Source organism: Pseudomonas sp. W2I6 (assembly GCF_030815935.1).
GTDB lineage: Bacteria > Pseudomonadota > Gammaproteobacteria > Pseudomonadales > Pseudomonadaceae > Aquipseudomonas.
The window spans coordinates 2574385-2632055 of record NZ_JAUSXJ010000001.1 but is presented as its reverse complement, the minus strand read 5'-3'; the positions used below and the strand labels follow the sequence as shown (position 1 = coordinate 2632055).

50 protein-coding genes and 4 pseudogenes (2 of these 54 only partly in view) are annotated in these 57671 nt (G+C 56.3%); 27 read left to right on the top strand and 27 right to left on the bottom strand.

Features of this window, described 5'->3' with window-relative positions:
• The 5 genes from QF039_RS12340 to QF039_RS12320 all read left to right on the top strand — a co-directional run.
• A protein-coding gene (locus QF039_RS12340) for an aldehyde dehydrogenase (RefSeq protein ID WP_307518414.1) crosses the window boundary here: on the top strand, positions 1 to 237 show its 3' end. It extends 1269 nt beyond the left edge of the window; the window shows 237 of its 1506 coding nt (coding positions 1270–1506); its start codon lies beyond the left edge, outside the window; the stop codon is at positions 235 to 237.
• A 79-nt stretch (positions 238 to 316) separates the two neighbouring features.
• The gene (locus QF039_RS12335) at positions 317 to 1558 is read left to right on the top strand and encodes a sugar ABC transporter substrate-binding protein (RefSeq protein WP_307518412.1); all 1242 of its coding nucleotides are present in this window, start codon (positions 317 to 319) and stop codon (positions 1556 to 1558) included.
• An 85-nt stretch (positions 1559 to 1643) separates the two neighbouring features.
• Positions 1644 to 3155 (top strand): sugar ABC transporter ATP-binding protein, encoded by a 1512-nt coding sequence (locus QF039_RS12330; RefSeq protein ID WP_307518410.1) that lies wholly within the window; start codon positions 1644 to 1646, stop codon positions 3153 to 3155.
• A complete protein-coding gene (locus QF039_RS12325; protein WP_307518408.1) occupies positions 3148 to 4203 on the top strand; it encodes an ABC transporter permease in 1056 nt (351 codons plus the stop codon). Before QF039_RS12330 ends, QF039_RS12325 begins: the two co-directional genes overlap by 8 nt.
• A 127-nt stretch (positions 4204 to 4330) precedes the next feature.
• Positions 4331 to 5011, top strand: a complete 681-nt coding sequence (locus QF039_RS12320; protein WP_307518406.1) for a GntR family transcriptional regulator — start codon at positions 4331 to 4333, stop codon at positions 5009 to 5011.
• A 74-nt stretch (positions 5012 to 5085) separates the two neighbouring features.
• Here the strand turns inward: QF039_RS12320 and QF039_RS12315 are convergent, their stop codons facing one another.
• A complete protein-coding gene (locus QF039_RS12315; RefSeq protein ID WP_307518404.1) occupies positions 5086 to 6102 on the bottom strand; it encodes a zinc-binding dehydrogenase in 1017 nt (338 codons plus the stop codon).
• Between the two features lie 665 nt (positions 6103 to 6767).
• Between QF039_RS12315 and QF039_RS12310 the strand changes: the two are divergent.
• Positions 6768 to 7015: pseudogene (locus QF039_RS12310) on the top strand (Atu4866 domain-containing protein).
• A gap of 118 nt (positions 7016 to 7133) precedes the next feature.
• Here the strand turns inward: QF039_RS12310 and QF039_RS12305 are convergent.
• The 9 genes from QF039_RS12305 to QF039_RS12265 all read right to left on the bottom strand — a co-directional run bounded on the left by QF039_RS12305 (position 7134) and on the right by QF039_RS12265 (position 15537).
• A complete protein-coding gene (locus QF039_RS12305; RefSeq protein ID WP_307518402.1) occupies positions 7134 to 7574 on the bottom strand; it encodes an SRPBCC family protein in 441 nt (146 codons plus the stop codon).
• 123 nt (positions 7575 to 7697) lie between these two features.
• Positions 7698 to 8909 (bottom strand): MFS transporter, encoded by a 1212-nt coding sequence (locus QF039_RS12300; RefSeq protein ID WP_307518400.1) that lies wholly within the window; start codon positions 8907 to 8909, stop codon positions 7698 to 7700.
• Positions 8906 to 9298 (bottom strand): heme-binding protein, encoded by a 393-nt coding sequence (locus QF039_RS12295; protein ID WP_307518398.1) that lies wholly within the window; start codon positions 9296 to 9298, stop codon positions 8906 to 8908. The genes QF039_RS12300 and QF039_RS12295 overlap by 4 nt, the downstream gene beginning before the upstream one ends.
• An 84-nt stretch (positions 9299 to 9382) precedes the next feature.
• Positions 9383 to 10102 (bottom strand): IclR family transcriptional regulator, encoded by a 720-nt coding sequence (locus QF039_RS12290; RefSeq protein WP_307518396.1) that lies wholly within the window; start codon positions 10100 to 10102, stop codon positions 9383 to 9385.
• Between the two features lie 79 nt (positions 10103 to 10181).
• The gene (locus QF039_RS12285; protein WP_307518394.1) at positions 10182 to 11462 is read right to left on the bottom strand and encodes an MFS transporter; all 1281 of its coding nucleotides are present in this window, start codon (positions 11460 to 11462) and stop codon (positions 10182 to 10184) included.
• A 42-nt stretch (positions 11463 to 11504) separates the two neighbouring features.
• On the bottom strand, positions 11505 to 12362 hold the full coding sequence (locus QF039_RS12280; RefSeq protein WP_307518392.1) for a sugar phosphate isomerase/epimerase: 858 nt from the start codon (positions 12360 to 12362) through the stop codon (positions 11505 to 11507).
• 67 nt (positions 12363 to 12429) lie between these two features.
• Positions 12430 to 13605 (bottom strand): dihydrodipicolinate synthase family protein, encoded by a 1176-nt coding sequence (locus tag QF039_RS12275; protein ID WP_307518390.1) that lies wholly within the window; start codon positions 13603 to 13605, stop codon positions 12430 to 12432.
• A gap of 19 nt (positions 13606 to 13624) precedes the next feature.
• A complete protein-coding gene (locus tag QF039_RS12270) occupies positions 13625 to 14395 on the bottom strand; it encodes a 3-ketoacyl-ACP reductase (RefSeq protein ID WP_307518389.1) in 771 nt (256 codons plus the stop codon).
• On the bottom strand, positions 14392 to 15537 hold the full coding sequence (locus tag QF039_RS12265) for an acyl-CoA dehydrogenase family protein (protein ID WP_307518387.1): 1146 nt from the start codon (positions 15535 to 15537) through the stop codon (positions 14392 to 14394). The genes QF039_RS12270 and QF039_RS12265 overlap by 4 nt, the downstream gene beginning before the upstream one ends.
• Positions 15538 to 15613: 76 nt before the next feature.
• Here QF039_RS12265 and QF039_RS12260 point away from each other — a divergent pair, with 76 nt between their 5' ends.
• Positions 15614 to 17239: an acyl CoA:acetate/3-ketoacid CoA transferase gene (locus QF039_RS12260; RefSeq protein WP_307518385.1), complete on the top strand. Its 1626-nt coding sequence runs from the start codon at positions 15614 to 15616 to the stop codon at positions 17237 to 17239.
• Between the two features lie 56 nt (positions 17240 to 17295).
• Here QF039_RS12260 and QF039_RS12255 read toward each other — a convergent pair whose 3' ends face one another.
• On the bottom strand, positions 17296 to 17952 hold the full coding sequence (locus tag QF039_RS12255) for a TetR/AcrR family transcriptional regulator (protein WP_161905248.1): 657 nt from the start codon (positions 17950 to 17952) through the stop codon (positions 17296 to 17298).
• Positions 17953 to 18180: 228 nt separating this feature from the next.
• Between QF039_RS12255 and QF039_RS12250 the strand changes: the two genes are divergently transcribed.
• The 10 genes from QF039_RS12250 (at position 18181) to QF039_RS12205 (ending at position 30659) form a co-directional block, all read left to right on the top strand.
• On the top strand, positions 18181 to 19692 hold the full coding sequence (locus QF039_RS12250; protein ID WP_307518381.1) for an aldehyde dehydrogenase family protein: 1512 nt from the start codon (positions 18181 to 18183) through the stop codon (positions 19690 to 19692).
• Between the two features lie 37 nt (positions 19693 to 19729).
• On the top strand, positions 19730 to 21382 hold the full coding sequence (locus tag QF039_RS12245; protein WP_307518379.1) for a GMC family oxidoreductase: 1653 nt from the start codon (positions 19730 to 19732) through the stop codon (positions 21380 to 21382).
• Positions 21383 to 21576: 194 nt separating this feature from the next.
• Positions 21577 to 22683: a sugar ABC transporter substrate-binding protein gene (locus QF039_RS12240; RefSeq protein ID WP_307518377.1), complete on the top strand. Its 1107-nt coding sequence runs from the start codon at positions 21577 to 21579 to the stop codon at positions 22681 to 22683.
• Positions 22684 to 22743: 60 nt separating this feature from the next.
• Positions 22744 to 23727 (top strand): ABC transporter permease, encoded by a 984-nt coding sequence (locus QF039_RS12235; protein WP_307518375.1) that lies wholly within the window; start codon positions 22744 to 22746, stop codon positions 23725 to 23727.
• Between the two features lie 9 nt (positions 23728 to 23736).
• Positions 23737 to 25239: a sugar ABC transporter ATP-binding protein gene (locus QF039_RS12230; RefSeq protein WP_307518373.1), complete on the top strand. Its 1503-nt coding sequence runs from the start codon at positions 23737 to 23739 to the stop codon at positions 25237 to 25239.
• Between the two features lie 12 nt (positions 25240 to 25251).
• A complete protein-coding gene (locus tag QF039_RS12225; RefSeq protein WP_307518371.1) occupies positions 25252 to 26199 on the top strand; it encodes an ABC transporter permease in 948 nt (315 codons plus the stop codon).
• Between the two features lie 103 nt (positions 26200 to 26302).
• A complete protein-coding gene (locus tag QF039_RS12220; RefSeq protein ID WP_307518369.1) occupies positions 26303 to 27388 on the top strand; it encodes an alcohol dehydrogenase catalytic domain-containing protein in 1086 nt (361 codons plus the stop codon).
• A 98-nt stretch (positions 27389 to 27486) separates the two neighbouring features.
• Complete coding sequence (locus tag QF039_RS12215; RefSeq protein ID WP_307518367.1) at positions 27487 to 28236, top strand: electron transfer flavoprotein subunit beta/FixA family protein; 750 nt, start codon at positions 27487 to 27489, stop codon at positions 28234 to 28236.
• A 2-nt stretch (positions 28237 to 28238) separates the two neighbouring features.
• Positions 28239 to 29168, top strand: a complete 930-nt coding sequence (locus QF039_RS12210; RefSeq protein ID WP_307518365.1) for an electron transfer flavoprotein subunit alpha/FixB family protein — start codon at positions 28239 to 28241, stop codon at positions 29166 to 29168.
• Positions 29169 to 29300: 132 nt separating this feature from the next.
• Complete coding sequence (locus tag QF039_RS12205) at positions 29301 to 30659, top strand: carbohydrate porin (protein ID WP_307518363.1); 1359 nt, start codon at positions 29301 to 29303, stop codon at positions 30657 to 30659.
• Between the two features lie 70 nt (positions 30660 to 30729).
• Here the strand turns inward: QF039_RS12205 and QF039_RS12200 are convergent, their stop codons facing one another.
• Entirely contained in the window at positions 30730 to 31746 is a 1017-nt protein-coding gene (locus QF039_RS12200; RefSeq protein ID WP_307518362.1) for an aldo/keto reductase, read from the bottom strand.
• A gap of 48 nt (positions 31747 to 31794) precedes the next feature.
• On the bottom strand, positions 31795 to 32184 hold the full coding sequence (locus QF039_RS12195) for a heme-binding protein (RefSeq protein WP_307518360.1): 390 nt from the start codon (positions 32182 to 32184) through the stop codon (positions 31795 to 31797).
• 129 nt (positions 32185 to 32313) lie between these two features.
• Between QF039_RS12195 and QF039_RS12190 the strand changes: the two are divergent.
• Positions 32314 to 32772: pseudogene (locus QF039_RS12190) on the top strand (aminotransferase class I/II-fold pyridoxal phosphate-dependent enzyme); the annotation flags it as partial.
• Positions 32773 to 32893: 121 nt separating this feature from the next.
• Here QF039_RS12190 and QF039_RS12185 read toward each other — a convergent pair.
• The 7 genes and pseudogenes from QF039_RS12185 to QF039_RS12155 all read right to left on the bottom strand — a co-directional run.
• Positions 32894 to 33382: pseudogene (locus QF039_RS12185) on the bottom strand (thiamine pyrophosphate-dependent enzyme); the annotation flags it as partial.
• Positions 33383 to 33432: 50 nt separating this feature from the next.
• A complete protein-coding gene (locus tag QF039_RS12180; RefSeq protein WP_307518358.1) occupies positions 33433 to 34374 on the bottom strand; it encodes a cupin in 942 nt (313 codons plus the stop codon).
• Between the two features lie 120 nt (positions 34375 to 34494).
• Positions 34495 to 35811: an MFS transporter gene (locus tag QF039_RS12175; protein WP_307518356.1), complete on the bottom strand. Its 1317-nt coding sequence runs from the start codon at positions 35809 to 35811 to the stop codon at positions 34495 to 34497.
• A gap of 121 nt (positions 35812 to 35932) precedes the next feature.
• Positions 35933 to 36754, bottom strand: coding sequence for an enoyl-CoA hydratase (locus QF039_RS12170; protein WP_307518354.1), 822 nt, complete (start codon positions 36752 to 36754; stop codon positions 35933 to 35935).
• Positions 36751 to 38190, bottom strand: coding sequence for an aldehyde dehydrogenase family protein (locus QF039_RS12165; protein WP_307518352.1), 1440 nt, complete (start codon positions 38188 to 38190; stop codon positions 36751 to 36753). The genes QF039_RS12170 and QF039_RS12165 overlap by 4 nt, the downstream gene beginning before the upstream one ends.
• Entirely contained in the window at positions 38187 to 38981 is a 795-nt protein-coding gene (locus QF039_RS12160) for an enoyl-CoA hydratase/isomerase family protein (RefSeq protein ID WP_307518350.1), read from the bottom strand. The genes QF039_RS12165 and QF039_RS12160 overlap by 4 nt, the downstream gene beginning before the upstream one ends.
• The gene (locus tag QF039_RS12155; RefSeq protein WP_307518348.1) at positions 38978 to 41068 is read right to left on the bottom strand and encodes an acetate--CoA ligase family protein; all 2091 of its coding nucleotides are present in this window, start codon (positions 41066 to 41068) and stop codon (positions 38978 to 38980) included. The genes QF039_RS12160 and QF039_RS12155 overlap by 4 nt, the downstream gene beginning before the upstream one ends.
• Positions 41069 to 41239: 171 nt before the next feature.
• Here QF039_RS12155 and QF039_RS12150 point away from each other — a divergent pair, with 171 nt between their 5' ends.
• The 4 genes and pseudogenes from QF039_RS12150 (at position 41240) to QF039_RS12135 (ending at position 43869) form a co-directional block, all read left to right on the top strand.
• Positions 41240 to 42136, top strand: a complete 897-nt coding sequence (locus QF039_RS12150; RefSeq protein ID WP_307518346.1) for a LysR family transcriptional regulator — start codon at positions 41240 to 41242, stop codon at positions 42134 to 42136.
• A gap of 238 nt (positions 42137 to 42374) precedes the next feature.
• Positions 42375 to 42806: a hypothetical protein gene (locus QF039_RS12145; RefSeq protein WP_307522960.1), complete on the top strand. Its 432-nt coding sequence runs from the start codon at positions 42375 to 42377 to the stop codon at positions 42804 to 42806.
• An 81-nt stretch (positions 42807 to 42887) separates the two neighbouring features.
• Positions 42888 to 43151: a hypothetical protein gene (locus QF039_RS12140; RefSeq protein ID WP_307518344.1), complete on the top strand. Its 264-nt coding sequence runs from the start codon at positions 42888 to 42890 to the stop codon at positions 43149 to 43151.
• A gap of 324 nt (positions 43152 to 43475) precedes the next feature.
• Positions 43476 to 43869 (top strand): annotated as a pseudogene (locus QF039_RS12135) (YkvA family protein).
• A 433-nt stretch (positions 43870 to 44302) separates the two neighbouring features.
• On the opposite strand, the gene QF039_RS12130 reads toward QF039_RS12135, so the two are convergent.
• The 3 genes from QF039_RS12130 to QF039_RS12120 form a co-directional block, all read right to left on the bottom strand.
• A complete protein-coding gene (locus QF039_RS12130) occupies positions 44303 to 44485 on the bottom strand; it encodes a hypothetical protein (protein WP_307523081.1) in 183 nt (60 codons plus the stop codon).
• A gap of 67 nt (positions 44486 to 44552) precedes the next feature.
• Entirely contained in the window at positions 44553 to 44882 is a 330-nt protein-coding gene (locus QF039_RS12125) for a hypothetical protein (RefSeq protein ID WP_008436736.1), read from the bottom strand.
• A 557-nt stretch (positions 44883 to 45439) separates the two neighbouring features.
• A complete protein-coding gene (locus tag QF039_RS12120) occupies positions 45440 to 46441 on the bottom strand; it encodes a GlxA family transcriptional regulator (protein WP_307518341.1) in 1002 nt (333 codons plus the stop codon).
• Between the two features lie 68 nt (positions 46442 to 46509).
• Between QF039_RS12120 and QF039_RS12115 the strand changes: the two genes are divergently transcribed.
• Entirely contained in the window at positions 46510 to 47241 is a 732-nt protein-coding gene (locus QF039_RS12115; protein WP_307518339.1) for a DJ-1/PfpI family protein, read from the top strand.
• 308 nt (positions 47242 to 47549) lie between these two features.
• On the top strand, positions 47550 to 47936 hold the full coding sequence (locus QF039_RS12110; protein WP_307518337.1) for a nuclear transport factor 2 family protein: 387 nt from the start codon (positions 47550 to 47552) through the stop codon (positions 47934 to 47936).
• A gap of 338 nt (positions 47937 to 48274) precedes the next feature.
• Here the strand turns inward: QF039_RS12110 and QF039_RS12105 are convergent, their stop codons facing one another.
• From QF039_RS12105 to QF039_RS12090, 4 genes are all read right to left on the bottom strand, one after another.
• Positions 48275 to 48757, bottom strand: coding sequence for a copper chaperone PCu(A)C (locus tag QF039_RS12105; RefSeq protein WP_307518335.1), 483 nt, complete (start codon positions 48755 to 48757; stop codon positions 48275 to 48277).
• A complete protein-coding gene (locus QF039_RS12100; RefSeq protein WP_016973810.1) occupies positions 48757 to 49362 on the bottom strand; it encodes an SCO family protein in 606 nt (201 codons plus the stop codon). The genes QF039_RS12105 and QF039_RS12100 overlap by 1 nt, the downstream gene beginning before the upstream one ends.
• 366 nt (positions 49363 to 49728) lie before the next feature.
• On the bottom strand, positions 49729 to 50469 hold the full coding sequence (locus tag QF039_RS12095; RefSeq protein WP_177081369.1) for an SDR family oxidoreductase: 741 nt from the start codon (positions 50467 to 50469) through the stop codon (positions 49729 to 49731).
• Positions 50470 to 50730: 261 nt separating this feature from the next.
• Positions 50731 to 51720, bottom strand: coding sequence for a GlxA family transcriptional regulator (locus QF039_RS12090; protein ID WP_307518332.1), 990 nt, complete (start codon positions 51718 to 51720; stop codon positions 50731 to 50733).
• A 356-nt stretch (positions 51721 to 52076) separates the two neighbouring features.
• Here QF039_RS12090 and QF039_RS12085 point away from each other — a divergent pair, with 356 nt between their 5' ends.
• From QF039_RS12085 to QF039_RS12075, 3 genes are all read left to right on the top strand, one after another.
• Complete coding sequence (locus QF039_RS12085; protein ID WP_307518330.1) at positions 52077 to 53351, top strand: MFS transporter; 1275 nt, start codon at positions 52077 to 52079, stop codon at positions 53349 to 53351.
• 161 nt (positions 53352 to 53512) lie between these two features.
• A complete protein-coding gene (locus QF039_RS12080; RefSeq protein ID WP_307518328.1) occupies positions 53513 to 54688 on the top strand; it encodes an efflux RND transporter periplasmic adaptor subunit in 1176 nt (391 codons plus the stop codon).
• Positions 54689 to 54864: 176 nt separating this feature from the next.
• On the top strand, positions 54865 to 57671 hold the 5' portion of the coding sequence (locus QF039_RS12075; protein ID WP_307518326.1) for an efflux RND transporter permease subunit. Its footprint extends 379 nt past the window's final position; 2807 of the gene's 3186 nt are visible here — the first part of the coding sequence; it begins with the start codon at positions 54865 to 54867; the stop codon falls past the right edge of the window.

Below are 57671 nucleotides of genomic sequence, written 5' to 3'. Positions count from 1 at the left end.
GCCAATGATTCGCCCTACGGCCTGGCCGCCAGCCTGTGGACCAGCGATCTGTCGCGAGCCCATTCGATCATCCGTTCGCTGCGTGCCGGTAGCGTATGGGTCAACTGCTTCGACGGTGGCGACATCACCATGCCGTTTGGCGGGTACAAGCAATCGGGTAACGGTCGTGACCGGTCCCTGCATGCACTGGACAAGTACTCGGAACTCAAATCGGCCTGGATCGATTTTCAGGGCTGAGCCTTAACGAGAAATCGGTGCTGTTCAAAACAGCACCTGCATCACGGATCAAAAATCAGCGCACTGGAGAATAATAATTATGAAGCTGTCAGCTGTTCGTTCGATCACCACCCTGGCTCTGGCGAGCCTTATCGGCACCCACGCCTGGGCGGCTCCCAAGCATGAAATCTACAGTTTGATGCCCAACACCGCGTTGTCCGGTGTGATTGACCCCGACATGCCGGATCGCACCTCGATCAACAAAGCCTTGCCGCTGAAAAAAAAGGGCGAGCGTTTGCGTATCGGCTGGACCGAAATCACCCTCGGCAACCCCTGGTTTGTCTCGATGATCGACGACTCGAAAACCATCGCGAAAAAGTACAACTACGATATTGAACTGCAAGTCGCTGACAGTGATGTCGCCAAGCAAAGTGCCCAGGTCGATAACTTCATTACCCTCGGCGTCGATCTGATCGTGATCGACCCTACCGATGTCCTCGGCTCGGTGTCGGATGTCGAGCGGGCAGTGGCCGCCGGCATTCCGGTGATCACTGTCGGCACTGCCCCGGACGCCCGGGCGCCGGTCATCACCACCAGCACTGGCAACCCGTTCGGCAGTGGTTTCGAGGCAGGGCGTTACGTTGCTGCCAAGACCGATCCGGCCAAGGTGATCAACGCCGCCATGGTCATTGGGGTGATGGGCAACTCCACCTCCGAAAGCCGGCTCAACGGCATGATCTCCGGGATCGTCTATGCACGCTCGCAAGAGCGAAAGCTGGGCCTTTCCAAAGAAGACGCAATGCTCAAGGGCTTCAAACTGTTTCAGCAAGTCAAGGCCAAGGGCAGCTTCAACTGGCCGGAAGGTGGCTTCAACGTACTCGCCTGGGGCCGTGGTGACTGGACCGAAGAGGGTGGTCTGGCGGCCACGGAAGACATCCTTTCGTCCCAGGGTGACAAACTCAACCTGGTCTTGGCAGAGAACGACTTCATTGCCATTGGTGCGATCAATGCCCTTGAGAATACCGGCAAGAAAAACAGCGTCATGGTCGCTTCCGGGGCGGGCAGCTTTCGCGTTGCGCTGGACCTGATCAAGCAGGGCAAGTTGCTGGTAAGCGCCACCAACAGCGGTTCGGAAACCGGTGTGGCCGCCATCGAGTTGATCCACCAGATTCTCGACAAGGGACTGGATGCTAACAACCTGCCGCTGGCGTCTTACTTCCCGGTCACGCTGATCACACCGGACAACGTCGACACCTACATCAAGGCAGACAGCTTGCCGCCGTCCACCGACACCGTCCCGCCGTTCCGCTCCATCGAGCAGATCAAAACCGCGATGAAGTGATTTCGCACGGTTTAACCGGCTTGTGGCCGCTTCGTTTAACGGCGGTCACAGCTCGAATGGCGACAGTTTATAGACGGTGAACACCATGAACGCGATGTACAAACCTGCCGTAGAGATGCTCGACATCTCGAAGAAGTTCGGGGGTATCAGTGCCCTGAACAGCGCGAGTTTTTCGGCCCGTGCGGGGGAGATCCACGCACTGATGGGCGAGAACGGCGCCGGCAAATCAACCTTGATGAAGATCTTGTCCGGGGCCTACTTGCGCGATGCTGGCGGGGTCAGCCTGAACGGCGAGAACGTCGATATTCGCAAACCCGGCGATGCGCTCAAGCTGGGTATTTCGATCATCTATCAGGAGTTCGCCCTGGCGCCGCATTTATCGGTGGCCGAGAACATCTGCATCGACGATCTGGGCAAGAGCAAAGGTTTCGTCCAGTGGGCGGCGATGCGCAAAAAAGCCCGGGCGATTCTCGATGAGCTGGGTTTCAGCGATATCGATGTGCGCCAACCGGTCGGCAGTTTGCCGGTGGCTTACCAACAAGCAGTCGAGATCTGCAAGGCACTGTCACGTAACTCATCGGTGTTGGTTTTTGACGAGCCGACGGCGGTACTCACCTCTTATGAGGCGGAGAAGCTGTTCAAAATCCTCGATGAATTGCGCCGCAAAGGCGCGTGCATTGTTTACGTCTCGCACCGCATGGATGAAATTTTCCGGATCTGCGATCGCGCCACGGTACTCAAGGACGGCAAGACGGTCGGTACGCTGGAGCTGGCTGACATTACCGAGCGCGGCCTGATCGAGATGATGATCGGCCGCGAGTTGATTGACCTGTTCCCGGCGCGCACGCCACAGATCGGCGAGGTGTTGCTGAAAGTCGAGCACCTGAATGCCGGACGTCTGGTGCGCGATGTGAGCTTTGAGGTTCGAGCAGGCGAAGTCCTGGGCTTTTGTGGACTGGTCGGTGCCGGACGGACCGAAACCATGCGCACGATCTTCGGGGCTGACCGGAAAACCTCCGGCGCGCTGTACTTCGATGGCCGGGAGATCCACAACCGCACACCACGGGAAGCCATTGCCAATGGCATCGGCCTGTTGCCCGAAGACCGCAAGCAGCAAGGCGTGCTGCTGGAAATGTCGATTCGGGTCAACGGCGCGCTACGTCCCGACAGTCCTTACACCGGGCGTATGGGCTGGATCGCCAGTGGCCGGGAGACCCAGGGAATCGAAGCCTTGCGCCAGCAACTGGCGGTCAAGACGCACTCGATCGAGCAGTTGGTGGGAGACCTGTCAGGGGGTAATCAACAGAAAGTCGCCCTGATGAAATGGGTCGATGCGGGCTGCCGCGTGCTGATTCTCGACGAGCCTACCCGTGGCGTGGATGTGGGCGCGAAAACGGAAATCTACCGAGTCATCAATGACCTCGCCGCGCAGGGTGTGGCGATCATCATGGTCTCTTCGGAAATGATTGAAATCATCGGCATGTGTGATCGCGTGCTGGTGATGCGCGAAGGCGCGATCGCCGGCGAACTGGTGGGCGAGCGCATTAAAGAACAAGCAATGATTTGCCTGGCAATGGGAGTCGAGCACCATGAGTAATCCTAATTCCGAGCTGGCCACGGCCGAGCTTGTGCAGCAAAGCAGTCGAAGTCAGGAAAGCAGGACGAGCCGTCGTTCGTTGCAACGTCTGTTTCTGCAACACAATGCGTTGGTGATGTTGGTAGTACTGGTCATCGTCGCCAGCGTGCTGTCGGCGGACTTTTTGACGTACCAGAACATTGGCAATCTGTTGCGCCAATTGACGCCGTTGCTGCTGGTCAGCATCGGCATGTTGATTGTGATCCTGACGGCGGGCATCGATTTGTCTGTCGCCTCCGTCGCTGCGGTGGGGGGGATCGTGGTTGCCATGACCCTCAACGTGCTGCCGGTTGAAGGTAGCTTCGGGTTGCTGCTGGCGGTGGCGATTGCGGTGGCGGCCGGTGTCCTGATGGGACTGGTGACAGGCACGTTTATCGCGTACTTCCGCATGGCCCCTTTTATCGCGACACTGGCCATGATGACGGTCGCCCGTGGCTTGGCATTCATTCTGTCCAATGGCCAACCACAACGGCTGGATGACAGGCTGGTCAGTGCTCAATTGTTGCGTGATTTCGGTCGGCTGGCCGATGGCGTGCTGGGGATCCCGTGGCCGGTGTGGCTGGCGGGGCTGGTGACGGTGGTATTTGCCTTGATCCTGCGCTACAACGCCTATGGCCGCCTGACCATTGCCAGTGGCAGCAATGAAACCGCAGTGCGCCTGGCGGGTATTCCGGTGGAGCGCTACAAACTGGCGGCCTATGGTATATGCGGTGGCCTCGCGGCATTGGCCGGGGTGGTAATAGCTTCGCGTTCGGGTGTAGCAACACCCAGCGCCGGCATGGCCCTGGAGTTGGACGCCATTGCCGCTTGCGTGATCGGCGGGGCATTGCTGTCCGGTGGCAAAGGCACGATTTTCTACACCGTCGTGGGTGTGCTGGTATTGGGGCTGATCGGCAATATCATGAACTTGCTGAGTGTGCCTGCCTATCCGCAGCAGATTATCAAAGGTGCGATTATCGTCATTGCGGTGTTGCTGCAAGGCGTCGGTCGGCGAGATGCGCGCATTTAAGTAGAACCGCCGGTCGGAGTGGCGGGCGCAGCTTGATGATGTATGATGCGTTATCTGCGTTTCAGGGCGACACAATCCCAGGCCCGTCGCCCGATACACAGCAATCGACCATGGAGATCGAGTAACAGTGACCGTGCATAAGCCCATTGATAAAGGCAATTTGAGCGAGCAGGTGTATTCCATTATCCGCACCGCGTTGATGGACGGGCAGTACCAACCCGGAGATCGGTTGCGCATCAGTACGTTGGCCGAGGAATTCGGTGTATCGATCACGCCGGTGCGGGAAGCGATTTTCCGTCTGGTCAGCGACCACGCGCTGGACATGAAGGCCGCGACTTCGATTTATGTGCCGGAGCTGACGGTCAGCCAATTGCGGGAAATCCAGTTGATCCGCCATTTGCTGGAAGGCGAGGCGGCGGGTATGGCGGCTCAACGCATTACCAAACCCGAACTCGAAAAGCTCGAAGCCATTCAGGATGCGTTCCAGAAGGCGGTCACCGTCGACTACAGACAGGCCGCCTTGCTCAACCGGGAATTCCATTTCGGTTTGATCTCTGCGGCGCGCATGCCAGTGGTGTCGAAAACCCTGGAAAACATGTGGGTCATCATGGGGCCGCTGCTGAGCCGGTTCCACGCCGAAGTGCCCAAGCGAGAACTGGCCAGTGCCAAGCATAAGCATTTCGAAGTGCTGGAGGGGTTGCGGACCCGCGACTCGGCCAAGGCCAAAGATGCGTTGCAGGCCGATATCGCCTGGGGCGAGTTGATGATTGATTGGCTGGAGAAAAAAGAAAGCCTGGCTGAGGCGTAATCACAACTTCTCTGTCGGATCCCGCTGAACCGGTCGCCCGAGCTCCACTCCAGGAGTCTCGGGCGATGTTGTTTTCATGGCTGGGCGAACGGGTTGGGGACTGTCTCGTTCAATCGGGCAACCCATTTTCCGCCTTCTCCACCTTGTTTGAGCGCATGCAAAGCCTGTGGAAGGTTGCGGAAATCGAAGACCTGGCTTTTGGGCGTCGTCAGGTTTCCTGACAGTACGCCTTCGAGCAGATGTTCTCCGGCTTGTCTCAACAACTGCCGATCGCTCTGGCTGGCGTGGGCATGGAAACTGTTGAGCGCCACTTCGTGCAGGGAAATCGCGGTGCTGAAGGCCGGTAGCGGTGCGGTTTCCTGGCGATCCTGAATGCACACCAAATGACCGTTGTAACCCAGCAGCGGGGCCAGCGCGGCAGCATGAGTGCCGCTGACGGTGTCGAACACCGCTTTGAGTCGACGTTCACCCAGGCTGGCCTGGAGGTTTTGCTGCCAGTTATCGTCGCGGTAGTCGAATACGCCAACGGCACCGAATGCCTTCAAATGCTCGTGATGCTTTTTGGCTGCCGTAGCCCACACCCGATAACCGCGCTGTGCGGCCAGTTGCACCAACAGCAGACCGACCGCGCCACCGGCTCCGACCACCAACACATCGCTCGGTCCTGTTCCCGGCACTTTGTCCAAGGCCTGCCATGCAGTCAGGCCGGGGCAGGGCAACGACGCGGCGGCGGTGTCGTCCAGCGCGGCCGGCACCGTCAGCACGGTAGCGGCATCGAGCAAACAGTATTCGGCAAAACTGCCATCGCGCTCCAACGACTGGTGATACGCCACACGCGTCCCTGGTTTGATCGGCACCCCGACACCGGCGGCAACCACAACGCCCATGCCATCAACGCCGGGAACGTGACCGGTGCTCCACGCGGGATGACCCCACTCGATGATCTTCCAGTCCACCGGGTTCAGCGCCACTGCGCGGTTGGCCACCAGCACCTCCCCGGGGCCTGGTAGTACAAGCGGTTTGCGGATGAGTTCCAGGCCGTCGATACCTTTGCCTGCGGTCCAGGACCAGGCGGCAAAATCAGCTTGCATTGTGAGTCCTCATGAAGGGCCGGACTGAACACATTTCAATCCGGTAACGGGCCTTGAGTGCGCCACACTTGAGGCCGTCAGTATCCCTTCCTGCTTCCATGAGGAGAACGTCGATTTACGCAAAGGAGATGTGAATAAAAATCACCAATGGGTTCTACGTATTCGATGCATGGACTTGCTTAGACGACTGAACGATCGAACCTTTGATCTGAGCTGGAGTTTTCACACAGCCTTTGGGAAATGATGACAGCCCAAGGGAAACTCCCTGGGCCGCTTTACAGGGGGAATTGCTGCAGCGCGACCTTCACATCTTTCGGACTGATACGGCGGACCATCTCGGCCCGCATCCGATCAGACACGAGATTTATGATTTCGGCACCGTCCTGGCCCTTGGCTGGCCTTCGTGGCGGTTGCTCTTTACGGTGCTGGCAACGGTATTCTTACCATCGCTCGCGGTACGCTTCCGTTGGCGCTGTTTGGATCTAAAGGATATGGATCGCGAATGGGGGTGCTCGCAAGTCCTGTACTGGTTGCCCAAGCCTGTGGTCCTATCGCCGCAGCTTTCTTTCTTGAAAGTTTCGGGGCTTCGGTATTGCTTGAAGTGATGTGCGGTTTTCTTTTGCTGTGCTTCCTCGCTAGTTGGCGCCTACCAGTGTCTCAAAAAAATGAATAATGGTATTTCTACGATGGGTATGCGGGTTACGGCAGACGGGTATAGCTGCCATGAGCTGTTACCAGGTGTCGGTATGATGAAACATGTGGAAAGAAAGCAAGTGCTTACCAAGGACGGTATTGGCTGGAGGGGGAGCACATCGAGTACGTCGATGATACGGGCTTCAATGCTGATGGTGAGTTTCGTGATGGGTTGTATCACGCAGGAATGATCCTGCATCGCGAAAACCTGGTAATTTAATTTCCAGCTACGACGGGCGTCGACTTTAGCGACGCCCATCGATCTTTGAGTGCGTTTTTTATGCGTGATGCGATCCAGTTCGTGTGCTTGGCGCGCAGAGTGGATTCAGCTCGTCACATCAATAAGCAGCTGAGTTGTTTGAGCATGAGGTTTCGACGACAGCTTTAAGGCGCTCCAGCCCGGTGCGGTAGAGTGCCTCGAAATGCTCCACGACCTCAGCCTCATCGGCACCCTGGACCACAAAGGTGCTGGACCAGCAGGCCAGCGTTCCGCCTTTGCCGTCATCCTGTGCTGACATCGTGCCGATATAGTCAGTGACGGGCGATGGGCCTTCCAGCAAGGCATAACTGTAGTGTTTCTCAGCTTCGTTAAACGTGAGCAAGCGCTCGACGATGATCGCACCATCGGCCGTTTTCAGATGGCGCAAGCGACCTGCGTCAGTGAGGGTGCTGCTGGCAATGACATCAAGCCAGCGGGGCAGCCAATCAAAGCCACCGAGAAGTGACCAGACTTGTTCGACGGGGCGTTCAATAGTAATCCGGACGTGGACGTCACTCATGTTTTCACCTGTGTAGTAGTTAAAACTGACGCGACCTACCACATTGGCGGTGCTGCGCAGCAGGAAAAATCGACAAATAACGGACGAGACGCTGGCAAAGGCCTGACGGACGCACGAATAGTCTTAACTGGTGGTCGAGCGGGGGCGATGGAAGCTTGGATCTTTTCGGGTGCGCGCTACCAGCCAGACCAGCGGCAATTGTGCAAGGATCACTGTCACAACACCCGCCCAGGGTGTGAGAGCAATCTGTCCGATGTTTACCAGCGCACTGCCGCTGGTTTCTCCCAGGGCAATGCCCAGGTTGAATGCTGAAATGTTCAGCGCCGAAGCGAACGCCACTGCGTGTGGGGTATAGCGCTCGGCGGTGGCCAGCATACCGGCCTGGGCGGCGGGAGAGAGACCGAACGCCAGCGCGCCCCAGAAAAACAACATCACCACCATCGGCAGCTGATAAGGCAACAGCAGCGCGACTGCAGCCAACACGAGTGCCAGGAGCATGAAGATCATTCGCAATGCCGGTTGCCAGCCCATCGTGGCCGCGAGTCGGCCCCCGACGAGATTGCCCACCAGAGTCGCCGCGCCGAACACGACCAGTAACAAATTGGCGGTCGAGGTGGAAAAGCCACTGATGTCGGTGAGGATCGGTGTGATAAAGGTGAAGGCAGCAAAGCTTGATCCGAAACCCAACACTGTCACGGCCATCATCGCCAAAATGGCCGGATGCCGGAGTGCCGCCAACTGAGAGACAGCTTTGCCCGACGGCGGTGTCGGCACGTTGGGCAACCACCGCACGGTGGCTATCAAGGCCAGGGCGGCCAGCAGCGCGACCGCGTAAAACGGCAGCCTCCACCCCATCGCGTTACCCAGGAAGCTGCCAAGCGGCACACCGATGACCATCGCCAGCGTCAGACCGGCGAACATCACTGCGAGGGCTTTACTCGCCTGTCCCTTCGGCGCCAGGCTGGCGGCGACGGTGGCACCGATGGCAAAGAAGCTGCCATGAGCGAGCGCGGTGATGATGCGTCCTGCCAATAACCAAGGGTAATCGGTGGAGAGCGCTGCCAACAAATTCCCACCCAAAAACAGCGCAATCAGCGTCAACAGCACCGGTTTGCGCGGCAGGCGCGCTAGTGCCAGTACGGTCAGCGGCGTGCCGAGTGCCAGCGCCAAAGCGTATAACCCGACCAGGCTGCCCGCGCGCGCCAGGGGTATGTCGAGGTCAGAGGCGATAGCCGGGAGAATACCCACGACAATGAACTCGGCCATGCCGATAGCGAAGGCTGTCACCGCCAGTGCTAGCACGCCAGGGTGAATACGTTGCGTGGTCCGGTTCATGGCCGGCCCGCCGCCTGCAGGGCAATCACCTGATCCGCCTCGACGGTGGCCCCAGCGACGCCAACGGCGCCGATGACCTTGCCGTGTTCATCACGCAGCACCACGCCACCACCAAAGCTGATCAGCCCACCGTTGGTGGCTTCCAGCGAGTAGATGGACCCACCTGGTTGCGCTTCGGCGCCCAGTTCGACGCTGTTGGTGCGAAACAATGCAGCCGTGCGCGCTTTCTTGAGCGAAACGTCGATTGCGCCCGGCACAGCGTCGTCCATGCGGACGAAATGGCGCAGAAGTCCGGCATCGTCGACCACGCTGATGCAGACGGCGAAACCTTGATCACGCGCTTGCGCTTGTGCACGGTTAATGACCTGCTGGGACAATTGCTCAAACATTCGGGACTCCATTAAATAAAACGACAGAACCGTGATGATCCCGATGATTGCTTTTCAAGGGAATATGCCTCGGGCCATTGACGGCTATAGTTTGAGCATGTCGAACATTTCTCGCATGGCGTGGGTCGCCAGCTTGCACAATTCTGTTTTGGGCAAGCGTGAGGCGGGTGCGGCAACACCGAGCGCCGCCACCACTCGACCTTGCAAGCGCAGGGGCAGGGCGACGCAGTTAAGTCCAGGCTCGGCCTCTTCAAGGTCTAACGCATAGCCATGGGTGACGATACTTGCCAACTCAATTTCGAGTTCCGCGGGTAGCAAGTCCGCTCGGCGCAGGCTGCGGCGCAAGTCCTCGTCAAATGCCAGGAATATTTTACCGATGGCCGAGGTGGTTAGCCCGGCGCGGCGCCCACGCGGGCTCGCAACGCGTAGGTTGCCGCTGCCTTCTAAGGCATCCATGTAGAGGTATTCGCGGGTGCCACAGGGCGCTGCAAGGAAGCAGGTTTCGCCACTGCGTTCGGCTAACACACGTAGCGCAGGGGCGAAGGCTTCACGCATTAACGCATCCGCATCGTTCAACGGCTGGGCGATCTCACGCAGGCGCAGCCCCAGGGCGTAGTGGGTGCCGCGACGAGAAATGTAACCCATGGCGGCCAGGGTATTGAGCAAACCGTGCAAGGTGCTTTTGTGCAATCCGGATTTCGCCGCTAGATCCACCAATCGAATCTCGCCCCCTGCCGCTGCGATGGTTTCAAGGATCACCATCGCGCGTTCGACGGATTGTATGCCTTTGTTCTCGTTGATCATGTGAGGGACATTCGTTTGCCTGTAATGAATCTGAGGTCCACGAGGCGTGTCGCCTCGTGGTACGGCGAAAGCCCGGCGATCAGGTTTTCAAGGGGGCCTGAAGCAGGGACGCGCCGTGACGGCTCATGAGTCGCATGATTATCCATGCTGCCAGGTAAGAACTCGCGCACACAATAAAAATCAGATTGTAGCCGAGGGTAATATTTTCCATTGTTTTGTAGTGCTCAAGAACAAGGCCGACGATAAAAGGAAAGATCATCCCGCCCACTGACCCCGCCGTGCCACCGATGCCCATGACCGAGGCAACCTGCGAGCGTGGGAAATTGTCCGCCACAGTGGTAAACAGGTTGGCTGACCATCCCTGATGCGCAGCCGCCGCCAGGCTCAGCAGACCGACCATGATCCACATGTTGTCGACGTAGCTGGAGAATCCGATCGGTAAAACCAGTACCGCCATGATCAGCATTGCGCTGTTGCGGGCTTTTTGTGTCGACCACCCGGCGCTGATCATTCTCGACGATATCCAGCCACCACCCACACTGCCGATAGATGTCGCGCAGTAGACGATCATCAGCGGCAGGCCGAGGTGTTTGAGGTCCAGTTCGAAGCGACTAGAGAAGTAGGACGGCAACCAGAACAACATGAACCACCAGATCGGATCGGTGAGGAACTTGCCGGTGACAAACACCCAGGTCGAGCGCAGCTTCAGCAGATCGACCCATTTGACCTTGTCGATGGGTTCAACCTGAGCGCCCTGATTGATGTAGGCCAGTTCGTCAGCACTGATCCGTGGATGTGCGGTAGGGGAGTGGTAAAAAATCTTCCAGAAAACCAGCCAGACAAAACCGGTCAGGCCGGTAATGACAAACGCGGACTCCCAGCCATAAGTAGCGGCTAGCCAAGGCACGCAGGCGGGCGCCAGAATCGCCCCGACGCTGGTCCCGGACGTGAGAATTCCGACTGCCAAAGCTCGCTCTTTTTTCGGGAACCACTCGGACACGGCTTTGATCGCCGCCGGAAAGTTACCGGATTCTCCAAGCCCCAGCAGAGCTCGCATGTACATGAAGCTCAAGGTGGACTGCGCCGCGGCATGGCCGATCGCCGCGATGCTCCAGACAGTGATGCACAAGCCATAACCGAGCTTGGTACCCAGCCGATCGATCAGCTTGCCGAACACCAGCAAGCCGCCCGCGTAGCTTGCTTGAAAAACGATGACCAGGTAGCTGTAGTCCGTCTCGCTCCAGTGAAACTGTTGCTCCAGCAGTGGCTTGAGCAGGCCGAGCACTTGGCGGTCGAGGTAGTTGATGGTGGTGGCGAAAAACAACAGCGCGCAGATTTGCCAGCGGTATTGATGGGACATGGGAGCATCTCTCTTTTTATTGTTTTGGAGGGCGTACGACGTTTAACAGCAGACTTGCAAGCGTTCGGCACAGGTTTGCAGGACTTCGGCCTCGTCGCGTTTCCACCAGGTATCACGGGAAAAAATTTCCACTTCGACGGCGCCGTCATAACCGGCCGCTTCAACCTGTTGGCAAATGCCGCGCAGATCAATTACGCCATCACCCATCATGCCGCGATCCAGCAGCATGTCCCGGGTGGGCACCAGCCAGTCGGACAGGTGCAGGCCCAGGATTCGCTTTTGAGCGCCGGCGCGTTGTATCTGCTCGTGCAGTTTTGGGTCCCACCAACAGTGGTAAACGTCCACGGCGACGCCAAGGCTTTGGTAGTTTTCCGGCTCCAGCATCTCGCACAGGTCCAGTGCCTGTTCCAGTGTCGACAGGCAGGAGCGATCAGCCGCATACATCGGGTGCAGGGGTTCCAGCGCCAGTGAAACCTGATGCTGCCTGGCATGTTCAAGCAGGAGGGCCAGGCCTTCGGCCACCTGATCCCGTGCGGCCGCCAGATCCCGGGAGCCATCGGGCAAGCTGCCGACCACCATAATGAAAGACTGCGCGTGCAACTCCGCGGCTTCCTCTATGGCCTGCAGGTTGTCCGCAATGGCTGCGTCGAAGCCCTGGCGTGTGGCGGCCGGAATGAAAGTGGAGCGGCAATACGCGTTGACCTTGAGTCCGGCGTCGCGCAAGTGCCGGCGAACCTGGCCGGGCGTGCGGCCCTGCATATCCCTGCGCCACGGGGCGACATAGCCGAATCCTGCGCGGGCGATGAGGTCCAGGGTCTGCTCGATAGGCAGGCGATGGCCGAGGGTGGCGGTGTTGATCGAACAGCGATCGAGGCGGTTTTCCAGCGAGCGGTATGACATTCAATTCTCCACGATTGCCGAGGATTCGGTTGCGGAGCGCAGCCTTCGCGACGCTCCGCGGACAGCCTTAAGCGCCTAAGCCATAGAGCCCGAGGAAGGTTTTCATCCGGGCCACGGCCAGTGCCGGGTCGTTGAGCAGTCCGGCCTGATCGGCGAGGCGGAAAATCTCGCAGAAGTAGGGCAGGGGCCGCATGGCTTGCTGGCCACCCAGCATGATGAAGTGGTCCTGGTGGCCATTGAGGTAGGCCAGGAACACCACGCCGGTCTTGTAGTACTGGGTGGGGCTGCTGAAAATCAATCGCGCCAGTGGCACGGTAGGGTCAAGGAGTGCGTGGTACCGCGCCATGTCGCCTTCGGCCAATGCCGCCAGTGCATGGGAGGCAGCAGGTGCGATGGCATCGAAAATGCCCAGCAAGGCATGGGAAAAGCCTTGTTCATCGCCAGCGATCAGTTCCGGATAATTGAAGTCATCGCCGGTGTACATCTTCACTGACGCGGGCAAACGCCGGCGCAGGAGAATTTCCTTCTCTTTGTCGAGCAGCGAGATCTTGATCCCGTCGACTTTTATAGGGTTCTCGTGAATGATTTCAAGGCACGTTTCCAGGGCCTCTTCATACTTCTGACTGCCCCAGTAACCGCTCAAGGCAGGGTCGAACATGTCCCCTAGCCAATGCAGAATCACCGGTTGACTGGCATCGGCCAGCACCCTGCGATAAACCCGCTTGTAGTCTTGCGCACCTTTGGCGACTCTGGCCAGGGCGCGGCTGGCCATAAGAATGATGCGCCCGTCGAGCTTATCGATTGCGCTGTGCTGTTCGTCGTATGCCTTGAGCACATCGTCAAGGCTGCTGGCATCGTTAGCGGCCAACTGGTCAGTACCGCAGCCGGAAAAGATCACTGCATGCTTGATGTCGCGGGTTTCTTCGAGCGTGCGCTTGATCAGCTCCAATGCGGTCGGCCAGTCCAGGCCCATTCCACGCTGGGCGGTGTCCATCGCCTCCGCAATACCTAAGCCTTGCTGCAACAGGTAACGTCGATAGTGAAGGGTTTGATCCCAATCGATGGAGGATATGGTTCCGGGCTGGCTCGCGCTGAACGGATCGGCGACAACGTGTGCGGCGGACAACGCGATTCGGTTGGCGGGCAAAGGCTTGGCGGGTGGCAACAGCGGCTCGCCAATCAAGGTGTATTTCTGCAGCGGACGGTCCGTGGCAGAGGTCAACAGGTCGATTGTTAAAGGCATGTGCTTGTCTCTTGGCAGATTAGAACTTCGGAATCAGCAGACCACCGTCCACCGGCACTGCTTGACCGACGGTGTAGGGCAAGCCACCCGTGGCCATGGTGGTGACTACTCGTGCGACATCTTCGGGCTGTCCCCAGCGCTTGATAGCGGTCAGACCCTGTTCGATTTCCGTGTCGTAGCGCGCCTTGGACGGCGCCGTCATTTCGGTGGCAATCAGCCCCGGCTGTACCTCGTAGACGCCGATGCCTTCATCGGCCAGACGCACGGCGAACAGTCGCGAGGCCATGGACAAGCCAGCCTTGGAAATGCCGTATTCGCCGCGCAAGATCGAAACCGCGTGCACGTTGGAGGAGGTGATGGTGATGATGCAGCGGTGCTGTTCACTTGGTGCTTGCAGCCGCAAGCGGCGGGCGAACGTCTGGGTCAGAAAGAATGTCCCTCGGGTGTTGACCTGATGGCAGCGATCGAAACTCTGCGGGCTGATCTCCAGCAAGTCACCGCGTGACAGCACCGACACTCCGGCATTGTTGACCAGGCAGGACAGCGAACCGATCGCTGCCTGTGCCGCATCGAGCAGCGTTTCATGTTGCTCGATGGCCGAGATGTCGCCGGCCAGTGCAACAGCGTTGGCACCCCGGTCGGCCGCCAGTCGTACGGTTTCCTGCAAGGCTTCATCGACTTGCAAATCCACCACGGCCAGATCAAAACCGGCTTGCGCCAGGCCCACTGCAATGGCGCGGCCGATGCCGCCGCGTGCGCCGGTGACCAGCGCGGTAGGACGCGGCATCATGTGCGTGCTCCGTGGTTGAATAGTTCACGAGCGATGATCGTGCGCTGGATCTGGTTGGTGCCTTCATAGATCTGGGTGATCTTGGCGTCACGGTACAGGCGCTCGACTTCAAAACCACGAATAAACCCGCTGCCGCCGAATAGCTGCACGGCATTCGCGGTGTGCGCGACGGCGATATCAGCGGCGAAGCACTTGGCCATTGAACAGGCAATCGTCGCGTTGTCGGCGCGATCTAGCCGATCCGCCGCATCGAGTACCAGCAGGCGTGCTGCGCGAATGTCCTTGGCCATGTCTGCCAGAATCCACTGCAAACCCTGGTTTTGTGCGATGGGCTGGCCGAACTGTTTGCGCTGCGGCACGTACTCCAGCGCCGCTTCGAGACCTGCCTGAGCAATACCGACAGCGAGCGAGGCGATACCGACCCGGCCTTTGTCCAGAGCGCTCATCATGATGTGGAAACCACGGCCTTCCACGCCGAGCAGGGCATCGGACGGCAGTTCGACGTTATCGAAGTTCAAGCCGCCGACCTGCGACGCGCGTTGCCCCATCTTGTGTTCTTTGGGGCCTTTGGAGACGCCCGGCAGATGACAATCCACGATGAAAATGCTCATGCCACGCTTGCCCGCTTCCGGGTCGGTGCGCGCCAGGACGAATGCCAGATCCGCCACCGGCGCGTTGTGAATCCACAACTTCGAACCGTTGAGCAACCAACCGTTCTCCGTGCGAACCGCCGTGGTGCGGATACCCGACACATCTGAACCAGCTTCCGCTTCGGTGATGCAGTACGCCGGATGTTTCTGTGCGCTCAGCAGCGACGGCAGAAAACGCTCTCGTTGCGCGGTGCTGCCGTGAACCGACAGCAAAGTGCCAATGAGTTCCAGCAGGCCGCACTGGTCGGCGACCGAGGCATAGCCGCGCGACAACTCTTCCATCACTAGCGCATAGGCGGTGGTGTCGAGGCCAGTGCCGCCGAACGCCTCGGGCACGGTGATGCCGAACAGGCCCAGTTCACCCATTTGGCGGTACAGCGCAGCGGGAAAACTTTCGTCGTGATCGAGTTTTTCGGCCAGCGGACGGATCTCCTGGTCGGCAAAACGGCGGGCGACGTCACGGATCTGCACGTGCGTTTCAGAAAGCTGCATTGTTTTTTTCCTTTCTGTTGCGCGATGGGAAAGACCTTCATCGCTTGGGTTGTGTTCTTTTTTCAGCTGGATTAAAGTGGATTTAAGTAACCAACCGGTTATTTATTTAATGCGTCCTTTGGGAAGGCGTCAAGCGCTCTCTGAAAAAATCGGGTCCGATTGCAGCAAGCGTATTGATGAGGAAAAAACAATGAAAAGAAGCTGTTCATCAGCGTCAGAAGTGGCCAGCCGGATTCCCGACGGGGCCACGATCGCGGTCTGTGGTTCAGGGACTCTGCTGGAACCTGATGCGCTGCTCGCAGCCATCGAGGATTCGTTTCTGCGTACAGGCCATCCCTGCGGGCTGACCGTGGTGCATGCCTTGGGCATTGGTGACGGGCAGGGCAGCGGTCTGGAGCGGCTCGCTCATGAAGGGTTGGTGACCAGGGTCATCGGCGGGCACTGGAGTTGGTCGGCAAAGATGCAGGCGCTGGCGCGCAATAACGCAATCGAGGCTTACAGCCTGCCCGCTGGGGTGATCATGAGTCTGATGCGTGAAATCGGGGCGGCGCGTCCGGGCTTGATTACCCACATCGGCCTCGGGACGTTCGCCGACCCACTGGTTGCTGGCGGAAAATGCAACGCACGGGCAACCGAAAGCATCGTCGAGCGCCTGGAGATTGATGGCAAAACATACCTGCGCTACAAACCGTTCAAGGTCGACGTGGCGATTGTTCGCGGTAGCCTGGCTGACCCGAGCGGCAACATCTCCTTGTGCCACGAAGCGGCGGACCTGGATGCCTATGCATTGGCGCTTGCAGCCCATAACAGCGGCGGCAGGGTGTATGTGCAGGTGCGTGAACTGAGCGACAGTGCTTTTGTTCCGGCGCGACTGGTGAGAATTCCCGGTGTGCTGATCGATGAAGTGGTGGTTGTACCCGAGCAGCGCCAGTGTGTGGCGGCTGCTTACGATCCGGCCATCAGCGGCGAATGCCTTGCGCAATCGGCCGAGACCGAGAAAGCCATTCCCGACGATATTCGTCGAATCATCGCGCAACGCGCCGCTGATGAATTCATGCCCGGCATGTCCTTGAATTTCGGTTTTGGCATTCCTGGTGGCATCCCTTCATTGCTCGCTGAGCGCGGTTTGCAAGACAGTTATTGGGGCAGCATCGAGCAGGGCATTCACAACGGCCGGATGATGGGCGGTGCGATGTTTGGCGCGGCGCGTTTTCCGCAAGCGATTGTCACCTCTCTTGACCAGTTCGACTTCTACAGCGGTGGCGGGGTCGACCTGGCGTTTCTGGGTATGGGCGAGATGGACAGCCAGGGCAACGTCAATGTTTCGAATCTGGGCGGCACGCTGGTGGGGCCCGGCGGGTTTATCGATATCACACAGGGCGCGCGCAAAGTGGTGTTTTGCGGGGCGTTTGAGGCCAAGGGGCTGGAAGTGGCGAAGGTCGGCACCGAGTTGCAACTGAATCGCCTCGGCGAGGTTCCCAAACTGGTGGAGAAAGTCCGTCACATCACCTTCAGCGGTCCACAAGCAGTACTTGCCGGGCAGGAAGTGCTCTATGTGACGGAGCGTGCGGTGTTCAGGCTGTCGCCCGAAGGCATCGAACTGATCGAGGTTGCGCAAGGTATCGATATCCAGCGTGACGTACTGGATCGCATGGCATTCGTGCCCATTGTGGGTGATGTGAAAGTGGCGGGTCTGGCGTGAGGTCGGCCCCTTTCGGCTTGCGCTTGAGCGAAAAGGGGCTGCCGGGTACGGCAGTGTCAATCGGGGCGCAGCATGCCGAGGATCGTCTGGATATTGAAGTCGATACGGGTTTGCAGCGCCTCGGGGGACATCAGGTCGAAGCCGTAGATGATCTCGCCGGTGAAGCGGTTGTTGAGGTAGTAGTAATTGATCGCTGCAATCGTGATGTTCAACTGGATCGGGTCAATACCTTCGCGAAACACGCCTTGTGCGACACCGCGATCAAGGATCTCGGCGACCATCGAAACCATCGGTGCATGCATGTCATGCATCTTTTCCCGAGAGCGCTTCAAGTGCGCGGCCTTGTGCAGGTTTTCGCTGTTGACCAGGGTCAGGAAATGCGGGTTTTTCAGGTAGTACTTCCAGGTGAAGCTCACCAGTTTGCTGATCGCTTCGACGGGTTCCAGTTCTTCAAGCTTGAGTTTGCGTTCGGCCTGGCGAATGTCTTGATAGGCCAGTTCAAGCACCGCTTCGAACAAGCCTTCTTTATTGCCAAAGTACTCGTAAATCATCCGTTTATTGGATTTGGCTCTCAGCGCGATGCTGTCAATGCGAGCGCCGCCAAGGCCCAATTTCGCAAACTCGATTTTAGCCGCGTTGAGAATTCTCAGGCGCGTGGCATCGGAATCGCGAGTAGGACGTACCGACGCCTCTTCGATGAGTTTCTTAGGCATTTAAAACGCTCTCCAGAGCATAGGTGCTGATCCTTATAACGCTGAAATGGTTTGCCGCAGAGGTAAGGTCGATGAGCTTAGCCGTGGGGCTTGCGGCTGACAAATAAAGCTTAGCCTGAGGCTTGCATGTAAACAACTGGTTAGTTATATATCTTTGGCTGGCAAGTGATTCTCTCTGGGTTTTGAGTATCGGCTGCCTGAATCAAACGCTGTACAGAGGACGTTTTTGTGAATAACAACAATGGCATCACCCGGATCAATCAACTGCCAACGCAGCCGCGACACTTCGATATGTTCATCGACGGGCAATGGACCCAGGGTTCCGCGCTCAAGCAAGTCACGCGACTCAGTCCTGCGCACAATGTGCCGGTCAGCGTCTATCCATCGGGTGGCGTGGTGGATGTCAATCAGGCGGTGGCGGCGGCTCGACGGGCCTTCGATCACGGACCGTGGGCCAAGTCCGCGGCGGACTTTCGTGCCGCAGTGCTGCTGCAAACGGCCGCATTGATTCGTCAGAACAGCGAAGAGCTGGCGCTGTGTGAAACCCTCGAAACCGGAAAACCGATCAATCAGTCCCGTGGTGAAGTGCTCGCTGCCGCGGGTATCTGGGAATATGCCGCAGGGCAAGCCAGGGCGCTGCACGGCGACTCATTCAACAACCTGGGCGACAACATGCTTGGGTTGGTGACGCGCGAGCCCGTCGGTGTGGTGGGTTTGATTACACCGTGGAACTTTCCCTTCTTCATCCTCGCAGAACGGTTGCCCTTTATTCTTGCCTCGGGTTGCACCGTGGTTGTAAAACCTAGCGAGCTGACGTCCGGCACCACGTTGATGCTGGCCGGGCTATTGAAGCAGGCAGGCTTGCCCGATGGCGTGGTGAATGTGCTGACCGGGCCGGGGTCGGTGGTAGGCCAGGCGATTTCCGGGCATGCGGACATCGATATGGTGTCGTTCACCGGCTCCACTGAAGTCGGTCGCCTGACCATGGCCGCCGCTGCGGGCAACATGAAGAAAATTGGCCTGGAGTTGGGCGGCAAAAATCCGCAGATCGTCTTCGCGGACGCCGATCTGGATGCGGCGGCCGATGCCATTGTCTTTGGCATTTGCTTCAACGCCGGGCAGTGCTGTGTCAGTGGCAGCCGTTTGGTAGTGCATCGTTCAGTCGAAGAACAATTGACCCGAAAAATACTGGCGCTGATTGAAAAAGTCCGTATCGGCGATCCGCTGGAGGAGTCGACGCAGGTCGGTTCGATTACCGAGCAACGTCATCTGGAAAGAATTCTCGGTTACATCGAGCAAGGCCGCAAAGAGGGTGCCGTACTGGTTCATGGCGGTAGCCGGATCGAATCCGCGCAAGGGCTTTATCTGCAACCGACAGTCTTCAGTCAGGTGACTGCGGAAATGGTCATCGCCCGTGAAGAGATCTTTGGTCCGGTGTTGACCATTACCGCGTTTGACGATTTCGATGAGGCCATGCGCCTGGCCAACGACACACCGTTCGGTCTGGCCGCGAGTATCTGGAGTCGCGATCTGGAAACCTCATTGCAAGCGACGCGGCAAATCAAGGCGGGTCGGGTGTGGGTCAATACCACCATTGCCGGTGGTCCGGAATTGCCTTCTGGCGGCTTCAAGCAATCGGGCATCGGACGGGAAACCGGCCGCTATGGGGTTGAGGAATATACTGAACTCAAGTCTGTCCACGTACAGCTGGGAGAGCGCCCCCGCTGGATTGAAGCCTGAACTGCATCAGTACAAAAATAAGACTGGAGACAACAAAATGTACGATTTCGTCATTATCGGCGGTGGTTCGGCCGGCTGCGTACTGGCCGCGCGGCTGAGCGAGCCGGCTGATGTTCGAGTACTGCTGCTAGAAGCCGGGCCTGCCGACACCAACCCTTACATTCATATGCCGGTCGGCTTTTTCAAGATGACGGGTGGCCCCCTGACCTGGGGCTATGACACGGTGGCACAGGGCGATATCCAGAATCGCTCGATTCTCTTTCCCCAGGGGCGGGTCCTGGGCGGAGGTGGCTCGATCAACGCGATGGTCTATACCCGAGGCAACGCCAAGGACTATGACGATTGGGAGCAGGAGGAGGGCTGTCGTGGCTGGTCTTACCGCGATGTGTTGCCTTACTTCCGCAAGGCTGAGGACAACGAACGGTTTTCCAACGAGTACCACGGCACCGACGGGCCCTTGGGCGTTTCCGATCTGATCACGGTCAACGAGGTGACGAAGGCGTTTATCCGTTCTGCCCAGGAGGCTGGTATTCCGCATAACGCCGACTTCAATGGTGCCAAACAAGAAGGATGCGGCGCCTATCAAGTGACACAACGTGGTGGACGCCGCTGCAGCGCGGCACAAGGCTATCTGAGCAAGATTCGCAATCGACCTAATCTGACCATCCAGACCGAATGCCTGGTCACGCGGATTCGCATCGAAAACGGTCAGGCCACGGGTGTGGAGTATGTTCAGGGCAGCGGTTCACGGGAGGCAAAGTTCGCCGCGGCCGAGCGCGAAGTAGTGGTCGCTGCAGGCGCTATCGGCTCACCGAAAATTCTGATGCTGTCAGGTGTCGGTCCGGCTCAGGAACTGGCCAGTCTGGGTATTGCCGTCCAGCAGGATTTACCGGGTGTTGGGCAGAACCTGCAAGACCATTTCGACATCGATATCGTGTATGAACTCAAGGGCTCGCAAAGCCTGGACAAGTACGCCAAACCGCACATGATGCTGATGGCCGGGCTGGAATATAAGCTGTTCAACAAAGGCCCCGTGACTTCGAACATCGCTGAGGCGGGCGCTTTCTGGTACGGCGACTCGCGCTCCACTACGCCTGATCTGCAGTTTCATTTTTTGCCGGGGGCCGGCGTTGAGGCCGGTATTCCACCCGTTCCTTCGGGTTCTGGCTGCACGCTCAACTCTTATTTCCTGCGCCCTCGCAGTCGCGGCAGTGTCCGGTTGCGCAGCGCGGATCCGCTGCAACCGCCATTGATCGATCCCAACTACGTCAGTGACCCCTATGACCTGCATGTGTCGGTTGAAGGTATCAAGCTGAGCCGTGAAATCATGTCCCAGCATTCCTTGAGCCGGTACCTCAAGTCCGAGCATTTTCCAGGCACTAGCGTGCGCACCCAGGCGGACTACGAAGACTATGCACGGCGCTGTGGCAGAACCGGTTATCACCCCGTCGGCACCTGCAAGATGGGTGTCGACGAGATGGCTGTGGTCGACCCGCAGTTGCGGGTGCGCGGTGTGCAGCGCCTGCGTGTGATCGACTCTTCAGTGATGCCACGACTGATCAGCGCCAACACCAATGCACCGTCGATCATGATTGCCGAGAAAGGTGCCGATCTGCTGCTGGGCCGCACGCTGACACCGTCCGAGGTGCAGACCAGGATCGGTCGTCAATCCCACGATCAAACCGTATAAGGCGCGGGTTCCCCTGCATCGATCGCTGTTTTTGATGCGCGGGAACTTACTCGCAATCGACCATCCGTAGATTTTTTGACCCTGTCCAATTCCTGAGGATTGCATCCTCGCTGCAATAGATTTATAAATAACTAGTTGGTTACTAAAAATACAATAAAGCGCTAATCACCCGGTGAAGCGCACCCGGAGGTCACATGAATAACAACAATGAAAATGATCCAGTCCGTCTCCTTGAATTGAGCCGTCGCAAGTTGCTGATTGGTGCCGCCAGCCTGGCCGGTGCCGGTGCAGTGGCGGGCTTGTTTCCCACAATGCTATGGGCACAGACAACGCTGACTTTTTCCAATTCCTTCCGTTCGCTGACCAATCCCTACCACGCCATTTTCAATCGGGGTGGTGAAGCCTATGCCGCCAGCCAGAAGCTGCCGTATTCCCCACTGGTGACCGAAGGCAACAGCCAGAAGGGCATTGCCGACATTCGCGCGTTGATCGCCAAGACTGACGGCAACCTGATTCTCAACGTCGAACCGAACGACTCCGCCGACGCCCGCGTGATCATCGAGCAATGCGTCAAGGCTGGCGTCTACGTCACGACCATCTGGAACAAACCGGATGACATGCATCCCTGGGACTACAGCCCGTATTGGGTTGCACACATGGCCGAGGATGGCCAGGCCGTGGGGGAGGCGGTGGCGACTGAACTGTTCGAAGCGATGGGTGGCAAAGGCGGCATCGTCGGCTTGGGCGGTATCTTCAGTAACGTTGCATCGATCGGGCGCCGCAGCGGTCTCGACGCTGCATTGAAAAAATACCCTGACATCAAACTTCTGGATTTCCAGGCGGCCGACTGGAGCGCAAACAAAGCGTTTCCGATCGTACAGTCTTGGCTGACGCGTTTTGGCAGCGAGATCAAGGGCATCTGGTGCGCCAATGACGACATGGGCATGGGCGCACTGGAAGCGTTGCGGGGCGAAGGGTTGGCAGGTGCGATTCCAGTGGTGGGTATCGATGCTATCGAACAGGCAGTCGACGCCATTCGTACCGGTGAATACGTCGCAACCTCCAACCTGGATCCGTACTGGCTCGGCAGCATGGGGTTGGCACTGGCGCATGCGGCCAAGACCGGCCAGTTGGATCCGGCTAAAGAGCCTCACGAGCATCGCGAATTCTATGTTCGTCCGCAACTGATCACGAAGAAGAACGTCGAAGCTTTTTACGCGGCGAACTTCAAGGCGACACCGGCGCTGGATGTCAGCGATTTCTGGGGTCGAATTGCCGGGCCTATTCGCTACAACTCGTAACCATTCAGTCGCGGTCTTTCTTGTTCCTGCTGCCCCCTCGACCCGATGGTGCAGTGGTGCATGAATGCTTATTCAATGCCTGTTTCCGGAGTTATCGTCATGGTCCGCCTGCGACGGTTTTCATCACTTATTGTCCTGCTGCTCATCGGCTTGTTTATCGGTTCGGTCAATCCCGTTTTTTTTGATCCGATGAACCTGGCTCGAATCGCCACCACATCGTCAATTCCACTGCTGATGGCATTGGGCGGGTTGTTCGTTATTCAGATGGGAAGTATCGATCTTTCCGTTGAAGGGGTGGTTGCGGTCTCGGCGGTCTGTCTCGCCTTGCTGATTGGCAACACCGTTAATGCCCATGCCATTGGTTTTTGGGCTCTGCCGCTGGCGATCCTGGTCGGTGCATTGACCGGTCTTATCAACGGTCTGTTACAAGTCAAACTGCGAATCCCTTCGTTCATGGCCACGCTGGGCGTCGGCTTTGTCGGTATCGGCCTGGCCACCGCGTTACTGGAAGGCAACACCGTGCGGGTACTCGATATGAATATCCGTGCGATTGCCCTGCAGCGCTTGATGGGGTTGCCGGTATCGGTCTGGATCGTGGTGCTGGCACTTGGCGTCGCTCACTTCATTTCCCGGCACACCGTATTGGGGCGTCACGCGCTGGCGATCGGCGGCGGGGAGGATCTGGCGCGGCTCAACGGTATCAATGTCAACCGTACACGAATCACCATTTTCGCCTTGGCCGGGGCCTTTTATGGGCTGGCGGCGATCCTCGCCGTAGCGCAGTTCGGGCAAGGGCATGCGTTGATTGCGCAGGGCCAACTGTTCACCGCGATCACGGCGATCGTCGTCGGCGGCGCCTCATTGGCCGGTGGTAATGGCAGTCCGTTGGGCACATTGCTGGGGGTACTGATCGTGGTGGTAGTTAGCAACGGCATGGTGCTGATGGGTGTCGCACCTTACGTCCAGCAAGGTGTGCAGGGCGTGCTGATCATTGCCGCTGTAGCCATCGCTCTCGATCGTGCGAAAGCACGAGTCGTCAAGTGAGGAGGTTCCATGCTCACGCTCAATAATGTCAGTAAACGGTTCAATGGCGTCACGGTGCTGAAGAACATTTCGCTCGAAGTGCGCAAGCACGAAGTCGTCGGGCTGATCGGCGAAAACGGTGCGGGCAAATCGACGCTGATGAAGATCCTCACCGGTGTCTACCAACCCGATGATGGCCATTTGGAGCTCGACGGTTCGCCAATCCTGCTCGATGGTCCGCGTGGAGCAACCGCCAAAGGCATCGCCATGGTGTACCAGGAGCAATCGATCCTGCTCAACCTGTCGGTCGCTGAAAACCTGTTCATGGGGCGCGAGGATGAGTTCTCGCGCTTCGGTTGCCTGAACTGGAAAAAACTGCACAAGGCAGCTCGCCTGCAACTGGCCAAAGTCAATCTGGATATCGACCCGGGTGTGTTGTGCAGTGAGTTGAGTTTCGGTCAGCGCCAGATGATTGAACTGGCCAAAGCCCTGGCGCTGGAAGAGCGTACAGACGGTCATTTGGTCATTCTGTTGGATGAGCCGACCTCGGCACTCGAACAAAAGGAAATCGATACCTTGTTCCGCCTGGTAAGGCAACTCAAGACCCGTGCTTCGTTCATCTTTGTCTCCCATCGGCTGGACGAATTGCTCGACCTCAGCGACCGGGTCTATGTCATGAAAGATGGTGAAGTGGTGGCGCAAATGGACGCTGCCGAGGCGTCAAAAGACCGTTTGCACACTTTGATGGTCGGCCGTTCGCTGCATGCTGAGTTTTATCGTGAGTCACTCCAGCAGCCGTGCTTGGCCGAGGTGGTGATGTCGGCCCGCGAGTTGGCGCTCGATGGCAGTTTCTACAGCCTGGATTTCGATTTGCATCGTGGAGAAGTACTGGGTATTGCCGGGGTCATTGGCTCGGGCCGTGAGGAGTTGTGTCGGGTGTTGGCCGGTTTGATACCTAAAAGCCACGGTGAAATCCAGGTGCACGGCCGGCGCTTGGGCACTGGAGGTCCGGGGGCGGCAATTCGTGCCGGGATTGGCTACATCCCTCGTGAACGCAAGGTTGAAGGCATCGTTTCGATGCTTAGCGTGGCGCAGAACATGACCCTGGCGCGCATCGGTCAAGTGACCTCGCTCGGACTGCTTGATGAGCGCAAAGAGCGATCGATAGCCGAAGACTGGATCAAGCGCCTGAGCATTAAAACCCCAGGGCCGGATGCATTGCTGCTCAACCTCAGTGGCGGCAACCAGCAAAAAGTGGTGTTGGCCAAGTGGCGTAATGCGGGTTCGACGATTCTGATTCTCGATCACCCGACTCGCGGGTTGGATGTGGGCGCCAAGGAAGACGTTTATCAGTTGATCCGCGAGATCACCCGCCAGGGTGTCTCGGTGATTCTGACCGCCGATACCCTGGAGGAAATGATTGGGCTCAGTCACCGGATTCTGGTCATGCGAGATGGTGAAGTTGCTCAGTCCTTCGACTGCCTGCCCGGCGCCAAGCCGCAGCAAGTAGACCTGATCAAGTACATGGTTTGAGAGAGCGCAAATATGCCCATTTCCCTAAGCGGATTTCGCAGTCAGGCGCCTTTGCTGGCCTTGATTGTCCTGGTTGCACTGATCGGTGGATATGACCCCGGATTCATTCATCCCGGTGCAATTCTTGGCCTGCTCGCCGACACCTCGACACTGTTTGTGATGGCGACCGGCATTACTTTTGTATTGCTGATCGGCGGAATCGACCTGTCTTCCCAGGCCGTGGCATCGATGGCCAGCGTGATTGTCGCGCTGTTGTTGCCGGCATACGGATTCTGGGCTTTTCCGATTGGCCTAGGCCTGGGTATCGCGACCGGAGCACTCAGTGGGTTGTTGCATACGTGGCTGCGGCTTCCCTCGTTCATCGTCACCCTGGCGGTCGGCGGCGTCGTTACCAGCGTCACCATGCTCGCGTCGAACAACCGGTCGATCAATATCGATGCCGCAGAGCGCGATGCCTGGCTTGGCTGGGTCACTGGCCATACTGGCGGAATTCCCAATGAAGTCTGCGTGGCCTTTGTTGTGTTCATGTTGTGCATTTTCCTGCACCGCAAGACGCCTTTCGGTCGATTTGGCAATGCCATTGGGGCGGGTGAGCCAACTGCCTGGGCCTCAGGTATCAACGTCAATCGCATCAAGATCATGACTTTCGCCATCTCGGCCGGTTTGGCAGCCTTGTCCGGAATCATCATGGCCGGACGGCTGTCCAGCGGTTCGCCCACTTTGGCCAATGAATTCCTGTTACCAGCAATCGCGGCGGTACTGGTGGGGGGCACGGCATTGACCGGTGGTGTGGGGGGAGTCTGGCGAACGCTGATCGGCGCACTGCTGGTTTCCGTCGTGCGGATTGGCATGACGTTCGTGGGTGTCAGCGTGTTTGCCCAACAGATCGTTTTCGGCGTGATCCTTATCATCGCAGTGGCGTTCACCATCGATCGTTCGAAGCTTCCGGTCGTCAAGTAAGACATCCCGTTGGGCGTATCGCCCTGCATCAGGAAAACCAGCTTCCACTGCGGCTCGTGAGGGCCGTGGCGGATCTCGACATGACTTGAAAGGTTGAATCACCATGGACAAAAACACTGGACACGACATGCAAGCCATTGTTTGCCACGGCCCGAATGACTACCGTTTGGAGCGTATCGGCAAACCGAAAGCCAAACCCTACGAACTTGTGATCCGCATCGCCGCCTGCGGTATCTGTGCCAGTGACTGCAAGTGTCATTCGGGCGCGGCATTGTTCTGGGGTGGCGACAACCCGTGGGTCAAGGCACCGGTGGTTCCAGGTCACGAGTTCTTCGGTTATGTGGTCGAAACCGGCGAGGGCGCCGAGGAACATTTCGATGTGGTGGTGGGTGACAAGGTCATCGCCGAACAAATCGTGCCGTGCAACAAGTGCCGCTTCTGCAAGTCTGGCAAATACTGGATGTGTGAAGTGCACAACATCTTCGGCTTTCAGCGCGAAGTGGCCGAAGGCGGCATGGCTCAGTACATGCGCATGCCGAAGACCGCCATCGTGCACAAGATCCCCGACTCGGTATCCCTGGAAGACTCCGCGCTGATCGAACCGATGTCCTGCGCCATCCACGCGGTCAACCGCGGCGAGATCCAGCTCGACGACGTGCTGGTGATCGCCGGAGCCGGTACCTTGGGTCTGTGCATGGTGCAAGTGGCCAGGCTCAAGACCCCGAAAAAGCTGGTAGTGATCGACATGGTCGACGAGCGCCTGGAACTGGCCAGGCAATTAGGAGCCGACGTGGTGATCAACCCGTCGCGTGAAGACGCGAAGGCCATCATCCATGGCCTCACCGACAACTATGGCTGTGACGTTTACATTGAAACCACGGGTGTACCGGTCGGTGTGACCCAGGGGCTGGACCTGATCCGCAAGCTCGGGCGTTTTGTCGAGTTCAGCGTGTTCGGTACCGAAATTACCGCGGACTGGTCGATCATCGGCGACCGCAAGGAACTGGATGTGCGGGGCGCGCACCTTGGGCCGTATTGCTACCCGGTGGCCATCGACCTGTTTGCGCGTGGCCTGTTGACGTCAAAGGGCATCGTCACCCATGACTTTGCGCTGGAAAACTGGGAAGAAGCTTTTGCCTTGGCCGACTCGGTGAAGTCGATCAAGGTCCTGTTGAAGCCGGGCCAGTGAAGCGAGGGCAACGCGACCCGGTACGGCTGGGCGTCGCTGATTATCTGCGACTGTATCCGGCCTTGAAACTGATCATTTAAAAAACGGTGGAAACAACAATGAAACTCCTCGTGTCAATCAAAAGGGTGGTCGACTACAACGTCAAGGTTCGCGTCAAGGCGGACAATTCCGGCGTCGATCTTGCCAACGTCAAGATGTCGATGAACCCGTTCTGCGAGATCGCCGTGGAAGAAGCCGTACGCCTGAAAGAGAAAGGTGTTGCGACTGAAATCGTCGTCGTCTCCATCGGCCCGTCCACCGCTCAAGAGCAACTGCGCACCGCGCTGGCTCTGGGTGCCGACCGCGCCATTCTCGTCGAATCCGCTGAAGACCTGACTTCGCTGGCCGTTGCCAAGCTGCTCAAGGCTGTTGTCGACAAGGAACAGCCTCAGCTGGTGATCCTTGGCAAACAAGCGATCGACAGCGACAACAACCAGACTGGCCAGATGCTTGCTGCATTGAGCGGCTACGGTCAGGGCACGTTCGCTTCGAAAGTCGAAATCAGCGGCGACAGCGTTGCTGTAACCCGCGAAGTCGACGGCGGCGCGCAGACAGTTTCCCTGAAGCTGCCGGCCATCGTCACCACCGACCTGCGTTTGAACGAGCCGCGCTACGCGTCCCTGCCAAACATCATGAAAGCCAAGAAGAAGCCTCTCGAAGTGCTGACTCCGGATGCTTTGGGCGTTTCCACCGCCTCCACCAACAAGACCGTGAAAGTCGAAGCGCCGGCTGCACGCAGCGCGGGTATCAAGGTCAAGTCGGTGGCTGAACTGGTCGAGAAACTGAAAAACGAAGCGAAGGTAATCTAATCATGACTATCTTGGTAATCGCTGAACACGACAGCAAGGTAGTGGCTCCGGCCACGCTGAATACCGTGGCGGCTGCCGCCAAAATCGGCGGCGACATCCACGTGCTGGTTGCAGGCCAGGGCGCTGGCGCCGTGGCTGAAGCCGCTGCGAAAATCGCTGGCGTGGCGAAAGTGCTGGTGGCCGACAACGCCGCCTATGCTCATCAACTGCCGGAAAACGTCGCGCCGCTGGTGGCCGAGCTGGGCAAGGGCTACAGCCACATCCTGGCTGCTGCGACTTCCAACGGCAAAAACTTCCTGCCGCGCGTTGCCGCTCAGCTGGACGTTGATCAGATCTCCGAGATTATCTCGGTCGAAAGCGCTGACACCTTCAAGCGTCCGATCTACGCCGGTAACGCCATCGCAACCGTTCAATCGAACGCGGCGGTCAAAGTCATCACCGTGCGCGCCACCGGTTTCGACCCGGTGGCGGCTGAAGGTGGTTCGGCGGCTGTTGCAGCCGTTGCGGCTGCTCACGATGCGGGTATTTCCAGCTTCGTCGGCGAAGAACTGGCCAAGTCCGATCGTCCGGAACTGACCGCTGCCAAGATCGTCGTTTCCGGCGGCCGCGGCATGCAGAACGGCGACAACTTCAAACACCTGTACGCCTTGGCTGACAAGCTGGGCGCTGCCGTCGGTGCTTCCCGCGCCGCGGTCGACGCAGGTTTTGTACCCAACGATATGCAGGTCGGTCAGACCGGCAAGATCGTTGCTCCACAGCTGTACATCGCCGTCGGTATCTCCGGCGCGATTCAGCACCTGGCTGGCATGAAAGACTCCAAAGTGATCGTTGCGATCAACAAGGACGAAGAAGCGCCGATCTTCCAGGTGGCCGATTACGGCCTGGTGGCGGATTTGTTTGAGGCATTACCGGAACTTCAATCTTCGTTGTAAGCGATGAAGGAAAGTTAGTTAAACAATGTTGTAAACGCTGTCAGTAAATCGACGCGGTATGTTTCAAACATGCCGCGATCGAAGGCTTGTGCGCTCAAGACTCATATTAATAACAACAGAGGTCGCCACAAAATGTATAACGCTCATTTGCGCGGGAGGCTTTCCTGCGCCCTGATTACGGGTTTTATCACTACCGGCTCAGCATTCTCGATATCCAGCCAGGCCATGGCGGCCGGGCCTTTCGACCCTGATGCCGTGGGCATGACCGGAGATTGGGGAGGGACTCGCAGCGAACTTCTCGAGAAGGGTTATGACTACACCCTCGATTATGTCGGGGAGCTGGGTTACAACGCCCGCGGCGGTTATGACCAGGATCGAACGGCCCGCTGGAGCGGACAGTTCACCTTGGGGGCGAAACTGGACCTGGAAAAGATTTTCGGTTGGCACGATGCAACTTTCAAGTTGGCTATCACTGAACGCGAAGGTCGCAACATTACCAATGACCGCATTAGCGACCCGCGTGCGCCGATGTATTCGTCGTCCCAGGAAGTCTGGGGAAGAGGGCAGACATGGCGGCTGACGCAGATGTGGATCAGCCAGTCGTACCTCGACCAAAAACTCAACGTCAAATTCGGGCGCTTCGGTGAAGGCGAGGATTTCAATAGCTTCCCCTGCGACTTCCAGAACCTGGCGTTGTGCGGCTCACAAATGGGCAACTGGGCGGGTAGCGGAATCTGGTACAACTGGCCGATAACGCAGTGGGCCGGGCGAGTCAAGTATGAGCTGGCACCGCAAGTGTTCGTGCAAGTGGGCGCTTACGAGCACAACCCGTCGCTGCTGGAGGACAACAACGGCTTCAAACTGAACATGAGTGGCGATGAAGGTTTGATCTTGCCGATCGAGTTGCTCTGGACTCCGACTGTGAACGCATTGCCTGGCGAGTATCGGGTCGGCGGCTATTACAGCACGGCCGATGCTACCGACGTTAAAAGTCGTGAAGTGCCCGGTGATGTTTCCAGCAACCTGGTTTCACGCGACAGCAAATACGGTTACTGGCTGGTCGCGCAGCAGCAGGTCACCTCTCACAACGGGGACCCCAGCCGTGGTTTGTCGCTGTTCGCCAACGTCACGGTGCAGGATCGGGAAACCAGTCAGGTCGGGCACTTTATCCAGGCAGGGTTGACCTATAAAGGTCTGTTCGATGCCCGTCCCCAGGACGACCTGGGATTGGGTGTGGCGCGGATCAGCACCAACTCGCGTTATCGCAACAATCAAAAAGCGATCAATCAGGCCAACAACCAGACGGACTATGACAACCCCGCCTATCAACCGGTGCAAGGCAACGAATATGACGCCGAGTTGTTCTATGGCGTCCATGCGACGAAGTGGTTGATCGTCCGTCCCAATGTGCAGTATGTACGCAATCCGGGAGGCGTCAGCGAGGTGGACGATGCCTGGGTAGTGGGGGTGAAAGTCCAGAGCAGTTTCTAACGTTCTAGCCTGATTTATCCGCCCGCTACATGAAAGCCACGACAGTACGTCGTGGCTTTTTTCATGGGTATCAGAGCGGGGTCGGAGCGTCTTCTCTCAGCAACCCTTTATGCTTGAGCGCTTGCCAGAACTCGATGGGAATGGGATGGCTGAACCACTCAAGGTTCTTATCCAGTTGTTCCGGCGTTCGGGTACCTGCGACAAATGAAGGAATAGCCGGGTGAGCCACCACAAATTGCATGGCTGCGGCCGGTAGCGGCACGCGGAACTCTTTGCATACCCCTTCAATTGCACGAACCCGCTCCAGGATATGGGCCGGAGCAGGGGCATAGTTGTATCGAGCGCCTTCGATGGCGCCAGTGGCCAATATCCCTGAATTGAACCCGCCTCCGATCAGAACGGCGGCACCCCGTTCCTCGCACAGCGGCAAGAACTCATCGAGTGAGTCCTGCTCCAGCAGCGTGTAGCGACCCGCCAGAAGAAAGCAGTCGAAATCCCGTTGTTTCAGGGCTTCATGGCAGACTTGCCATTCGTTGACCCCCACACCAATGGCTTTTACCACCCCTTCGTCGCGCAGCTGTGAAAGGGCGCGCCAGGCGCCGTCCATCGCTTGCTTGAATACCTCGGGTTGTTCCGATCCACGCGTAAAGACGTCGATGTCGTGGATGAAGCAAATGTCGATTCGCTCCAGCGCCAATCGTTGGAGAGAGTCTTCGAACGAGCGCATGGTGCCGTCATAGCTGTAGTCGAAGGTCATTTCGTTTGGGGCGGCGTTGCTCCAGGGACTGAAGTCGATTTGCGAACGCGGCTTGGCCTTGAGAATGCGTCCGACCTTGGAGGAGATCACGAACTCATCGCGATTCTTCCAGCGCAGCGAGTGGCCCGTACGCAGTTCGGCCAAACCGTGGCCATACATCGGGGCTGTGTCGAAGAGGCGGACGCCACCGTCCCAGGCGCGTTGGAACATGGCATCGGACGTGGCTTCGTCGGTGGGACGAAACAGGTTGCCGACGGGGGAGGTGCCAAAGGCAAAATTGCTGACATCCAAATTCACTCGGCCGAGTTTTCTTTTTGTAGACGGCTGCATGAGTCAATCCTCAAATTGGTAACTGTGTGAGTTTCAATGTGGCCAGGCTTATGGCCGTCCTGCTCGCAGTGCTATGTCCTGATCTACTTCGACCGTTGCGCCCGAGATGCCGAGCCCGCCTATGGCTTTGCCCTGAGGGTCTCGCAGAACAATGCCGCCACCGAAGCTGATCAGTCCGCCGTTGGTGCCTTCCAGGCTGTAGATGTCACCTCCCGGCTGAGCCCGTGCACCGATCTCGGCGCTGTCGGTATGGAACAGTGCTGCAGTTCGGGCTTTCTTGATCGCGACTTCAATGGCACCGGGGATGGCGTCATCCATGCGCAGGAAGGCTCGAAGCAGTCCGGCCTCGTCCACCACGCTGATGCAGATGGCGAAGCCTTGCTCGTTCGCTAGCGATACTGCGCGGTGCATAATTTCCTGAGACTGTTGTTCCAGCATGTATAGCTCCTTTATCGGTTTGGGCAGGAGTCCTGATCATCCGGGGGCTTTTGGCTGGCGTGAAGGTGGTCGGAGCGATTGGCGGGGAAAGTTTGATGATGTCGGATATTTAACCCGTCGACTGCCTCCACTGTCGCGCACAATCCGCCGGGCTCCGATATTTCACCGAGCAAAGCCTATCGGTTGGGTCCGTTAGCGGAAGAGCACAACTTTATCTTGGTGGACGACGATGCTTTGGCAGGTTTCAAACCTGCATCGGCAATCAAGGTGTCTGCACTGGATCAGTTGAAACGCTCACTATACGTGAGCAGCTTTCCAAATCTGTTTCTGCGGCATTGAGGGTCGGATTTATCGCAGGCAGTAAAGACGGCATAGACGAACTGGGTAATCTGAAAATACTGCTACACACCAGCACATCGGAGCATTGTGAGCGAACCGTTGATGTCATCCCATCGACTGCTTCCGAAAGGTTTCATGATCGCTCCGGGACACATTTTTTCACCGGAGCAATCGCTTATAAATCCTCGGACGAGATTGAATGTCGCGTACTTGAATGATCCGTTACTCAACGCAGTATTGAGCGACTGAGAAGTACGCCATTTTCCGTCAGGGATGCTGTGGCTTATTGGCATAGAGGTTCTACTCGTGCCATTGAGGTCAAGCACCGAACATTATCTCGATAACCCTATAGATCCTGTGGATGGAGCTGTCAAGGATGGAATGGACAAGTCTGTAGGATCTCCACGAACAAAGGTCTGTCAGGAGGAGCGTTTCTCAGCAGTTCTTGCAAATGCTCGTGATCAGATGCGCATGCTGCGGTGCAGCTAAATTCACGTGCAATAGCAAGGAAATCAGGAGTAAATATGTTTACGCCTATAGGCGTAATATCTCGCTGCTCCATATAACGCTTTATTTCTTCATAGCCCTATTTATTCCACAGAAGAACAATGATCCCTACCTGTGCTTCTACTGCACTTGCCCGTTCAGACAACGTAAATTGCAGGCCGCCATCCCCAATCAAGTATATGACGGGCCTGCTTGAATCTCCGAGCCGAGCGCCGATTGCGGCGGGTAAGCCATACCCAAGAGTGCCGAAGCCAGTTGTCGAGTTGAACCAGCTACGAGTATCGTCCAAATCTACTCAGTGGTTGCAACTGTAAACGGGCTGCGTCGAATCTCTTACGAAGCGAACCGTGGGTAAAGTTTCCAGTATGGAGTTGAAGAATTCACGAAAGTGATTCCAGTCGATCAGCTGAAACGAATGTCCAGTGAGCGAAGATGCGTCTGCAACCCGGCATCCTGAATGGGGATCAAAAATGCTTCTTGATCCGACTCGTTGAAATGAGCGTGCCAGTAGCCCGGAGGGGTTACAAATGCCAACCCAGGAGCCCAATCCACCCGAACAGGATTGCGTATCTGGCCATCAGCATCCAGTTCAGTTCCAACCAGTGAGTAGCAACCCGTTGGGCAGTCGATGATGAAATCCAGCGCAATGGACTGGTGCCGATGCGGCTTCTGGATCGAACCAGCAGGCAGAATCCCGTACATGGCCCACAGCACGTGGGTCACGGTTCTGGTTTGCGGAAAATTACGATTGCCTAACAAGATGCTGATACGGCTGCGATCTTGAGCGCGCGGGTCATCAGCCGCTTCACGCAGCTTCGAGGTGGCGGTCCGCGCAGGATACAAGGTTGGCGCAAACCGATCGGTACTGCCGGTGACACCCAGATAACGCAGCAATGGTTCGTCATGCACATAGTAGAGGCGAGCATCCTCAGTGGCACTGAAGCAGGCGTCCTGAAGGCCTGGCAGCGCAATGAAGCAGCCTTTTGACCATTCAATGACGTGTTCACCCTGAGTCACTTTGCCTGCGCCGGCAATCACATAAAAAACCTGTGAGGTCGCATTGGGCTGAAGCGTAAGGCTGTCACCCGCATTGAGACGGATGAAGTTTGCGCACAGACCCGGCCCCGTTGCGGGACCTTCGCAGCCCAGGGCGTCACTCAGGTCCAGCGGTACAACGCGCGAGGGGCCAGTGTCATAGAGTGTCGCCGGAAAGCTGTGGTATGGAACTCGACTAATGAGGTTGGCGCTGATCGGATTCGCCGCCTTGCTGTACTCGAAGTATTCGGCTTCCCGTTCATTTGCCCGCACTACGTCAACTGTATCGTGGTTGAGTTGGCTGTTCATGGTCATCTCTGGCTGGACATCCGCATGAGCAACAACGCCCGTGCGGGATGAGAAGTGAGCGCAGCTTCTGCTGGATTGAATCCCGGAAGCTGCGACGGGTTACTTACAGAGGTTGCAGACTCATCGGTTGACCATTTTGGCTGGCACGAACACCAGGATGATCATGGCCGACAGGAACACACAGCCAGCAACGATCACCAGGCCTGTGGTCATCGATTGCGTCAGGTCCTTCAAGAACCCGAGCATCGCCGGGCCGGCGAAGCTCGCCAGGTTGCCTGTCGAGTTGATCAGTGCAATGCCGGCTGCTGCTCCTGCACCACCGAGGAAGGACGTTGGCAAAGCCCAGAACATGGGCAGCGAGGTGATGATCCCGGCCGTTGCGATGATCAGGCCCGTAATGGCCAGCCAAGGGGTCAACGGGAAGAACGCGCAGATCAGAAAACCTGGCACGGCCACCAACAGTGGAATCACCGCATGCCAACGACGCTCGCGGTGACGGTCGGAGCTTTTGCCGGCCAGGTACATGCCCAGCAGGGCGGCCAGATAGGGCACGGCCGAAATGATTCCGATCATCCTGGGATCAGTGATACCCGAGTTGCTGATGATGCTGGGCTGCCAGAAGCCGATGGTGCTGGTACCCATAACCAGTAAAAACAGAATCCCGCACATCAACCACACTCTGCCGCCAAGCAAGCCCTGGCGGACCGAACTGTGTGTCTTGGTGCTGTTGTCGTTGCTGATTTCCTCGGCTACCAGTGTTCTTTCCTCGTCGCTCAGCCATTTGGCGTCGGCGACTTTATCGGTCAGAAAGAACATCACCACGAAACCCAGAATCAGTGCCGGCGCAGCTTCAATGATGAACAACCATTGCCACCCCGCCAGGCCGTGCACAGCGTTCATGGTATGCAGGATGTAGCCCGAAACCAGGCCGCTGAGGATGCCGGAGACTGGATTGCCCGCCATCAGGAACGCAACCATCTTGCCCCGACGATGAGCAGGAAACCAAAGGGTGAGATAGAGCACTATGCCCGGAAAAAAGCCTGCTTCGGCAATACCCAGGAAGAATCGCGCGATGTAGAACTGCATCGGCGTCTGCACCAGTGCGGTCGCTGCCGAGATCAGCGACCAGGTGATCATGATGCGAGCGATCCAGCGTCGTGCTCCGACCCGGTGCAGGATCATGTTGCTGGGCACTTCAGCGAAGAAATAGCCAATGAAGAAAACACCGGCGCCCAAGCCATACACCGCGTTGCTGAAGGACAGGTCATTGAGCATGGTCAGCTTGGCAAAGCCGACGTTGATCCGGTCCAGGTAACTGACGACGTAGCAAAGGAACAACAATGGCATGAATCGCCACATGACCTTCTTGAACGTTGAGTCGGCGAGGGCAGGGACCTGCACGCCGGTGTGTTGCTGCGCTGTATTGAGAGTAGTCATCGCTGACTCCTTGTTATTGTTATGGAGTGCTCGTGATATCAATTGCCGTGTAATCGTCAGCGCAACAGTCGAAGCAGTGCTCCGCTGATGATTGTCGCAGCTCTGCAGTGATCCGGGATAATCAGGTGCCGCTGAAACGCGCCGGTCGTCGCTCCATGAAGTGCGCCACGCCTTCTTTGAAGTCGTCGCTCTGGATGCTCAGGAACATCTCCCGGTTAGCCTGCGCGATGGATTCCGTGAGTGTCTGAAAAGGCGATTCGCCTAACTGCTGCTTGATGACTCGCACAGAACGAGGCGAGACATTGATTGCCAGTTCTTCGGCGTATTTCAGTGTTTGCTCCAACAGGTTGGCTGGGGAAAAAAGCCTCTCGACCAGACCCATGCTCAATGCTTCCTGCGCTGTCACCTTGCGTGAAGAGATCAGCAAGTCAGCGGCGTGGCCTGGCCCGACAATGCGCGGCAGCAACCAGGCAATGCCGTGTTCAGCAATCAGTCCGCGCTTGGCGAAAGCCGTGGAAAATACCGCCGTTTCACTGGCAAAGCGCATGTCGCTGTACAGGGCCAACACCAACCCAAGTCCCGCGGCTGCGCCGTTGATCGCACTGATTATGGGTTGTCGCACGCCAGGAAAATACGAATAACGGCTTTGATAGTCCGCGCGCCGGTTCATGTCATAGGCACGCATCCAGGCCATTTCACTGATGTCGTCGGGTGGCAGCACCTCAAGTTCATCAATGTCCATGCCTGCGCAGAATGCCCGACCGTTGCCGGTCAGCACGATGACCCGAACGCTGTCGTCGCGATCCAGTTGAGCGAAGGCTTCACGCAGTTCAGCCTCCATCACCTTGGTCAACGCATTCATTTTGTCCGGACGCATCAGTGTCACTACGGCAACGTGCTCCCGGGTACCGAAGCGGCTGAGTTCGATTTGCTTGAAACTCATGATTTTTCCCTCCCACTGCTGACGGGCATTTGAATGGCCCGTATCTCCACAAACTCCTCGATGCCGTACTTCCCGCCTTCACGGCCCAGACCGGAATCACCGAAGCCACCGAAGGGGGCCGCCGGGTTATACGGCGCGCCATTGACGTCGACCTGTCCTGCGCGCAATTGATGGGCGAGCCTCAACGCATGATCGATCTGACCTGCCCATACGGCTGCGGCCAGGCCATAGGCCGTGCCATTGGCAATTTCGAGGGCTTGCTGTTCGCTCTCATAGGTGATGACACTGAGCACCGGACCAAACACTTCCTGTTGCGCCAGCGTTGACTGAGGCGGGACGCGACCGAAAATCGTCGGGGCAATGAAGTAACCGTCGGTAGGCACCTGTGCTCGGCTGCCACCGGCAATCAGGTCCAGGCCTTGAGACTCACCCTCGACGATCATCGCGTGAACGCGATCGCGATGCGCCGCTGACACCAAAGGGCCCATGCGCGTGGCTGGATCCAGTGGGTCGCCTAACGTCAGGCGAGTCACGGCGTCAGCGAGCAAGACGCGATAGGTGGCGTACAACTCGATCGGCACGAGTAAACGGGTCAGCGAGTTGCACGATTGGCCCGAGTTCAGAAAGCACGACCCGACCACCTGACGCACCACACTTTCAGCGGGGGCATCCGCGGAGGCGATGCAGGCTGATTTACCCCCCAGCTCCAGGGAGACACGCTTCAAGGCTTGGCCTGCCGAGGCGGCAATACGTCGGCCCACTGCGGTCGAACCGGTGAAAGACAGCAAGGCGACATCTGGATGATCGACCAGTGCCTGGCCGGTTTTGGCATCCCCCATGACTATGTTCAGTACGCCTTTGGGCAAGCCTGCGGCCAGCGCAGCTTCACCCAATGCACGAGCGGTACAGGGAGCCAGCTCGGAAGGCTTGAGTACCACGGTACAACCGGCGACTAAGGCAGCAGCGACCTTGGCCGTAATTTGGTGCAACGGGTAGTTCCATGGCGTGATCGCACCGACCACCCCTACCGGGACGTGGTTGATGGTGGAGTGTCCGAGCGGGGTGTCCGCCAGACACTCGACTGCTAGGTCAGCCGTTGCGCGCCAGGCCAGAATCGGCGCCTGCACCTGTATCCGCTGCGACAGCTTGAGTGGCATGCCAACCTCTGCGGCGACTCCTTGCGCAAGCTGCTCGACCTGCTCCTCCAATTGATTGGCGATACCGCGCACGTAGTCCGCGCGCGTGCTGACGGGCAATGTCGACCAGGACGCAAAGGCGTTTTTTGCCGCCCGAACGGCGCGGTTGATTTCCTCGCTTGTACCATGGGCGACGTGCCCCAGCTCCGCTCCGCTTGCGGAATCGTGGATTGTGGTGTTTCCGGCTGATTGCGCAGCTGTCCAGATTCCGTCGATCAGGTGATGTTGATAGGCAGTCATTGCTTGATTCCTTTGCGTGCACGCGCGTCTAGAAACGCGCTCATCAAGGTTTGTGGTTCTCCGCTGGCGTAGCATTCAAGCTGGGCGCGAATGCCTGCGGTGCAGGCATCGTCAAAGCCGGGCTGAGTCAGCGCGCGAAAGCGTTGTTTGGATAAACGGACGGCGGTTTCGGGGTGTTGTGCCAAGGTACGGGCGCGTGCCAATGCAGCGGCAATCACATCCGAGCAATCAAGCTCGGTGACCAGGCCCATCTCATAAGCACGCTGCCCACTGACGAGTTCACCGGACAAAGACAGCTGTGTGTTGTGGGTCAGGCCGACGTGCAATGACAACAAATAGGAGCCGACGATGCTGGCCAGGCCGGCTTTTACTTCCGGTTGACCGATCCGGGCATCAGGTGCGGCAATCCGCCAGTCGCCACAGAGCGCCAGTTGCATGCCGGCACCGGCGGCGACGCCATTGATGGCGACCACACAGGGTTTGTCCAGGTCGCGTACGGCCTGGTACATGGCACGTTGCGCGTTCAGCCACGGAGCAATCTGCTTCCAGTCGACGGCGCTGGCTTCTTCCAAGTCCTGGCCGGCACAAAACGCCCGGTCACCGGCACCGGTCAGGACCAGCGCTTTGACGCCCGGATCCTGATTGAGCTGCTCCAACGTGTCGATCAATGCTCTGCGCAGGTGTTGATTGACGGCGTTCAGATTGGCAGGGCGATTGAGCGTGACCAGTGCAACTTGATCCTTGATATCCACCAGGACGCTGCGCTGGTTATCGAGATGACTACTGTTCATGGTGCCTCCCGGTATTCGATAACGGCGTCGACAGCCACCACGCCTTCGGCCAGCACCATGACCGGATTGACGTCCACGCTCAGCAGATTGGCCTGGTGTTGCAGGGCGAAATTACCCAGTGCCACCGCAGCTCGGGCCAGGGCATCAACATCGAGTGCCGGCTGACCGCGAACGCCCTTGAGCACCGGGGCGATGCGCAGTCGACTGATTGCTTGCAGCGCCTGCTCCTTCGTGAATGGTGCGAGCAACGAAACGCTGTCCTTGCGAATTTCGACCAGGGTTCCACCTTCACCGATCAGCACCAGTGGGCCGAACAAGGGATCGACGACGACGCCAAGCATGAATTCATGTAAGCCCTTGACCGAGCGGGCCACGATCAGTTGTCCATGGGGGATACCCAGTTTGTCCAATGCACCCAGGCACAGGCGCGCCGCCTCCTGCGCTGCTTGCGGATCGGCGAGGTTCAGATGAACGAGGCCATGTTCGCTCTTGTGAGGGACCTGCGCTGCGCACCCCTTGATGACGACACGGCCACCGAAACTGGCGGCGATACGCGCGGCGCTTTCAGGGTCATGGCACACCAGGTGCTCGACCACCGGCACGCCGGCATCCGCCAGCAATTGCAGACTGACAGCCTCATCGAGCAGGCCGGAGTACGAGTTTGGTTTCGCGGTCGAAGAGGTGGGCAGGGGAGAACCTTGCCATTGGCAATGCCGGGCATACTGACGAAGCGCCGCCACTGCATCGCTTTCGTTACGAAAGCCCGGAACACCCGCTTGCCGGAAATGTGCGCGAACATCTGCTTGCGGCGCGGTCATGACCACGGGCTTGCCAGTCTGGGACATGAACCGGGCTGTGGTTTGAGCCAGTCCTGGCACATCGTAGCCTGGGCCTGCCACGGGGATCCCGATGAGAAACATGTCCGCCTGCGGATCATCGCCAAGCGTTTTCAGAACAGCAGGAAACATTTCTCCGTTGCCGAGCAGCGCTGCGGTGAGATCCAGCGGGTTTGCCGCGCTGGCAAAGTCAGGAATCAAGCCTTTCAAGCGCTCAGTGGTAGGCAGGGCCAATTCGGTCAGTGGCAGTCCGACACGTTCAGCTGCATCGGCGCACAGCACGCCGACGGCGCCGCTGTGACTCATCACCACCGTGCGTCCGGTACTGGGAGCAAAGCCGCTCAGATACAGAGGTGCTGCATTTACCAGTTCGTGAATATCGTGGGCACGCCAGATGCCGTGCTTCTCGAGGAAGGCATCGAGGGCGCCGTCCTGACCCACCATGGCTCCGGTATGGGAGGCAGCAGCGGCAGCGCCTTTGTTACTCACGCCGCCTTTGAGCAGCACAATGTGAGTGCCGTTTTGACGAGCTATGTGTGCGGCCTCGGCGAGCAGCAGCGGATTGGAAATGGTTTCAACGTACACCAGAATCAGGCGAATGTGCGGGTCATCCACCAATAGTCGAGTCAGCTCCGAAACGCCCAGGTCCGCGTCATTACCGGTGGCGGCCAGGTAGCGCACGCCGTAACCCTGTTCACGCAACATCGCGTAAGGCATGACACTCGCCGCGCCACTTTGACTAACAATTGCGATAGGCCCGTCCGCCGGAGGCACTTCCATGAACATGGTGCTGAAATTCAACACCGCACCGTTGGCAAAGTTGGCGAAGCCCTGAGCGTTGGGTCCAATCAGGCGCATGCCATGCAGGCGGGCAAATTCCACCAGTTCATGTTGCAATTGGCGACCGTTCTCGCCCGTCTCGGCAAAGCCTGAGGCCATGACCACCACGGTTGCGACGCCGAGCTTTGCGCAGGCCTTGATGGCTTCTACGGCTGCTAGACCCGAGACCGCGATAATGGCCGCCTGCGGGATAACGTCGAGTGCGCCCAGATCGGCATAGCAGCGCAATCCTTGAACTGATTCGCGCTTGGGATTGATGGGCAGAATGCGGCCGGCGTAACCGAATTTGCGCATGTAGTGAATGGGCCTGCCACCCACTTTGTTGGGATCGTCCGACGCGCCAATGATGGCGACGCTTGAAGGGTCAAACAGCGACAGCGCTGTTGAACCGATTTTATTGTTATGGGCCATGGGGGCTCTCGATTCTGAGGGTTGGCTTCAGGTCTGAATCGAGTCTAGGGAGGGGGGGTGGTATCCGGAAGAGTCATATAGACGATATCAGATACATCAAAAAGTGATGGATTAGACCGCGTGTGTCGTTTATGTTTCGACCCCTGGAACCGGGGCGACGAGGACGAGACTATGAATCTCAAACAACTGCAAAGCGTGCTGCTGATGGACGAGCTCGGGTCTATTTCCCGAACAGCGGTCGCGCTGGGCACCGCCCAATCGCTGGTCAGTCGCCAACTGGCGCAACTGGAGATTGAGTGGGGCGATCAGTTATTCGTGCGCACCGGGCGAGGCCTGATAGTGTCGGACTTCGGGCGGCTTGTGCTACCTGAAATCCGTTTGTTGCTCGCGCAGGCTGAGCGCCTGGAAACATTGGTCAGAGAGTCCTCGGGCGTACCGGCAGGAACTGTGCACATCGGCGTCCTGCCATCGATGTCGCGCAAGTTGCTGCCCATGCTTTTCACCGAACTGCAAACCCATGCCCCCGGCGTACGCCTGCATGTGGTCGAGGGATTCAGCGGTGACCTGGATGAGCAATTGGCGGCAGGTTCCCTGGACCTGATTGTCGTGAACCGGTACGGCATATCCAACCTTCGTGACGAAGAGACGTTGGGAGTCGTTGATACCTACTTTGTGGGTAAGGCCGGAAGCCTTACTGGAAATGGAGAACCGATTGCGTTTACTGCGTTGTCGGGTTTTCCGCTGATTTTGCCCTCTCGGCCAAATGGTTTGCGGACAACACTCGACCAACTGGCGCGTAAACATCAGGTCGCTTTGAACGTCGCTATCGAGGTCGACACGTTGAACGCAATGAAGGATGTCGCGGCTGTTGGGGGCGCGTTCACGATCCTGCCTTTTTTGGCAGTACAGGACGATGTCGAACGCGGATTGCTGGACGCTGTGAGGATCGACAAACCGGAGATTAAAAGAACGATTGCCTTGGCGTTCACTCACCAGCATCCGTTATCCAAAGCGGCCAGAGTCGTAGGGGGGTATGTCCGTGAGTTGTCCCAATCGCTTCTTGCTTAGGGATGCGCCTGGTCCTGAATCTGGTGGCCATTGCGAGCGGGATCATCTACGAAGTACTACTAAATGGTGCTTTGGATTAGTTTTGTCATGTGCTGATCACTTGATTGTTAGAGAGGGCGACACATTCGCATTCACTTTATAAAGATGTGTTAGCGCTTCCGCTTTTCGCTTGTCTTTGAACCGCATGTAGCTAAATGTGTCAGAGATGATGAAAAAACCAACCCCTGTGGAAGCCATCGTGCGCTTTAAAAAGAAAAGCCTCGTTGCTGTCATGTCCTGCGTAATGATGCTCGCCGCTGTACCATTACTTCCTGCTGAGCTGTCCATCATGGCTTCTGCCTATGCCAAAGATGGTGGTGGTGGTGGTGGTGGTGGTGGTGGTGGTGGTGGTGCTGGTGCTGGTCACTCGGCGAGTTCCAGTAGCAATATAGGCCTCGCTGAAGGCCATGAGACCGATCATGAAGGCAAGGCCGTTCGAGATCACGGTGTGAGTGGTAATCAGATTGGGCGCGACCACAAAACTGATCGTGGTCACGGCGTCGCAACTTCGGGTGTAGCGCACTCTAAAACAACACAAGGGTTGTCAAAGGCCACGGCGATCTCGGCCACTACGCCAGGAGATCACAACGATAAGGGGTTGAGTAACGCCAGCACCTCAACCTCCAAATGAAGTACGTAGTAATACTCTTCGTTATTTCTGGGTCTTTCCTGCTAGGAGGCTGCGTGCCTATCTGGGACGACGGAGGAGGGTATGGTCGTGACCGTGACAGGGGCTCTGATCAGGGGCGGAGATATGATCAGGGCGACGATAATGATCAAGGTCACGACCGTGGCTATGATCGTCGAGACAACGATCGACGGTACGAGCGCAATCTTGGTCGTGATCGAGACGACAGAGACGATTAACATTGGCATACATGATGTCGGCGCCAGAACTGCCCGGTATATACCTGGCCTGGCCCATTCAGGGCCCGGACACGTCTGCGGTGATGCGATCTGCATTAGGAGTGAGTGAGGAAGGGCGTCGAGCCCCGCGACTTGCATGAGTCCAATCTGTAGATGTTCGGCCCTATGCAGGTCTGTACGGCCCTAGCAGTACTGAGCGGCTTTGACGATGATTTTAGGGGTGGTTCGGGCTTGGGCTTATCCATCGTCAAACGTGTTGTAGATCACCTTCGGTGGGGTGTTCAACATGAACCTACCTAAATGGCGGTAGCCGTTTCACCTTACAGCCTTCAGATGTTATGTAGTTTTCCAGCGACTGTAGAGAAGCGTCGCATGCGTACAGGTGATCCTATCTGAAGTTGGCCCGTGCCCCCACCATCAGCAAGAGCACCCAATGAAAAGCATCCTTGAACACTTGCGTCGTTGGGCCAAGAATCTCAAGCGCCAAACCATGGTTCTCTGGTTTCGTTATCAGCATCCCCAAACTCCGTGGCTTGCGAAGTGGATTTCAGTTTTTGTTGTGGGCTATGCGCTTAGCCCTATCGACCTTATTCCTGACTTCATTCCGGTGCTAGGGTATCTGGATGACGTAATCATATTACCGCTTGGTATTTTGCTCGCAATTCGATTGATGCCAGCGCATGCTTGAGGCAAGTCAACTGAAGGCAAATGAGTGGGAACAAAACCATGTGAGGCGCCCCGTGAATAAAATTGCGGCCGCGCTGATTGTATTGATTTGGCTTGCCATCGCTGCCGGCGTTTGGTGGTTTTACATTCGCTGGGTCTGATTTGATTCAAGCTGGCAGCGGCAAGTTGCGTATGAATTACCCAGGATTTTGTAGACACCTCTATACCTTATGAACAGAACCCAATAGCCTGCCTCGGAGTTACGTCTTTTTGGCTCTTGAAACGTCCCAATAATAAGTCAAGAATTGAGTCTTTCCCTGCTTCGGAAATAAAATAAATCCCCTAGATTTCAATGGGTCATACGCCGGACGCGAGTCTCGTTTCCCGCTCCAATTATTTTTCTATAGACTTCCATTGAAGTATTTAGAAACTGAAAAAAGAGGCTTCGGCCTCTTTTTTCGTTCCAGTAAGTTCTTCTCGGAAGTACTGGCAGCCAAATTTTTTTAGTACATCGTTTAGTACATTAATTCGGCGCTTGATAGATCACTTTTTCGTGGAATTCGTTTCGCTGGAAACCGTACAAATCTCCTCTATTCAAACGAGACGACAAAGCATTCCGATATCGGATTTGAAATGCACCGGGCTGTCCTGGATCTTCCAGTCCATACCCGCTTCGCGCTGCCAGATTTCGATGGGTTGTTTTGGAGAAAGGCGACTACCCAGACCGTGCCAGGGAGTTGCGCCAACATAAGCCATTTGTTCAATGAGATGAGCCATGGGAATAGGTCCTTTGACAAAGGGGGAGCCCCTGTTTGCATGAGAAACAGGGGCTGACTCGAATGAGTTAGCGATTAGCGCTGAAGCTGTAACCGCACTCTAGGCATTGATAGTTATTCAGTACCTTGTCATCGATCTGTTCACCGAGCGTGGCCCCGGCGATACCGCCAGCGACCCCTCCAAACAACCCCCCTAAAATCGCCCCAGCGACGCTCCCGATCGCGATGCCTATTGGGCCTCCGGCGACACCTAAAACAGCTCCAGCTTCGGCGCCGGACAGAGCGCCAGCTGTACCACTGGCGGCGCCGCCTGCGGCACCGATCAAACCGCCTGCTTGTTTCCCAATATTTTTCGTGACGATGCGTCCAGAGTTACAACTTGGGCAAGGGCTATACATACGCAGATCCTCTCAAATGATGAGCGTGCTAAGCGAAGTGCAGGCACGCCAAAATCCCAACTGCAGTCGATACAGGTGGGCGTTCATAGAGGTGATATAGGTCTGAAATATTTTTGATTATCCACGGGCGCACAGCCAATGGTCATACAGAATGGACGGTGGAAAGGCACTGGGCTGACCTGCGCGGCCTGGCAAGATCAGCAGTTGACCAGTGCGACACTCGAGCCGGAGGGAGTATGAGGCAAACCCGCCCTACAACTGACCGCCTATCGGGTCTCTCGGACCAGAAATCCATTGATAGCGCCCAGCTTTACGACAGTAAAGACTCAGGCTAAGGTGCTGGCATAAGGGCATGATTTTCTAGCATTTGTCCATGGGAAGTTCTTGATTCGCCGTAGTGAAACTACAGCGCTCCCATCCCGAATTTGTTGTGCCCCGAAAAATGCGCCGAGCGAGGTACTGTCATTGATCGCCAGCGGGATTGGCGATTGATGCATCAATGTGAGTGCGTCGGTCGTCCTGAAAATTCAAACCCATGGTCTGCGGGTATTTGGATTTTAGTTTGCTGAGCTGAAACGACGACGGTACTCCGTCGGCGTGAGGCCAACGACCTTTCGGAATCGCGACCGGAAGGTCACCGCAGACCCGAATCCGGAAAGAAATGCCGTTTGATCAATCGATGTCTCGCTCTCCTCAAGCAATGCACGCGCTCGATCAATACGAGCGGTCAGAAGCCACTGTAAAGGAGTAGTACCGGTCTGTTCTCGAAATCGCCGAGCAAAGGTGCGGGAGCTCATGTTGGCGCGAGCCGCAAGACTATCGACCGTGTGCGAACTGTTCAAATTGTCCCGTATCCATTCGATCAAGGGCATCAAGCTCGTAGGAGAGCCTGGAAGCTCCTGACGAATAAACTGGGCCTGACCACCATCACGGTACAGTGGCGCGACCGCTAGACGGGCAGTGTTTGCCGCAACAGTCTGACCAAAATCGCGTCGCACGAGATGCAAACACATATCTAATCCTGCTGACGCACCCGCCGAAGTCACGATGCTACCTTCATCAACGAATAGAACATTAGGTTCTACTGTTATCTCTGGGTGAAGCCTGGCCAAGTCCTCGGCGAAGCGCCAATGCGTCGTGACGCGCTTTCCGCTTAGAAGACCGCTCGCGGCAAGGATAAAAGCTCCTGTGCAGATTGACGCTAATCTTGCACCACGAGCATGTGCCTCGCGAAGAGCAATTCTTACCGCCTCTGGAACCTCTCCAAACGGGTCTTCACACCCGGGAATGACAATGGTGTGGGCCAGCTCAAGACGGTCGAGGCCGTACCGCACATTCATATCAAAGCCAGTGGCCCGAATTGTCCGTTCGGGTGCGCACACCTCCACCTCGTAAGCTTTGCTCCCGTCAACCTGAGAAGCCAAAGCGAAAACCTGATAAGCGATACCAAAGTCCAACGGCACCACGTCATTCAATACCAGAACCGCAATTTTATGCACGCCGTCGACCTCCGCTCTCACAATCAAAATAACTGGCAGAAAACGATCGCTTGATGTCATTTAAGCCACTCACGTGCAGCGTCCGGCAGGAATACTCTTTTAGTCAAGTACGACGAGAGGAGACGGTAATGTCTGATGAGATGAGCAATGAGAGTGAAGGCCGCCAACTGCAGATTGGCATGGTGATTTTTCCTGGTTTCACTCTGCAGGACTTGGCCGGCCCACAGACGGCATTAGGCCTTCATGCCAAAACCCACATAATCTGGAAGACCATGGAGCCCGTTCCCACGGATATGGGCGTCACCATGAACCCCACGATCACGATTGATGACGTTCCAGATAACCTAGACGTGCTGTTCGTCGCAGGTGGCGGAGGAACCCCTGAAATCATGAAGGACCGGGAGTTGCTCGATTTCATTGCTCGCGCAGGACAGACTGCCACCTATGTAACCGCCGTATGCACAGGCTCTGTACTTCTTGCTATGGCGGGACTATTGGAGGGCTACCGTGCAGCAACCTATTGGCCTTTCTACGAACCCCTCATCGCACTGGGTATCGAACCGAGCTACGAACGGGTATGCGTCGACAGGAACCGAATCACAGGTGGCGGTGTAACGGCAGGTATCGACTTTGCGCTGAAGGTCATCGCCGAGCTTAAAGGCCAGGATGCGGCAGAGTTTACGCAGCTGGTGCTCGAGTACGACCCGCAGCCGACAATGAACTCGGGGAATCCACGTACCGCGCGGCCGGAGATCGTCGCACAGATAAAGGGTCTGTGGGGGCGAACTGACGAGGCTGTGAGAGTCGCGAATGAGCATATGAAGCGTCGAGCGCAGTTATCAAAACTAGCTCCCGCGTGATCGTTGCTCTGTAACGTTGTTCTCGGCGGACCTTGGTCAGTCATTTCTGCGCCATGCCGCGGGGTCGCTCTAGGGGCAAGTCCTGAGCTGTAGTCATCGCCAAACAAAAAGCCCCTGCACTCCTACATGCAGGGGACTTGCCGTGGGAGTACCTGAAAATTGGGGGCTCGCGCAGCTAGATCTGAATGCATCGATCCTACGCCAGGGAGCGAGCACTCGTTTTAATAACCATTGTGGTGATCGCAGTACGTGGTGCTGAGCGGCTCTAAAACTTGCACATTTCACTAAATAGCTCTCGAGGATTCAACATGACTCCGCATATAAAACCAGTCGCCACAACTGAGTACGACGATGTAATTCAGGCAGCTCAAGCTTATATTGACGGTTATCGCTCTGGGGACATCGCTGGAATTGAGAAAGCCTTCCACGAAGACGCGATAATGTGGGGCTACACCGGCGATGAGCTGCTTCAAGGTCCAGCTGTTCCGGTATTTGCGAGTTTCTTCAAAGCACTGGGTGCTTCACCGAACACCCGCAGTCGCCTGGACATCTTGGCTATCGCACCCACAGCTGCAGTTGTCCGAGTGGACATGGAGAATGACGTTTTGGGCGCGAGCTTCCACGACTTTCTTTCGCTGCTCAAGATCGACGGTCAGTGGAAAATAATCTCGAAGATATTCCAACGATACGCCTAAGCAAGCGACGGAGTCGCATCGGCTAAATTTAGCCCGCCAGATGCAAGATCCTCTTCCTCTAAACCGATGCTAAAAGGCTTGAGCGCGCTAACCTGAGGTGCATCGCAACCAGACAAGGGTCGCGCGCGAGGTCACCTGAGATAAGCCAACAATTTTTTTGTGTTACACGCACGAAGGTAGCTAAGGCAAAAAAATTCTTTGCCTTAGCTTCATGCCGAATCTACTCAATAAACGCGGCCAGCGAATCCGACGACGTGGCTGGCGGCGTCGCCCAGTTTAAACGCTCGTCACGGTCAGCCACTTTCTTCTACTGGCGCCTCATCGTTGAAACTATCGATTCATTTTGCGTCATCAGCCATATTTAAAGCTCGCGCGGTGGCCTCAACCTTGATCGATTCCTTCTCGCCGTTGGCGTTCTCTACCGTAAGCTTCACAAGCACCTGGTCACCTTCTTTTACCTGTTTCATCAGGTCAATAAGCATAATGTGATAGCCGTGGGGATCCAGGATGACTGCTTTGCCAGCAGGCAAGGCGACGAACTCTACTGGTTGCATGCGCATCACGTCGTTCTTGATTGTCGACTGGTGAACTTGCACGATTTTCGCCACCGGTGACTGGGCACTGAGCAGCTTGCTGTCGCTGCTTGCAGTTATCGTCATGAACGCACCAGTCGCTTGTTGTCCTGGCACTGTCGCGCGAACCCAGGCGCCCTCTACCTGCGTTTGGGCTGAAATCTGGAAAGCCAGCCCTAGTAGAGAAATCCCAAGTACGATCTGTTTAACGTGTTGATTTATATTGGTGAAATTTGGACCTGAATACATTAGCAAATCTCCATGAGTGTAATCAGATCTTCTGCACATTGTTGTGCCGAAAGTGCTTGAGAAAATCCAAGGCGTAGCGTTCCTTGGTAGTCATACACATAGCTCGTCGATGAATGAGTAAGTGTATATGTTGACCCAATCGGTACTTTCTCGTAAAACACGCCAAACTCTTTGGCTGTAGCCGCTGTTTCTTCTAGTGTTCCGTAAAGAGCGATAAATGACGGATCAAAAGTTTTTACATAGGCGTCTAGGACGGCTGGTGAATCCCGCTCGGGATCGAGCGTAATAAAGATAACCTGAAGAAAGTAGCCGTCCTTATCCATCATTTTTTTGATTTTAACTGCACGAGCCAAGGCGGTGGGGCAGACTGCCGGACATTGAGTGAATCCAAAAAAAATCATGGGCATCACGCCTCGATAGCTTGAAAGCGTTCTTACCTCGCCGTCGGTGTCTTTTAGCCGGAATGTGCGCCCAAGAATTTTATTGCTTAAGTCTTTGCCGTATTTGTACGATAGCTCACCTCGGGTATCGCATCCTGCCAGCATGCCGATACCTAGAAGTCCCATACCTGAAATCACCTTGCGGCGAGTCAACAAAACGCTCATTGATTCAAGCCTCTTTATACGAAAAAACCACAAATTGGATTAGCAAGTCTTCTTTGAATTATTACTTCATACATTGATCATGTGCTGCCGATGGATAATGCATCGGTTCAGGTCGAGCTGATCACTAGTGCGATTGAATTGAGGGTGTTGTCTCTAATGCTTTTGACGGCGCCTCAACTGTAAAACGTGGTTCGTCTAACTAGGCATTCGCGAAAAGGAGATGTAAGTTCCCCAGTCACCCAACTAGAATGACTGCTGGAAATCAGCCCGAACTACCAAGTTCTTTAGCCCCGTAATGGCGTTCAGTCTTACTAGCAAGGTGCCTGGGGTAACTAGTCAGAGAGTCTGTAGGTAGATAAATCAGGACTACGCGTTAACGCCCCCGTCCACGCTTAACCCGGTGCCGGTGATGTGTTTAGCGCTTGGGCTTGCGATGAACGCGACCGCCACTGCGACATCCTTCCCAGTACCGTATCGGCCTAATGCTGAATGAGCCCTCATCGCATCTGCACCATCACCATCGGCTGGGTTCATATCAGTGTCCGTAGGTCCAGGATGCACAGTATTAACGGTGATGCCACGCGGTCCTAGCTCACGAGCAAGTCCTCGTGTAAAGGAAAGTAGGGAGGACTTGGACATGGAATAGATTGTGACCGATTCGAAGGCCACACGCTCCGCCAGACAGGAACCGATATTGATGATTCTTCCGCCCTCTCCGAGATAGGTAATGGCTGCTTGAGAAGCCAAGATCACTGCTCTAATGTTTACGGCGATGATCTGGTCTATCTGATCCAGCGGCATTGTCTCTAGCGGGCAAATAAAAGCGACGCCCGCATTGTTTACCAGTATATCCAACCCTCCTAAAAGCCTAGCTGCCTCATGTACAGAACGCGTAGCTGCTTGGGGATCCGCACTATCGGCCTGGATAGGGAAGGCTTTAACACCCAATCCCTCAATTTCTCTGGCCAGTTCCTCCGCCGCATCCCCAGAGCGAACATAGCTGAAAGCAATATCAGCTCCTTTTTCTGCCAACTCGATAGCGATAGCTGCGCCAATACCACGTGCAGCGCCAGTGATGAATGCACGTTTGCCTGAAAGTTCTTTCATGACTGTCCCATTAGTAGATTAGAGATTTACCGCGACCATTCGGGGTCACTAAAACCCTGAAGCTGAAGCTTAAGCGTCACTAGCGCTTTGCAAAACGACTTAGTCCCCTCGATTTACGCCATACGGTTTAGTCGAACTTGTTTCCCCTTCCGAAATTAGAATCTACTGATGAGGCGGCTTTTAAGAGGAATAGACTTTCGGTACAGCGCTGAAATGCGCCGTTGCAACGAGGACTTCGCCGAGCGCAATGAACCCTGAGGGTTAAGACACTTCAGCCTCAACCGTAACCTCATAAGCGCTAACACCCTGATGTGCGGCCAGCCGTCTGATGCTTTGAGGAGGGTGCCCGATAACTCTGATGAAGGCTCTGCGCATCCGCTCCGGATCCTTGAAGCCAACCGAGTGTGCTATCAGTTCGATCGGTTCCGCCCCACGTTCAACGCGCAGCCTCGCGACCTCGACACGCAAACGCTCCACAGCTTTAGCGGGTGTTTCCCCCGTTTCCAGCAGAAAGGCTCGACCAAATTGGCGCAAGCTGAGGCAAGCAATTGATGCCAAATGCTCTGTTGATAGCTGTTCGTTTAGATGCTCTCGCATGTAGGAAAGCACCTCCCTCATGCGATCCGTCGTCGGCTCCATATCGGTCATGGCCGAAAATTGTGACTGCCCTCCTGGCCGACGGTGGTACACGACCATGGCGCGGGCGACCTCATGGGAAACAGCATTTCCCAGATCCTCCTCAATCATGGCCAGCGCCAGATCGATTCCCGCAGAGATGCCAGCAGACGTCCAGATGCCACCATCCTTCGTAAATATATGATTGGGCTGTACCCGCACCTTCGGAAAATTGCGTTGCAGTCGTGCGGTCTGCCTCCAGTGGGTAGTAGCCCTGCGACCGTCTAACAGGCCCGCCGAAGCCAATAGAAAAGCCCCGGTGCAAACACTCGCAACTCGCCTGGTACCTTTCGCGGCCGCATTAGCGAGGTGGTCCGACACCATGGGAAGGTCATAGGGTTTGGAAAAAGCCTTACCGCCGACCACTATCAACGTATCGTACGGGCTTGATCTGATCTTCTGACTCCTTACTTCCAGACCAGACGAACTCATAACGGGACCGCCCGACAACGAGACTACCGAACAGCAGTAGGGATCTGATACCCCGATCTCTTTGGCGATTTCAAAGGCGGCCAGCGGACCACTAAGGTCCAGAATCTGAAACTCGGGAAAGACCAGGAAAGCGATGTCACGCATGGAATTAGCTTCTCCAAAAATCATTGATCCTGTTCACAATTACTATTCCCTGCCAGCCTCCTGTTGGCGATTTTCGTACTGCTTGCCTCGGATGATCCTCTAAAAGTCGTATGGCGAAAAGAGCAAAAAACCCTCAAAAAACGTCATCCTCATTTTTCGCCTCGTAGTCCCGCTTCGCTATTTGCGTTCCTGTCTGTGACATCCGTTCACCAATGCAGCATGACGGCCAAAAAGGAGGGAAGTAAGTCCTTTCTCCCGCCATAAGTGACATAGAGAATGCTCCCGTTTCTCAACGGGAGAGTCGTCATGTCTGTAAGGGCTGTCACCTCAAATCTGCTTGGCTGGAGGCGGGTGCAATGAGTACATCAAAGTCGTCGGAAGACATTCCAGCGCCAGAAAAATCGTCAAGTCGCTCGAATGTGGCTGTGTTGGCCATAGCCCAAGGATTATTCACGGCGGCCATCGCGATCGATCTCACATTGACCGGTTTGACGGGATATCAGCTTGCCCCTGATAAATCGCTCGCGACTCTGCCTTTTGCACTGATCACCGTAGCAGGCGCCATTGCGACATATTTCGCTTCTACGCTGATGCAGAAGATCGGGAGACGGCGTGGATTTGTGCTAGGTGCCTTCACCTGCGCAATAGGCGGATCGATTTCCGTATGGGCGGTCTTCCTGAACTCTTTCCGGCTATTCTGCATCGGGACAGCGGCCGTCGGTATCTTTCAAGCGTTCGCCCAGTATTACCGTTTGGCGGCGACAGATTCGGAACCTGACCACCGCAAAGCACGCGCAATCTCGTTGGTGCTTGCGGGCGGAGTGATCGCCGCTATTCTTGGGCCTTTGTTAGCGAGTTGGAGCACGAATTTATTCGCTACCCTATTCGCCGGTTCTTATTTGATGGTATGCCTGCTCGGCGTTGCCTCGGCAGCATTACTTTGGGTAGGCTATGAAGATGCACTTCCAGAATCATTGGAGCTGCATGGCCACGAACAGCCGCCACGCAAGTTACTTACAATATTTCGACAGCCAGTTTCACTAGCGGCACTCGCGAATAACGTCATAGGCGGCGTGGTGATGATGTTCATCATGACTGCAACACCGCTGGCGGCTGTCGCCAGCAATCACTCAATAAATGATGGCGCCAGCATTATTCAATGGCATTTAGTAGGTATGTACGCGCCGTCACTATTTGCTGGACGCATGATTTCCCGATTCGGATTGCCTTCGATTTTGTTCTTGGGAATTGCACTTAGTGCAGCTTGCGGATTGATTGCACATTGTTCGGACAGCTTGGCGGCATTCTATATTGCACTTCTTTTTTTAGGCGTGGGATGGAATTTTATGTTTGTGGGCGGCACAGTCTTACTGACTGCTTCGCATCATCCCTCCGAGAAGGCCAGGGTGCAGGGAGTGGCAGAGTTTATTCGATACACGTTCACTGCATTTGCAACTTTGGCCGCCGGCCCTCTATTGCAATCACTTGGCTGGAAGGGTATGAACGATATGATTTTCCCACTATTAGCGGTATGCGCTGTTATTACCTTGTGGTGGGTATGTATCGAACGCAGAATAAAAAACGCAACCAGTGAACACGTCTCGGGCAGCGAAAACCGATCGGCGACATAATTATCCGGGCGTGCCGCACACCGTTTTAAAAAACGGTATCGCTGGAGATCCAAAAAGCTTGGCGCTTTAAGAAACGCCACCTCATGTTGCTGTGAATGAGTCATCGGAACTTTTCATTCACACAACAGCTAAGCTAGAACAGAATTAATCTTGGAGTCATGATGAGCGCTAATTCCAAACCCCGCACTAGGCTGGCACTTTATTCCGCAGGTACACTTATTATTTTCGGAGTCGTTGCCTTTGGCGTGGTCGATAACTCAGAGAAAGCTATAGCACAGGACGGCCCGCCCCCAGTCCAAGAGGTAGATGTCGTGGTCGTTAAAAAAGAAACGGTTACCGACTGGCAAACTTACTCTGGCCGATTAGCAGCGGTGGAAAAAGTTGAGGTTAGGCCGCTGGTTGCAGGAACCATAACGGACGTCAACATACATGATGGCCAATTGGTAAAAAAAGGGGACACTCTGTTCGTCATCGACCCAAGACCTTACCAAGCACAAGTCGAACGAGCTAAGGGGCAGGTTGCAGCAGCTCAGGCTCGCGCCGCGTACACGAAAAGCGACTGGGAGAGGGCACAGCGCCTGATTGCCGAAAATGCAATAGCGAAACGTGACTACGATGAAAAAAACAACGCGGCATTGGAGGCCAGTGCCAATCTTAAGACTGCTGAAGCGGCGCTGGATGCAGCTAAAATTGATCTCGGCCATACCCAGATTACAGCTCCAATTTCTGGTCGAGTATCGCGGGCAGAAATAACACTTGGAAACATCGTAAACGCCGGGGCAGGCGCGGCACCTTTAACGATGCTTGTCTCTGTTAGCCCCATTTACGCAGAGTTCAACGCTGATGAGCAGACTTATCTTAAGTACATCAACAGACTCGGCAATAAGGCTACTGTTCCGGTTGATCTAGGACTTGCAGATGAGACAGGGTATTCGCGCCGGGGAGTCATCCAATCCGTAGACAATGAACTCGACACTACCTCAGGCACTATCCGCATGCGTGCACGGTTTGACAACGCTGATGGCACCATGGTCCCGGGGCTATATGCGCGTGTAAAAGTGGGCGGCAGTGAACCATACGCGGCCCTTCTTATTGATGATGCGGCAATTGGCACCGATCAAGACAAGCGATTTGTCTTGGTCGTGGGAAAAGATGACCATATTGTTTATCGCCCGGTAGCGCTGGGAAACCTACAAGGCAATTATCGCATTATCACGTCCGGACTCGAAGAGGGCGAACGGGTGGTGGTAGGCGGTATTCAGCGAGTCCGTCCAGGGGAGCAGGTTCTAGGAAAGATAATTTCCCAAAATGATGCTCAGGCTAGAAACGCTCACTGACCCACGACAGCACTAACTAAAATTCACCAGTAAATAATGAGTGTCCCTCAGGCCCTTAGGATTTATTGATCCGTGCATTGATTGTAAAACAGAGTGCATCCTTAAGCGTCCTGTTGTCTTTTTTAACCTTCAAGCAGCGCTGAGAGCAAGTAGCCGCCTCACTTAAAGAGTCATTAATGAACATATCAAAGTTCTTCATTGATCGTCCGATCTTTGCGGGCGTACTATCCGTGGTGATCCTGCTTGCAGGGTTGATAGCAATATTTAAATTGCCGATTTCTGAGTACCCAGAGGTCGTTCCGCCCTCGGTCACAATCAGCGCACAGTATCCTGGAGCGAACCCAAAAGTCATTGCCGAGACAGTTGCTGCGCCGCTTGAGGAACAAATTAATGGCGTTGAGAATATGCTGTACATGCAGTCCCAAGCGAACAGTGACGGTAACCTGACCATCACTGTAACTTTCGCATTAGGAACTGACCCGGACTTGGCTACCCAGTTGGTACAGAACCGAGTCAATCAAGCATTGCCACGATTGCCCGAAGATGTACAACGATTGGGTGTTGCTACGCTCAAAAGCTCTTCTTCATTAGTTCTTTTTCTGCACCTCGTGTCGCCGAATGATCGGTACGACACAACGTATTTGAGAAACTACGGCCTACGGAACGTCAAAACGCGCTTTGAGCGGATACCTGGCGTTGGCCGTGTCGATATGTGGGGGGCAGGTGACTACGCAATGCGTGTGTGGCTCGATCCGCAGAAGGTGGCACAGCGTAATCTCACCGCCTCGGAGATTGTCACTTCCATTCAAGAACAGAATATTCAGGTTGCTGCGGGTGCCGTTGGTGCTGCGCCTTCTTCGCCGGGTACTGCGCTACAGCTGACAATCAATGCCCAGGGTCGCTTGAAGACCGTCGACGAGTTCCGCGACATCATTCTCAAAACTAGCCCCAATGGCGCAGTTACTTATCTGCGGGATGTCGCCCGAGTCGAACTCTCTGCGGCTGAATACGGATTGCGTGCGCTGCTGGACAACAAACCCGCCGTCTCCCTCGCCATCTACCAATTGCCTGGCGCTAACGCGCTGGAGATCTCTGATCAAATCCGCGCCGCACTCAAAGATCTCAGTGCTGATTTCCCTCCAGGCCTGGATTACAGGCTTATCTACGACCCCACTCGCTTCGTGAAGTCGAGCATTCAGGCGGTTATAGAAACACTGCTCGAAGCCATCGCACTGGTGGTCGTGGTCGTCATTGTGTTCCTCCAATCATGGCGTACAGCGATCATCCCTTTAATCGCTGTACCGGTGTCCATCATCGGTACCTTTGCGCTATTGCTGGCCTTCGGCTTCTCAATCAATGCCCTGTCGCTTTTCGGAATGGTGTTAGCCATTGGTATCGTCGTTGACGATGCCATCGTTGTGGTTGAAAACGTGGAGAGGAACATAGCCAGCGGTCTGACCCCGAGGGACGCCACGTATAAAGCCATGCGAGAGGTCAGCGGCCCCATCATTGCCATCGCACTCACGTTGGTGGCTGTGTTTGTACCGTTGGCATTTATGAGCGGTCTCACGGGCCAGTTCTATAAGCAGTTTGCGATGACCATTGCGATCTCTACAGTGATATCTGCTTTCAACTCACTCACGCTCTCTCCAGCCCTCAGCGCACTACTTTTGCGTAGCCACGACGCTAAGCAAGACGCCTTAACGCGGGTGATGAATAAGCTACTGGGCGGTTTTTTTCGAGCCTTCAACAAGGTTTTTAATTGTGGCTCGGAGCACTACTCGAAAGGCGTAACAGGCATCCTTAAGCGCAAGGGCAGCATGCTGGTTGTTTATGTGGTTCTTCTGGGTCTCACTGCGGTTATGGGGAACGTTGTGCCTGCTGGGTTTATTCCCATGCAAGACAAGGAGTACTTGGTCACCATCGCCCAGCTTCCCAATGGCGCTTCTCTTGACCGAACGGAAGAAGTGATTCGCCAGATGAGCGAAATAGTCATGAAGCAGCCGGGCGCTGCTCACGCAGTCGGCTTCCCTGGCATGTCCGTTAACGGATTCATGAACAGTTCTAGCGCAGGGATTGTCTTTGTCCCCCTCAAGCCTCTCAGCGAGCGTACATCGAAAGATGAGTCCGCCGCAGCCATCGTCGCATCCCTTAATCAAAAGTTCGCCAGTATCAAAGGAGCCTATGTCGCAGCCTTTCCACCGCCTCCAATACTCGGGCTTGGCACACTAGGTGGCTTCAAAATGCAGCTGGAAGACCAAGGTAGCCTCGGGTATGAGGAGCTTAACAAGGCCGTTCAAGCATTCATGGCCAAGGCTGCAGTGACCCCGGAGCTTGGTGGATCACTGACAAACTATCAGATCAACTTCCCGCAGCTAAACGTCGAGCTAGACCGTGTGAAAGCCAAACAGCTGGGCGTGTCTGTTACCGATGTATTCAAGACCATGCAGGTATACCTTGGCTCCTTGTATGTGAATGACTTCAACAGTTTTGGCCGTGTATATCAGGTACGAGTGCAGGCCGACGCACCGTTTCGTCAGCGAGCAGATGACATCCTTCAGCTGAAAACCAGAAACGACCGTGGAGAAATGGTGCCCCTATCGTCTCTGGTTCGTATCACCCCAACCTACGGTCCGGACATGGTGGTTCGGTATAACGGCTACACCGCAGCGGATATTAACGGCGGCCCAGCGCCGGGCTATTCGTCTGGCCAGGCCCAAGCAGCAGCAGAGCGCATTGCAGCCGAGGTGTTGCCTCAAGGCGTAAAGTTCGAGTGGACTGAGCTGACTTACCAAAAGGTTTTGGCAGGTAATGCCGGTATGTGGGTCTTCCCTGTCAGCGTCCTGCTCGTATTCCTCGTACTGGCCGCACTGTACGAAAGCTTGACCCTCCCTTTGGCGGTAATCCTGATCGTTCCCATGAGCATCTTGTGCGCACTCACGGGGGTGTGGCTCACGCAAGGAGACAACAATATCTTTACCCA

Coding starts and splice junctions, on each gene's coding strand:
- QF039_RS12335 (WP_307518412.1), top strand. CDS start 317: ATGAAGCTGTCAGCTGTTCGTTCGATCACCACCCTGGCTCTGGCGAGC.
- QF039_RS12330 (WP_307518410.1), top strand. CDS start 1,644: ATGAACGCGATGTACAAACCTGCCGTAGAGATGCTCGACATCTCGAAG.
- QF039_RS12325 (WP_307518408.1), top strand. CDS start 3,148: ATGAGTAATCCTAATTCCGAGCTGGCCACGGCCGAGCTTGTGCAGCAA.
- QF039_RS12315 (WP_307518404.1), bottom strand. CDS start 6,102: ATGCAAGCTGATTTTGCCGCCTGGTCCTGGACCGCAGGCAAAGGTATC.
- QF039_RS12305 (WP_307518402.1), bottom strand. CDS start 7,574: ATGAGTGACGTCCACGTCCGGATTACTATTGAACGCCCCGTCGAACAA.
- QF039_RS12300 (WP_307518400.1), bottom strand. CDS start 8,909: ATGAACCGGACCACGCAACGTATTCACCCTGGCGTGCTAGCACTGGCG.
- QF039_RS12295 (WP_307518398.1), bottom strand. CDS start 9,298: ATGTTTGAGCAATTGTCCCAGCAGGTCATTAACCGTGCACAAGCGCAA.
- QF039_RS12290 (WP_307518396.1), bottom strand. CDS start 10,102: ATGATCAACGAGAACAAAGGCATACAATCCGTCGAACGCGCGATGGTG.
- QF039_RS12285 (WP_307518394.1), bottom strand. CDS start 11,462: ATGTCCCATCAATACCGCTGGCAAATCTGCGCGCTGTTGTTTTTCGCC.
- QF039_RS12280 (WP_307518392.1), bottom strand. CDS start 12,362: ATGTCATACCGCTCGCTGGAAAACCGCCTCGATCGCTGTTCGATCAAC.
- QF039_RS12275 (WP_307518390.1), bottom strand. CDS start 13,605: ATGCCTTTAACAATCGACCTGTTGACCTCTGCCACGGACCGTCCGCTG.
- QF039_RS12270 (WP_307518389.1), bottom strand. CDS start 14,395: ATGATGCCGCGTCCTACCGCGCTGGTCACCGGCGCACGCGGCGGCATC.
- QF039_RS12265 (WP_307518387.1), bottom strand. CDS start 15,537: ATGCAGCTTTCTGAAACGCACGTGCAGATCCGTGACGTCGCCCGCCGT.
- QF039_RS12255 (WP_161905248.1), bottom strand. CDS start 17,952: ATGCCTAAGAAACTCATCGAAGAGGCGTCGGTACGTCCTACTCGCGAT.
- QF039_RS12245 (WP_307518379.1), top strand. CDS start 19,730: ATGTACGATTTCGTCATTATCGGCGGTGGTTCGGCCGGCTGCGTACTG.
- QF039_RS12240 (WP_307518377.1), top strand. CDS start 21,577: ATGAATAACAACAATGAAAATGATCCAGTCCGTCTCCTTGAATTGAGC.
- QF039_RS12235 (WP_307518375.1), top strand. CDS start 22,744: ATGAATGCTTATTCAATGCCTGTTTCCGGAGTTATCGTCATGGTCCGC.
- QF039_RS12230 (WP_307518373.1), top strand. CDS start 23,737: ATGCTCACGCTCAATAATGTCAGTAAACGGTTCAATGGCGTCACGGTG.
- QF039_RS12225 (WP_307518371.1), top strand. CDS start 25,252: ATGCCCATTTCCCTAAGCGGATTTCGCAGTCAGGCGCCTTTGCTGGCC.
- QF039_RS12220 (WP_307518369.1), top strand. CDS start 26,303: ATGGACAAAAACACTGGACACGACATGCAAGCCATTGTTTGCCACGGC.
- QF039_RS12215 (WP_307518367.1), top strand. CDS start 27,487: ATGAAACTCCTCGTGTCAATCAAAAGGGTGGTCGACTACAACGTCAAG.
- QF039_RS12210 (WP_307518365.1), top strand. CDS start 28,239: ATGACTATCTTGGTAATCGCTGAACACGACAGCAAGGTAGTGGCTCCG.
- QF039_RS12205 (WP_307518363.1), top strand. CDS start 29,301: ATGTATAACGCTCATTTGCGCGGGAGGCTTTCCTGCGCCCTGATTACG.
- QF039_RS12200 (WP_307518362.1), bottom strand. CDS start 31,746: ATGCAGCCGTCTACAAAAAGAAAACTCGGCCGAGTGAATTTGGATGTC.
- QF039_RS12195 (WP_307518360.1), bottom strand. CDS start 32,184: ATGCTGGAACAACAGTCTCAGGAAATTATGCACCGCGCAGTATCGCTA.
- QF039_RS12180 (WP_307518358.1), bottom strand. CDS start 34,374: ATGAACAGCCAACTCAACCACGATACAGTTGACGTAGTGCGGGCAAAT.
- QF039_RS12175 (WP_307518356.1), bottom strand. CDS start 35,811: ATGACTACTCTCAATACAGCGCAGCAACACACCGGCGTGCAGGTCCCT.
- QF039_RS12170 (WP_307518354.1), bottom strand. CDS start 36,754: ATGAGTTTCAAGCAAATCGAACTCAGCCGCTTCGGTACCCGGGAGCAC.
- QF039_RS12165 (WP_307518352.1), bottom strand. CDS start 38,190: ATGACTGCCTATCAACATCACCTGATCGACGGAATCTGGACAGCTGCG.
- QF039_RS12160 (WP_307518350.1), bottom strand. CDS start 38,981: ATGAACAGTAGTCATCTCGATAACCAGCGCAGCGTCCTGGTGGATATC.
- QF039_RS12155 (WP_307518348.1), bottom strand. CDS start 41,068: ATGGCCCATAACAATAAAATCGGTTCAACAGCGCTGTCGCTGTTTGAC.
- QF039_RS12150 (WP_307518346.1), top strand. CDS start 41,240: ATGAATCTCAAACAACTGCAAAGCGTGCTGCTGATGGACGAGCTCGGG.
- QF039_RS12140 (WP_307518344.1), top strand. CDS start 42,888: ATGGTCGTGACCGTGACAGGGGCTCTGATCAGGGGCGGAGATATGATC.
- QF039_RS12130 (WP_307523081.1), bottom strand. CDS start 44,485: ATGGCTCATCTCATTGAACAAATGGCTTATGTTGGCGCAACTCCCTGG.
- QF039_RS12125 (WP_008436736.1), bottom strand. CDS start 44,882: ATGTATAGCCCTTGCCCAAGTTGTAACTCTGGACGCATCGTCACGAAA.
- QF039_RS12120 (WP_307518341.1), bottom strand. CDS start 46,441: ATGACATCAAGCGATCGTTTTCTGCCAGTTATTTTGATTGTGAGAGCG.
- QF039_RS12115 (WP_307518339.1), top strand. CDS start 46,510: ATGTCTGATGAGATGAGCAATGAGAGTGAAGGCCGCCAACTGCAGATT.
- QF039_RS12110 (WP_307518337.1), top strand. CDS start 47,550: ATGACTCCGCATATAAAACCAGTCGCCACAACTGAGTACGACGATGTA.
- QF039_RS12105 (WP_307518335.1), bottom strand. CDS start 48,757: ATGTATTCAGGTCCAAATTTCACCAATATAAATCAACACGTTAAACAG.
- QF039_RS12100 (WP_016973810.1), bottom strand. CDS start 49,362: ATGAGCGTTTTGTTGACTCGCCGCAAGGTGATTTCAGGTATGGGACTT.
- QF039_RS12095 (WP_177081369.1), bottom strand. CDS start 50,469: ATGAAAGAACTTTCAGGCAAACGTGCATTCATCACTGGCGCTGCACGT.
- QF039_RS12090 (WP_307518332.1), bottom strand. CDS start 51,720: ATGCGTGACATCGCTTTCCTGGTCTTTCCCGAGTTTCAGATTCTGGAC.
- QF039_RS12085 (WP_307518330.1), top strand. CDS start 52,077: ATGAGTACATCAAAGTCGTCGGAAGACATTCCAGCGCCAGAAAAATCG.
- QF039_RS12080 (WP_307518328.1), top strand. CDS start 53,513: ATGAGCGCTAATTCCAAACCCCGCACTAGGCTGGCACTTTATTCCGCA.